At 61.0% G+C, this 41,817-nt stretch carries 34 protein-coding genes; 23 read left to right on the top strand and 11 right to left on the bottom strand.

What is annotated here, in order from left to right; translation table 11 throughout:
* The first annotated feature begins 85 nt into the window (after window positions 1–85).
* Both HMPREF3044_RS05725 and HMPREF3044_RS12905 read left to right on the top strand, forming a co-directional pair.
* Window positions 86–1,138, top strand: coding sequence for an alkene reductase (locus HMPREF3044_RS05725; protein WP_070739908.1), 1,053 nt, complete (start codon window positions 86–88; stop codon window positions 1,136–1,138).
* Window positions 1,139–1,191: 53 nt separating this feature from the next.
* The gene (locus tag HMPREF3044_RS12905; protein ID WP_141759646.1) at window positions 1,192–1,602 is read left to right on the top strand and encodes a hypothetical protein; all 411 of its coding nucleotides are present in this window, start codon (window positions 1,192–1,194) and stop codon (window positions 1,600–1,602) included.
* Window positions 1,603–1,647: 45 nt separating this feature from the next.
* Here HMPREF3044_RS12905 and HMPREF3044_RS05715 read toward each other — a convergent pair whose 3' ends face one another.
* From HMPREF3044_RS05715 to HMPREF3044_RS05705, 3 genes are all read right to left on the bottom strand, one after another.
* On the bottom strand, window positions 1,648–4,245 hold the full coding sequence (locus HMPREF3044_RS05715; protein WP_070739902.1) for an ABC transporter permease: 2,598 nt from the start codon (window positions 4,243–4,245) through the stop codon (window positions 1,648–1,650).
* Window positions 4,245–4,967, bottom strand: coding sequence for an ABC transporter ATP-binding protein (locus tag HMPREF3044_RS05710; protein ID WP_070739899.1), 723 nt, complete (start codon window positions 4,965–4,967; stop codon window positions 4,245–4,247). The genes HMPREF3044_RS05715 and HMPREF3044_RS05710 overlap by 1 nt, the downstream gene beginning before the upstream one ends.
* A gap of 699 nt (window positions 4,968–5,666) precedes the next feature.
* Window positions 5,667–6,551 (bottom strand): pseudouridine synthase, encoded by an 885-nt coding sequence (locus HMPREF3044_RS05705; protein WP_070739896.1) that lies wholly within the window; start codon window positions 6,549–6,551, stop codon window positions 5,667–5,669.
* On the opposite strand from HMPREF3044_RS05705, the gene HMPREF3044_RS13095 reads away from it, so the two are divergent.
* The 4 genes from HMPREF3044_RS13095 to HMPREF3044_RS05690 all read left to right on the top strand — a co-directional run bounded on the left by HMPREF3044_RS13095 (window position 6,550) and on the right by HMPREF3044_RS05690 (window position 8,753).
* On the top strand, window positions 6,550–6,696 hold the full coding sequence (locus tag HMPREF3044_RS13095) for a hypothetical protein (protein ID WP_005388055.1): 147 nt from the start codon (window positions 6,550–6,552) through the stop codon (window positions 6,694–6,696). The genes HMPREF3044_RS05705 and HMPREF3044_RS13095 overlap by 2 nt on opposite strands.
* 71 nt (window positions 6,697–6,767) lie before the next feature.
* On the top strand, window positions 6,768–7,667 hold the full coding sequence (locus HMPREF3044_RS05700) for a universal stress protein (RefSeq protein ID WP_070739893.1): 900 nt from the start codon (window positions 6,768–6,770) through the stop codon (window positions 7,665–7,667).
* 92 nt (window positions 7,668–7,759) lie between these two features.
* Window positions 7,760–8,026 carry a GlsB/YeaQ/YmgE family stress response membrane protein gene (locus tag HMPREF3044_RS05695; protein WP_070739890.1) on the top strand — a complete coding sequence of 89 codons (267 nt, stop codon included), beginning with the start codon at window positions 7,760–7,762 and terminating at the stop codon, window positions 8,024–8,026.
* A gap of 106 nt (window positions 8,027–8,132) precedes the next feature.
* Window positions 8,133–8,753, top strand: coding sequence for a TetR/AcrR family transcriptional regulator (locus tag HMPREF3044_RS05690; RefSeq protein ID WP_070739887.1), 621 nt, complete (start codon window positions 8,133–8,135; stop codon window positions 8,751–8,753).
* A gap of 559 nt (window positions 8,754–9,312) precedes the next feature.
* Here the strand turns inward: HMPREF3044_RS05690 and yidC are convergent.
* Window positions 9,313–10,446 carry a membrane protein insertase YidC gene (yidC, locus tag HMPREF3044_RS05685; RefSeq protein WP_070739884.1) on the bottom strand — a complete coding sequence of 378 codons (1,134 nt, stop codon included), beginning with the start codon at window positions 10,444–10,446 and terminating at the stop codon, window positions 9,313–9,315.
* Between the two features lie 51 nt (window positions 10,447–10,497).
* Between yidC and HMPREF3044_RS05680 the strand changes: the two genes are divergently transcribed.
* From HMPREF3044_RS05680 to HMPREF3044_RS13370, 4 genes are all read left to right on the top strand, one after another.
* Window positions 10,498–11,259, top strand: a complete 762-nt coding sequence (locus tag HMPREF3044_RS05680; RefSeq protein ID WP_070739881.1) for a class E sortase — start codon at window positions 10,498–10,500, stop codon at window positions 11,257–11,259.
* A complete protein-coding gene (locus HMPREF3044_RS13090; protein ID WP_168167237.1) occupies window positions 11,260–11,424 on the top strand; it encodes a hypothetical protein in 165 nt (54 codons plus the stop codon).
* A gap of 70 nt (window positions 11,425–11,494) precedes the next feature.
* Window positions 11,495–11,704, top strand: coding sequence for a type II toxin-antitoxin system RelB family antitoxin (locus HMPREF3044_RS05675; protein ID WP_371326114.1), 210 nt, complete (start codon window positions 11,495–11,497; stop codon window positions 11,702–11,704).
* Between the two features lie 113 nt (window positions 11,705–11,817).
* Window positions 11,818–11,937: a type II toxin-antitoxin system RelE family toxin gene (locus tag HMPREF3044_RS13370; RefSeq protein WP_246820913.1), complete on the top strand. Its 120-nt coding sequence runs from the start codon at window positions 11,818–11,820 to the stop codon at window positions 11,935–11,937.
* Here HMPREF3044_RS13370 and HMPREF3044_RS05670 read toward each other — a convergent pair.
* Window positions 11,932–12,426, bottom strand: coding sequence for a DUF2020 domain-containing protein (locus tag HMPREF3044_RS05670; protein WP_083318121.1), 495 nt, complete (start codon window positions 12,424–12,426; stop codon window positions 11,932–11,934). The genes HMPREF3044_RS13370 and HMPREF3044_RS05670 overlap by 6 nt on opposite strands.
* An 18-nt stretch (window positions 12,427–12,444) precedes the next feature.
* On the opposite strand from HMPREF3044_RS05670, the gene HMPREF3044_RS05665 reads away from it, so the two are divergent.
* A complete protein-coding gene (locus HMPREF3044_RS05665; RefSeq protein ID WP_070739875.1) occupies window positions 12,445–13,653 on the top strand; it encodes a sensor histidine kinase in 1,209 nt (402 codons plus the stop codon).
* Window positions 13,650–14,288, top strand: coding sequence for a LuxR C-terminal-related transcriptional regulator (locus HMPREF3044_RS05660; protein ID WP_005394511.1), 639 nt, complete (start codon window positions 13,650–13,652; stop codon window positions 14,286–14,288). The genes HMPREF3044_RS05665 and HMPREF3044_RS05660 overlap by 4 nt, the downstream gene beginning before the upstream one ends.
* Window positions 14,289–14,316: 28 nt before the next feature.
* Here the strand turns inward: HMPREF3044_RS05660 and HMPREF3044_RS13085 are convergent, their stop codons facing one another.
* Entirely contained in the window at window positions 14,317–14,469 is a 153-nt protein-coding gene (locus HMPREF3044_RS13085; RefSeq protein ID WP_005394512.1) for a hypothetical protein, read from the bottom strand.
* Window positions 14,470–14,955: 486 nt separating this feature from the next.
* Complete coding sequence (locus tag HMPREF3044_RS05650) at window positions 14,956–15,567, bottom strand: DUF6474 family protein (RefSeq protein WP_070739869.1); 612 nt, start codon at window positions 15,565–15,567, stop codon at window positions 14,956–14,958.
* A gap of 66 nt (window positions 15,568–15,633) precedes the next feature.
* On the opposite strand from HMPREF3044_RS05650, the gene HMPREF3044_RS05645 reads away from it, so the two are divergent.
* Entirely contained in the window at window positions 15,634–17,016 is a 1,383-nt protein-coding gene (locus HMPREF3044_RS05645; RefSeq protein WP_070739866.1) for a TM0106 family RecB-like putative nuclease, read from the top strand.
* A gap of 74 nt (window positions 17,017–17,090) precedes the next feature.
* Entirely contained in the window at window positions 17,091–18,245 is a 1,155-nt protein-coding gene (locus tag HMPREF3044_RS05640) for an AAA family ATPase (protein ID WP_198481458.1), read from the top strand.
* A 111-nt stretch (window positions 18,246–18,356) separates the two neighbouring features.
* On the opposite strand, the gene HMPREF3044_RS05635 is transcribed toward HMPREF3044_RS05640, so the two are convergent.
* Entirely contained in the window at window positions 18,357–19,520 is a 1,164-nt protein-coding gene (locus HMPREF3044_RS05635) for a hypothetical protein (protein WP_246820911.1), read from the bottom strand.
* Between the two features lie 157 nt (window positions 19,521–19,677).
* Between HMPREF3044_RS05635 and HMPREF3044_RS05630 the strand changes: the two genes are divergently transcribed.
* Window positions 19,678–19,881 carry a hypothetical protein gene (locus HMPREF3044_RS05630; RefSeq protein ID WP_070739863.1) on the top strand — a complete coding sequence of 68 codons (204 nt, stop codon included), beginning with the start codon at window positions 19,678–19,680 and terminating at the stop codon, window positions 19,879–19,881.
* Between the two features lie 24 nt (window positions 19,882–19,905).
* Here HMPREF3044_RS05630 and HMPREF3044_RS05625 read toward each other — a convergent pair whose 3' ends face one another.
* The gene (locus tag HMPREF3044_RS05625; protein ID WP_070739860.1) at window positions 19,906–20,514 is read right to left on the bottom strand and encodes a superoxide dismutase; all 609 of its coding nucleotides are present in this window, start codon (window positions 20,512–20,514) and stop codon (window positions 19,906–19,908) included.
* A 118-nt stretch (window positions 20,515–20,632) separates the two neighbouring features.
* Between HMPREF3044_RS05625 and msrA the strand changes: the two genes are divergently transcribed.
* Window positions 20,633–21,250: a peptide-methionine (S)-S-oxide reductase MsrA gene (gene msrA, locus HMPREF3044_RS05620; RefSeq protein ID WP_005388077.1), complete on the top strand. Its 618-nt coding sequence runs from the start codon at window positions 20,633–20,635 to the stop codon at window positions 21,248–21,250.
* Between the two features lie 282 nt (window positions 21,251–21,532).
* The gene (locus HMPREF3044_RS05615) at window positions 21,533–22,237 is read left to right on the top strand and encodes a hypothetical protein (RefSeq protein WP_141759645.1); all 705 of its coding nucleotides are present in this window, start codon (window positions 21,533–21,535) and stop codon (window positions 22,235–22,237) included.
* 66 nt (window positions 22,238–22,303) lie between these two features.
* On the opposite strand, the gene HMPREF3044_RS05610 is transcribed toward HMPREF3044_RS05615, so the two are convergent.
* The gene (locus HMPREF3044_RS05610; protein ID WP_070739854.1) at window positions 22,304–22,945 is read right to left on the bottom strand and encodes an aminotransferase class IV; all 642 of its coding nucleotides are present in this window, start codon (window positions 22,943–22,945) and stop codon (window positions 22,304–22,306) included.
* Complete coding sequence (locus HMPREF3044_RS05605) at window positions 22,946–23,551, bottom strand: DedA family protein (RefSeq protein WP_005388083.1); 606 nt, start codon at window positions 23,549–23,551, stop codon at window positions 22,946–22,948.
* A 596-nt stretch (window positions 23,552–24,147) separates the two neighbouring features.
* Here HMPREF3044_RS05605 and HMPREF3044_RS05600 point away from each other — a divergent pair.
* The 6 genes from HMPREF3044_RS05600 to HMPREF3044_RS05575 form a co-directional block, all read left to right on the top strand.
* The gene (locus HMPREF3044_RS05600) at window positions 24,148–26,403 is read left to right on the top strand and encodes an exo-alpha-sialidase (protein WP_070739850.1); all 2,256 of its coding nucleotides are present in this window, start codon (window positions 24,148–24,150) and stop codon (window positions 26,401–26,403) included.
* Window positions 26,404–27,122: 719 nt separating this feature from the next.
* Window positions 27,123–28,748 carry an aminodeoxychorismate synthase component I gene (pabB, locus tag HMPREF3044_RS05595; RefSeq protein WP_070739847.1) on the top strand — a complete coding sequence of 542 codons (1,626 nt, stop codon included), beginning with the start codon at window positions 27,123–27,125 and terminating at the stop codon, window positions 28,746–28,748.
* A 151-nt stretch (window positions 28,749–28,899) separates the two neighbouring features.
* The gene (locus HMPREF3044_RS05590; protein WP_070739843.1) at window positions 28,900–32,709 is read left to right on the top strand and encodes a Rib/alpha-like domain-containing protein; all 3,810 of its coding nucleotides are present in this window, start codon (window positions 28,900–28,902) and stop codon (window positions 32,707–32,709) included.
* 10 nt (window positions 32,710–32,719) lie between these two features.
* The gene (locus tag HMPREF3044_RS05585; protein ID WP_070739840.1) at window positions 32,720–35,110 is read left to right on the top strand and encodes a zinc-binding protein; all 2,391 of its coding nucleotides are present in this window, start codon (window positions 32,720–32,722) and stop codon (window positions 35,108–35,110) included.
* 1,205 nt (window positions 35,111–36,315) lie between these two features.
* Window positions 36,316–37,866: an alkaline phosphatase D family protein gene (locus HMPREF3044_RS05580; RefSeq protein WP_070739837.1), complete on the top strand. Its 1,551-nt coding sequence runs from the start codon at window positions 36,316–36,318 to the stop codon at window positions 37,864–37,866.
* Window positions 37,867–38,304: 438 nt separating this feature from the next.
* The coding region (locus HMPREF3044_RS05575) for a Rib/alpha-like domain-containing protein (RefSeq protein WP_141759644.1) at window positions 38,305–41,817 on the top strand (3,513 nt) is incomplete at its 3' end.

Here is a 41,817-nt window from a genome sequence, read left to right as displayed (position 1 = left end):
AACTAAACGCGCACCCAAACGTGCGCGCCCGCTATCCATCAACCAATTCCCCACCCACCGTCATATAAGAGTATTGTTGCGGGACATGACAACATTGTATGAACCGGTAACCCTTGGAAGCACCGAACTGAAAAGCCGCATCGTCATGGCCCCTCTCACCCGCACCCGCGCGGACCTCGACGGCACCCCCAATGACCTCCTCGTCGAGCATTATCGCCAGCGCGCGGGCCTCGGGCTCATTATCGCCGAGGGCACGTGGCCTACGATCGAGGGCCGCACCTGGTACAACCAGCCGGGCATCGCCACCGCCGCACACCGCGACGCCTGGCAGAAGGTGACCGACGCCGTCCACACAGCGGGTGGGAAGATTTTCCTGCAGATCATGCACGGCGGCCGCATTTCCCACGAGGAGATCACGGGCACCGGCCGCATCGTGGCCCCGAGCGCCATCGCCGCCCCGAATCCGATCCGCATTAAGGAGGGCAAGGCCTCGGCCCCGGTCCCGCATTCGCTTACCGCGGCTGAGATCGGCCAGATCGAGGACGAGTTCGTGCAGGCCGCCGAGCGCGCCATCGCCGCTGGTTTCGACGGCATTGAGCTCCACGGCGCGAACGGGTACCTCATTAACCAGTTCTTCTCCCCGGCGGCTAACACCCGCGACGACGCCTACGGCGTGGACCGTTCCCTCTTCGCCACGGAGGTGACCAATAAGGTTGCGGACGCTATCGGCGCGGACAAGGTCGCCATTCGCCTGTCGCCCGGCCAGAACATTCAGGGCGCTGACGAAACCGACCCGGAGGAGACCGCGAGGACGTATCTCACCTTCGCCCGCAACATCCCGCGTCTCGCATTCCTTCACGTCATGAACCCGGATCCTTCCGATTCGCTCGTCCAGGAGCTCCGCATCGGGCAAAACCTCGTCCTCAATACGGGCTTTGGCACGGTGACCACGAAGCAGGATGCCGAGCAGATCGTGGCCGCAGGCCATGCGGAGGCGGTCTCCGTCGGCCGCCGCGCCATGGCGAACCCGGACCTCGCCTACCGCTGGGAGAACAACCTTCCGGAAAACGAGCTCAACCAGGCCACCGTCTACGGCAGCGGCTCCGAGGGCTACACCGATTACCCCGCGTACCAGTAGCAGCGCGCTTACCTGTTTGTTCCTGCGTACGATGGAATTAAAAGGAGGCCACGATGACGAGTGGTGCTACGTACCGGTTTGCGCTTGCCCATATGGGCGGTCTCCTCGTGCAATTGGCGCCGGTTCTGGAGAATGCGACGCAGGATACTCTCACCTTTGTCCTCGTTAACTTCGACGCAGCCCAAGCCCGCCCCATCGGCATCCTCGAGACCATCCGCACCGTCGATATGGGAGATTTCTCGGGCCCCTCGTTCGAGCAGGTTGCCGAGTCTTTCGAGAAGGACTTCGGCGGCCCGCGCGGCCGCCATGGAGCGGGCCTTCCAACGCTTCCCGTTCTGGGCCCTGACGTACTCGGCCGACGGTTCGTGGGGCATCGTCGGCACGAGCTTTCCGGTCGAGTACGAGGATTTCGACAAACGCGCCATCCCCGCGCACCCACGGCCACTCTTCACTCCTTCCGCTGACCTCGGGGAACTGTAGTCTCCGCTTTTCGACGCCCCGCCGAACCCCTACTCCTCCGCAATCGCCTCCAGCGGGCTCGTCGCTGCCGCGGAGCGCGCAGGGATGGCGGCAGCGAGCACCCCAATGACGCCGGATGCCGCGAACATGAGCGCGATCTGCCCCCAGGGCATGACGATCTCTTCGATGCCAGACCCAGACAGAGCACGAAGGAAGCCCCAGCCAATAAACAGCCCGATGCCGGTGCCCAGCAGCGCGCCGTAAATGGCGATGATCACGGATTCGATGTAGATCATGCCCCTGACCTGCCGCGCATGCGTGCCCACGGCGCGGAGCATGCCGATCTCCTGCCGCCGCTCAGTAATGGATAGCGCTAGCGTGTTCACGATCCCCAAGATGGCGACGAGCACGGCGAGCCCGAGCAGCAGGTACAAAATGGTCAGCATCTGGTCGATGAGGTTCGCGTAGCTGTTGGAGTATTGCTCCTTGTCTTTGACGGAGACGACGAGGTACGGGTCTGTGACCTTCTCAATCGCGGCGCGCCCCTCCTCCAGCGTGATGCCGTCGGCAAGCCGCACGTACACCCTATCGGTTTTGATGTCATTGCCGGAGACGATCCGCGCGGCCAGCGGCTCCGCGATAATCGCGCGCCCGATGCCCACTGCCTGCCCGTATGTGCCGACCACGGGCGCGGTCGTCGTGTGCCCATCCAACGACGCCAGCTGCACCTGCGCGCCCACGCCGATCCCGAACCTCTCAGCCATGGTCTCGGCGAGCAGCACGCCGTTGCCGATCTCCAGCGTGCCGTCTACCAGTGGCATGTCGGTAAACCCGCGCGGCGCCCGCGTGGCCACCGGCGACCCCGGCGTGCCAAACGAGTCGGACATCGGCACCTCGTTAACAAAAATCGGCGCCTTCGACATGGTCATCACATCGTCCACTTCCGGCAGGTCAGCTACCTTGTCGGAGACCTCCCGCGGAATCGTAAGCGTGCTACTACCGCTCGCCCCGCCGGGCCCGGTGAGCACAAAATCCGCGGTCACGGACGTATCCAGCTGTCCGGTGAGGCTGTTTTTCATCGTCGCCCCGAGCGTGCCCACGGACGTGACCAGCGCGAGCCCGAGCGTCAGGGCGAAGGCTGTGGTTGCGGTCCGTCTCGGCGTTCGCCGTGCGTTCGTTGACGCTAGCTTGCCGACGGTTCCGAAGGGCGTCGCCACGAAAAACCCCAGGATGGCTGTGCATACGCGCGCCAGCGCGGGCCCCGCAAACCAGGCCCCGAGGATGAGCGCCAGCGACCCGCCGGCCATGCACCACGCGCGGGAGCCCGTCGAATAGCTCGGTGTGAGCGCACCGACGAGTCCCGCGAGAATACCACCGACGATGAGCACCGCCCCGGCGATGGTCCGCCCGCGTAGCGAGTCTGAGGAGCTCTGGTCGCCTGCGCGCATCGCCTGCACCGGGTGGACGGCCCCCGCCCGGCGGGCCGGTGACCAGGCGGCGAGCACGGTCACGAGGACCCCGAGTACTACGGGCACAATAATCGATTGGGGCGTGAGCATGAAGGTGCCGGGGCTGAGCACCGCCCCGCGCCCGGCGGCGATCGCCATGAGCGCCTGCACGAGCCCCCACCCTGCGATGACACCGAGTGCGGAGCCGATGAGCCCAACGATGATCGCCTCCACAATGACGCTCCGCGTGATCTGCCGCCGGGAGGTCCCCAGCGCCCGCAGCAGCGCAAACTCCCGCGTGCGCTGCGCCACGATCATGGAGAACGTGTTGGTGATGATGAAGGTGCCCACCACGAGCGCGATGCCGGCAAACGCCCACAGGAAGTAGTTCACAAAGCTAAGCGAGTCGGTGATCATGCTGGTCAGCTTGTCGGCGATGGCCTGCCCGGTCTGGAATTCCACCCCCGGGTACTGCGCCTTCAGCTTTTCCGTGAGCGCGTCTACGTCCGTGCCGTCCCTCAGCGAGATCGCGATCTCGTAGAGGTGCTTCCCGTCGGTGAACTCCGACAGGTACGTCGGCTCGTCAAAGGCCACGCTGACCAGTCCGGTCCCCATCATCGTCGGTGTGAACGTGCCGGTCACGGTCTTCGTGGACCGCCCCTTCGGCGTCACCACATCGAGAACATCCCCGGGCGCGACCTCGGCCTTCTTCGCCGATTCGCTGTCCAGCAGCATCTCGTCCGCCCCCGTCGGCGCGCTGCCGCTATCGAGCGTCCCGGCCACCTCATCTACCCAGATCACGCCTTGCGAGGCGCCCCCAGGCGTGAGCTTCAGCGGCTCGCCCGCCGGCGTCGCCACCACAATCGAGGTCGCATGGCTTGACGAGGGCTCGACCCTCTCCACATCCTCGCATCCCCGCAGGTCAGCGACCGCTTCAATCGGCGCATTATCCGTCAGCCCCATTGTCGACCCCATGACGAGGTCCACATCCGCGTACCGCGACGTCGCCATCTGGTCAAACGTGTTCGACAGCCCCGCCGTGAGGATGGACGACCCCGCAATGAACGCAGTCCCAAGCACAACAGCAAGCACCGTGAGCAGCAGTCGCACCTTGTGCGCGAGCACGTTCCGCCAGCTCACCTTCGCCAACGGCGCCCGCGTCCGCTTACGCGGACGCGTAGATAGTGAATGCTTCCCCATCAGTTCAGCCCCGCCATCGTCTCGAGGATCTCCTCCGTCGAGGGCTTCATCAGCTCCTTCGTGATCCGCCCGTCGGCAAGAAACACGACGCGGTCGGCATAGCTCGCCGCAGTCGCATCATGGGTCACAATAACCACGGTCTGCCCCCACTCGTCCACGGAATTGCGCAGAATCGCCAGCACCTCCGTCGAGGCATTGGAGTCCAGGTTGCCGGTCGGCTCGTCCCCGAAAATGATCCGTGGCCTGCTCACCAGCGCCCGCGCCACGGCCACGCGCTGCTGTTGCCCACCGGACAGCTCGCTCGGTCGATGTCCCAGCCGCTCACCTAGTCCCAACTTGTTCACAACAAGTTGGTACCACTCGTAGTCCACCTCCCGCCCCGCAATATCCGTCGGCAGCGTAATATTCTCCGCCGCCGTCAGCGTCGGCACCAGGTTAAAGGATTGGAACACAAACCCCAGCTCGTCCCGGCGCAGATCAGTCAGCTCCTTATCATTCAGCGTGCTCACATCCACATCGCCGATAAACGCTTGACCGGAGGTGATCGAGTCGAGCCCCGCCATAGTGTGCATGAGCGTCGACTTCCCAGAGCCACTCGGCCCCATGATGGCCGTGAACTCCCCCTCCCGGAACTCTATGGAAACGTGGTCGAGTGCGGTGACCAGCGTGTCACCGCTTCCATACGTTTTCACAATATCCACTGCACGGGCTGTTCCAGACATACCTCTACATTACATAGGCACGGGAACGCCGGGGCTGTGCAAAGTACATTGCAAAGTAGATTGCAAAGTAGATTGCAGTGCAATGAACATTGCAATCTACATTCGTTGCAGAGCAGTGAAAGGGTTGACAAAAAGCCGTTGTAGTGCAGTAAAAGGTGCAATGCACATTCTTTTCAAAGCCTGGCCCGCCCCACACAGTTGCTCGCGGTACCTTTTGTCCACGCCCCCACGACGACCAGTAACCACCCGTGACAAAACTTACGGTTTTGTTGCTGCAAACCTGCGGAATTCCCAGGTGGTCAGATCGGCTACCCTAGATCCGGTTACCTTTTGTCTACGCCCTCCATTAGAGCGCCACCATCAGGTCCAGGCTGGCAGCAACGGGACTCACACCAAACCAGGTATACCGCAGTCTGCAGAAGAACAGCCACATTCAAAAAGTCCGCGATCTAGAAGATAAGCGAGTTATCCGCTCCTACCTCGAAAGCTAAGTAGACGGCTTCTCATTTGGCATGTGATCGCTCGCGGTTCCCACAGGTATTCGGGTACGGTTTGTCCGCGTGTTCACGAGCGTAACCACCTCTCCTGACAAAAAGTAGACGGCTATTTCCAGGTCGCCCCCATCGTTCCAGTTGGTCAAACCTGCTACACAGAATCCGTCTACCTTTTTCTCGCACCCCGCCCAAAGCCCAGCAGAACCTACAGCGAAAACTCCCGCTCCCGCCCATCCACCGGATCCTCGAACCGCAGGGAGTACGCCGTGAGCCCCAAAGGCCGCGTGAAGTCGTCCATGAGGTCGTCGCGGATCGCGGGGTACAGCGGATCGTTCACGATGGGCACGCCCGCCTCGCACATATGCAGCCTGAGCTGGTGTGTCTTCCCTGTATGCGGCGCCAACACGTGCACCCGCCCGGAAACAGAAATCACATGCGTCTCAGCGTTGGCCTCCCCATCAACCGTGTGTGCCTGCAAATCCCCCGGCACCTTCGAGATCCGCGAACGCCACACGGTTCCCGGCGCAACAGACGAAGGACCAGCGGATACGGCATGATACGTCTTCTGCACCGCGCGCCGGGCAAACATCTCCTGGTACGCGCCCCGAAATTCCCGCGACTTCGTGAACAGCAGCAACCCGCTCGTGTGCCGATCCAAGCGGTGTGCAGGGGAGAGCTCCTCATTCCCCGTCGCCCGCCGCAGCCGCACGACGGCTGTCTCCGTAACATGCGCCCCCTTCGGCACGGTCGCCAAAAATGGCGGCTTGTTCACCACCAGCACCCGCGAGTCTTCGTACACGGTCTCAATGGAAAATGGCACGTGCGGTTCCGGCGCGGGCATCCGGTAGAAGTAGACGTCCTCCCCAGCGGCCAACACCTGCCCCGGCGCAATCACCTGCCCACGCCTGTCCCGCACCTCACCGGCAGCAAACCGTTTGTCAAGCGCCCGCGCATCATCCTCCGGGTGCCGATGTCGCTGCCCTGCGATCACCGCAGCCAAAAAATCCCTCGCCACAATCGAATACGGGGCGCGCACGCGGGAGGCGGTGAGCCCGTTGCGCGGGGGCAGTGGCTGTACGATAGGGCGCATGAATCTTGATTTTCTCACAGATGCGTTTGTTACTTACTCTTCCGAGGGCATTGGCAAGGCTATTGCTGATGTGATCAGGGCACTGTACCACGTTTTGTTCCCGGCAAATGCCGATGCCCCGCATACCCTTCCCCCCATTGAGTAAAAAAGGCTACCGGCCAACCACCCCCTGCCGGTAAACTGTAGTCAGATATCCGCGAGAGAAGGGTTAACACCATGTCTAAGGAAGAACTCATTGTTTGTGCTGTCGATGGCTCCGAGGCCGCGGAGGTTGCGGTTGCGTGGGCTGCCAACACGGCGAACAAGCGCGACTGCCCGCTCCAGCTGGTTTCCAGCTACTCCATGCCGCAGTTCCTCTACGCTGAGGGGATGATCCCGCCCCAGGAGCTTTACGACGACCTCCAGGCCGAGACCATGGAAAAGATCGAGGCTGCCAAGAAGGTCGCTTTGGGGATCGCTCCGAACATCAAGATCGGTCACACGGTTGCGGAGGGGAGCCCCATCGATATGCTCCTCGAGATGGCTGAGGACGCAACGATGATCGTCATGGGTTCCCGTGGTCTCGGTGGGCTTTCGGGTATGGTCATGGGTTCGGTCTCCGCCGCCGTTGTGTCCCACGCGTGCTGCCCGGTGGTCGTCGTCCGTGAGGATAACCAGCTGACGCCGGATAACAAGTACGGTCCGGTCGTCGTCGGTGTCGATGGTTCCGAGGTGTCCGAGCGCGCCACGCGTCTCGCCTTCGAGGAGGCCCACGCCCGTGGTGCCAAGCTGAAGGCTGTCCACACCTGGATGGATATGCAGGTGCAGGCCTCTCTTGCTGGTCTCGCCGCCGCTCAGCAGCAGTGGGAGGCGGTCGAGGAGGAGCAGCACCGGCTGTTGTCCGAGCGTCTGGCCGGCTACGCCGAGGAGTTCCCGGATGTGGAGGTCGAGAAGATCATCACCCGCGATCGTCCGGTCCGTGCGCTTGCCGATGCCGCCGAGGGCGCTCAGCTCCTCGTCGTCGGATCCCATGGGCGTGGTGGCTTCAAGGGCATGCTGCTCGGCTCCACCTCTCGTGCTCTGCTGCAGTCGGCTCCCTGCCCGATGATGGTTGTCCGCCCTGATTGCAAAGATTAGGTAACAAATTCTCCGCTGGCTGGCAAACGCGCTTTTAATGCGTATACTGGCCAGTACAACCGTTCGGTATTAGTTTTTAAGGAGAATATTCTATGTCACCTGCACTTGGTTTCTTTGGTTGGATTATCGTTGGCGGCCTCGCCGGTTGGATTGGCTCCAAGATTATGAAGACTGATGAGCAGATGGGCTTGTTCCTGAACATCATCGTTGGTGTTGTCGGCGGCTTCCTCGGTGGCTGGGTCCTCAGCCTCTTCGGCCTGGGTGGCTCCACCGGTAACTGGATCCTCAGCTTCATTACCTGCCTCATTGGCGCGTGCTTGCTGCTCTGGATCGTAGGCTTCATCACCAAGAAGAAGTAGCCTCGTCTCTTAGCCCGCCTTCCGCGTTTCACGGAGGGCGGTTTTTTATGTCCCGCGCGGTGGGTCTTGGAGAGACTGGGCTGTCTAGTTTTGCTATTGTTAGGGTATGGCTACAACGAAGAAAGCGAAGAGCAGGAGACGGGACCGGCCGAGCCCGCGTGTGCGGCTGCTGGCCAGCGCAACCAACCTGTTCACCACGGAAGGCATCCGCGTCATTGGTATTGACCGCATCCTCCGCGAGGCCGATGTAGCCAAGGCATCCCTGTATTCGTTGTTTGGTTCCAAGGACAATCTCGTCATTGCTTACATTAATGAGATGGCGCAGAAGTGGACCGAGGAGTTCGAGCGCCGCACGGAGCACCTCACCGACCCCGAGGCAAAGATCAACGCCATGTTCGATCAGGTCATCGACCAGCAGGAGAAGGAGGGCTACCCCGGTTCCCACTTCACCCATGCGGCCAGCGAGTACCCGAATCCGGAGACGGAGAGTGAGCAGAGCATCGTCGCTGCTGTTGCCGAGCACCGCGATTGGATTTTCAACACTTTGACGGAGCTCCTCACCGAGCGCAACGGGTACCCGTCCCAGTCGATCGCCCGTCAGCTCATGATTCTTATCGACGGTGGCATCACCAACGCCCAGCACATGAAGTCCCGCGAGCCCCTCGACCTCGCCCGCACCCTCGCCAAGCAACTGCTCGGCGAACCCGCCGCCGACTACTCCATCTAGCGCAACGGCGCAATAAGTAAAGCTACATGGAAATTTCCTAACCCAGCGCTGCTTCTTGCGATTGCCGAGCGTGCCGGGGTGGCAGCCGCTGCTGTGCGCAACGGCGCAATAAGCGCGCACTGATGTGCAGGATTCGGCGGGGTAAGTGCTGGCGAGTCGGGCTTTGCGCGCCGGGGTGGGCGTGCTCATGTTGCCTTACATCCAGTCGCTGCCGGAGTCGGCCGGTTGTGCGCAACGGCGCAATAAGTAGAGCTGCATGGAAATTCCTTAACCCAGCGCTGTCGCTTGCGATTGCCGAGCACACCGGAGTCGCAGCCGCTGCTGTGCGCAACGGCGCAATAAGTGCGCACTAAAATGACCCACAAATATTGATGCCTCCTCGCGCCTGCGCACCATGTCATCCACGTGTGCGCAACGGCGCAATAAGTAGAGCTGTATGGGAATTCCCTAACCCGGCGCTGTCGCTTGCGATTGTCGAGCGTGCCGAAGTGGCAGCCGCTGCTGTGCGCAACGGCGCAATAAGCGCGCACTGATATGGGCGCGAAATCGGGCCCCGCCCCTACTCGGTAGCCGAGGAAGCCTCCGCCGAGGAAGCTCCCTCCGCCTCCGCCGAAGAATCCGCCGACACCTTCTTCTTCTTCGCAGCAGCCTCCTCCTTCTTCAGCCGCTTCTTCTCCTTCTTGAAGGCCTTGTCCTCCTTCTTCCGCAGCTTCGCCGCATCCTTGAGCGCGCGCCGCTCCGCCACGTAGTCGGAGGCATCGCGCCCGCGCAGCCGCGCCCACAGCGCCTTCACCAGCAGCGTCACCGGCGCGTAGCGTTTGCGGCGTGCGCCGTCGCGGAATTCCTTGAATTCCGGGGTGAGCGGGTGGCGGACAGTCAGCATGGTCCACAGGACGATGAGTTGTGACATGGTCCAGAAGTTGTTCACAAACCAGTAGAAGATGATCGCCACGGGGATGGGGCCGTTGAAGGCGAGGGTGAGGATCATGAAGGGGGTGTAGATGGCGAAGAACACCATGGAGAAGCTCATGTTGACGGCGAAGCCGCTGCGCCAGTCCATTGTCTCAAAGGAGCGGATGGTGGACAGGATCATGTTGAGCGTCATGAAGCAGGTGGCGGCGATGACGATGGGGGTGATGGTGTGGACGAGGTGGTCGCCGGTGGTGCCCAGTTCGTTGAGTTGCGCCTCAGGCATGGAGGCGTAGGCGGCGATGGGCAGCCCGAAGGCGCGTGTTTCCAGGAAGGAGCCGACGTCGGCGGAGGAGAGGAAGCCGACGGACGGGTACGGTGATGTGCCTAGTCCGCCTTCGGGGCGGGCGATGCGCAATACCATGCGGTAGAGGCCGAGGATGACGGGGAATTGGATGAGCATGGGGGCGCACCCGGCCATCGGGTTGACCTCGTGTTCGTTCATGAGCTGCTGGGATTTGCGGGAGAGCTCCGCTTGGCTTTCTTTGTCCAGTTTGCCACGGTAGTCCTCTTTGAGTGAGGCCATGTGTGGCCGCATGATGGCGGTGCGGCGGGCGGAGACGTACATCTTCCAGGCCAGGGGTGCGATGAGGCTGCGGACGGTGATGATGAGGCCGACGAAGGAGAGGATCCAGGCGATGTTTTCGTTGACTCCGAGTCCGCCGTGGAGGAAGGTGTGCCACAGTTTGAGCACGGCGGATACGAGGTAGACGAGTGCGTCCATCACAGCAGCGGCTCCTTTATCAATAGGCTACGAAAGGATATTATCGAGCACGTGAACAACTCGGCAAAACGATTTTCCTGGCTGCAGTTCCTTGGTGAGCTGCTCATCACGCTGGGTGTCGTCTGTTTATTGTTCGCCTTTTATGAAGCCTACTGGACAAACCTGGAGGCGCAGCGCAATCAGGCGCAGGCGGAGCAAAACCTATCGCAGCGGTGGGAGAACCCTCGTCATCGGGTCTCCCCGGAGCTTGGCCAGGCCATGGCGCGCCTCTACATTCCCGCCTTCGGCCCGGATTACCAGTTCGCCATCATCGAGGGCACGGATGAGGAAGAACTAAAAGCCGGCCCCGGCCACTACGAGGATTCCGAACTCCCCGGTCAGCCCGGCAATTTCGCGGTCGCCGGCCACCGCGTGGGTAAGGGCGCGCCGTTTAACGATCTCGGCCATCTCCACGCCTGCGACGCAATCATCATCGAGACGAGCACCACGTGGGAGATCTACAAAGTCCTCCCCATCGAAGACGACCAGAACACGTCCTGCCTGCCACCAGATGTCCAACAGCGCGTCACAACTGGCGATTACAGCCACGTCCAGGGCCGCCACATCACTACCCCCGACGATTACACGGTGGTTCACGCCCTTCCCGGCACCGACGAGGAGGATCCGACCCCGGACATGCTCCCCGTCGTCACGCTCACCACCTGCCATCCGCAGTTTTCCAACGCCGAGCGCATGATCATCCACGCGGTGCACGTCCGCTCCCAGGATAAATCCGCGGACAACACCAGCGTCCCCGCAGAAATGGAGGAATAAATGTACGGTTACCTCTGGCGCGCGCTCCCCGGCCCCGCATGGCTCAAGGCGCTCATCCTCATCATCCTCGCCGTCGCCGTGTTCTTCCTGCTTATGGAGGTTGTTTTCCCCTGGGTGTCCTCGATCATGCCCTACAACGACGTGTCGATTTCCCAGCCAGGGTAGTTGGGGGTAGTTAATTGTCTCAACGTCGTGTATACATGTTTACATGACTGGGTCGGTAATTAGCTTGCGAGTGGATAAGCAGCAAAAGGAACGTCTCGATGCACTGGCATCGAAAACAGGTAGGACGAGTGCGTACTATGTGCGAGAAGCACTGAATGCCTATTTGGACAAGTTGGAATACATATACACTCTGGAAGAAGAGGCAGAAGCTGCTCGTCGTGGTGAGATAGAGACAATCAGCTTGGAAGAGCTTGAGGCTGAGTGTGGTTTGGTCGATTGATTTCACCCCGCGTGCAGCTAAGTCTTTCCGTAAGCTCGACAAACCGATTCAAAAGGAGATTCGCAATTTCCTAAGAGAGGTCTCGGGCTCGGGGGAAAGCTCTAACAGGGTCAATGAGGGGCTTGTGGCGATGGCGTGTCCGTGATTACAGAATCCTCGCGTCCATTCGTGACAGAAAAGTGCTCATCGCAATCGTTGGCATAGGCCACCGCAGCACTGTCTACGATCTATAACCCCAGGTTCCCAATAACCTCCTCGGCCACAAGCTGCGCCTTCACCGATTGTTCCTGGTCAGTGAGCACAACCACGGCCGTCGCCCCCTTGCTCACGGCATACACCGCGCCCCCCTCCACGGGCCCGCGCCCGCCGCTCCACCCCTCCGGCTCCTCCGCCGGCGACGTCTCCGCCACCGGCGCATAGTGGTCGACCACGGCCCGCGCCCCGCCCTCACTCGCCATCTCCCGCACAATCACCGTCAGTTGCGGTTCCTCCCAATACGACCAAAACTGGCACGCCGGCACCTCAAATTGCTTGTCGACGCCCACTCGTAGCACCTTCTGGCCATTCATCTGGGCTACCGCTTGGCTATCCAGGTAGGGGCACTCCCCATCCTCAGCCTGCACTTCCTTAACAACAGGCGGTTCCTCCTGCACCACCACCTCAGGTTCCTCCGCACACCCAACCAAGAACAACACGGGTATAAAGGCAAGCCGTTTGAACATAGGGCATAGGATACCTGTATGGCCACGAACAGACACGCGCCCGGGTTTTCCTATATAACAGTGGGAATCCACATCATCACCGCCCTCCTCCTCGCCGTGACGGTGGCGACGTCGCTCGCCGTCGGGATCCTGGAGTTCATGCAGGTGAGCTTCCTGGCCGTGACCTTCGGCGCGATCTATTACGCGGGTAACCACTTCTTCCACCAGCTAAATTCCACCCAGCACGGCCTGTGGGCGTTCGGGCTGACGGCGCTGTGGATCCTGCTTCTGCCGCATCACCTCTCGGCGGTGTACCTCGTGGCCGCGCTGTACTTCGTCTACCTGCGCAGTTTCGATGAGCGCACGTCCACGGCGGCGATCCTGGGCGCCACGGGCATCGTGATCGTCGCAAATATCCCCACGGGTATCACCGTCGGCGCGGTCGTCGGGCCCCTCCTCGGTGGCGTGGTGACCATCGGCATCGCCTTCATTTTCCGCCGCATGTGGCGGATGTCCGCGGAGAAGGAAGAGCTCATTGACCAGCTGATGAAGACCCGCTCGCAACTGGCGCAGACGGAGCACGAGGCCGGCATGGCCGCCGAGCGTCAGCGCATCGCGCACGAGATCCATGACACTGTCGCCCAGGGATTAAGTTCCATCCAGATGCTCCTCTCCGTCGCAGAAGAAGACATCAAGTCCGGCAAGCCGCAGGAGGAGCCCCTGAAGAAGATCGCCATCGCCAAGAAGTCCGCAGCGGACAACCTTGCCGAGGCCCGCGCCATGATCGCCGCCCTCCAGCCCGCAGCCCTGGCCAAAACAAACCTCGAGGGCGCGCTCGAGCGCATCGCCGAGAACATCGAGTCTGTCGACGTCAACATCTCCGTCGAGGGCGAGGACCGCCAGCTCCCCATGCGTACGGAAACCACCCTCCTCCGCATCGCCCAGGGCGCGCTCGGCAACGTCGTCAAGCATTCGCAGGCCACCGCCGCCCTTGTCACCCTCACCTACGACCCCGACGAGGTGCGTCTCGACGTCGTCGATAACGGCGTCGGCTTCGACCCCGCCCAGGTCGCAGCCCGCCCCCGCGGCCTCGGCCACATCGGCCTCGACGCCATGCGCGAGCGCGCCCGCGAGGTCGGCGGAACCTTGGCGATAGAATCTACCCCAGGCCAGGGGACGGCAATTAGCGTCGCGGTGCCTATTATCAATACAATGAGGGACGAACGAAAGGATGAAACACTGTCATGATCCGCGTCTTGCTTGCCGATGACCACGAAATCGTCCGCATGGGGCTCAAAGCTGTCCTCGACAGTGCCTCTGACATTGAGGTTGTAGGCGAGGTCGCCACTGCCGAGGATGCCATCGCCGCAGCGCAGCAGGGCAACGTCGACGTCATCCTCATGGACATGCGCTTCGGTGCCGGTGCCGAGGGCTCCAAGATGCGCACGGGTGCCGATGCCACCGCCGAGATCAAGCGCACGATGAAGAACCCGCCCGCCGTCCTCGTGGTGACCAACTACGACACGGACGCCGATATTCTCTCCGCCATCGAGGCCGGCGCCCTCGGCTACCTGCTGAAAGACGCCCCGCCGCAGGAGCTCATCTCCGGCGTCCGCTCCGCCGCCGAGGGCGACACCACCCTGTCCCCCGTCGTCGCCAACCGCTTGATGACGCGCGTCCGCGGCCCCAAGACCACCCTCACCCCGCGTGAGCTCGAGGTCCTCCGCCTCGTCGCCGCCGGCTCCTCTAACAAGGAAATCGGCCGCGTCCTCTTCCTTTCCGAGGCAACGGTGAAGTCCCACCTCGTCCACATTTACGACAAGCTCGACGCCCGCTCCCGCACCGCCGCCGTCGCCGCCGCCCGCGAGCAGGGAGTTCTCTAGCGCTTCGTCATCGCCCCGGCCATGAAGGCTAGCGCGCGTCGTCTTTCGGCGTGCGCTTAGTAAACGCCGCCACAAAGATGATGACCGCGCAGATCCCCAAAACGATCTGCAGCCACAGGGCGTTGCTAATTATGGCCAAGAATGCGAAAAAACCGCCAACGATGATCAGGGTGACTTTCATGGTGTCTCCTTTCTCCTTTTAAAACGGATAGCTAAAGCCTACCTTGTCGGCGCCTGCTCTGCCCGCCAACCGGACAGGAAACCCCACCCCGCAAAGCGAGAGGTTTGTGTGCGGCTCTACACCGCCGGTGACAAAAGTTACCGTTTTGTTGCTGCAGATGTGCGGAAACCCCAGATCGCCGAAACCGCTACCCGGCATCGCGTTACCTTTTGTCGCCAGCCCCTCGCCAACCGGGAAGGAAACCTCGAGCCGTCACACCTGCCACCCCGCAAAGCGCGAAGTTTGTGTGCGGCCCTACACCGCCCGTGACAAAAGTTAACGGTTTGTCGCTGCAGATGTGCGGAAACCCCAGGTCGCCGAAACCGCTACCCGGCATCGCGTTACCTTTTGTCGCCAGCTCCCCGCCAGCCGGCCATAATCGACAACCGGACAAGAAGCCCGCACACAGAAAAAAGCGACCTCCCAAAGGGAGGCCGCAAAACAAACTTAAGCCCTCAGCTTCTCGTCGATCTGCCCGGAGATCATGTCCAGGTCGGCGCTGATGGAGCGGTGGGTGGCGCGGCGCTGCTCGGGCGTCATGTGCTCGGCGTTGTCCACGGCCTGCTCGAGCTCGTCCAGGCGCGCGTCCACGTCCTTCTTAAAGCCCACGGGCAGCCCCTCCGTGGCGCGCAGCTTATCCATCCGCACCTTCAGCGGGGCCCCGTGCCCGCCGTGGCTGGCCAGGTCAGCGCCGCTAAACCCGAGCTGGGAGGCCTGGCGGTTGGTGTTCTGCTCCCGCCACTGCGTGACGGCGCGGTAGATGAGCGGGATCGCCAGGGGTGCGAGTGCCCGCAGCGCGCCTGCGTAGCGGTTGACGGTGTCCTTGTTAAAGCGGCCGGCGCGGATCTTCGCCAGTTCCTGCTTGGCCAGCTTGGTGTCTTCCTTGAAGCGCTTCTTCTCCAGCTTGGCGTTGTGCTTCGCCAGGTTCTTCTCGTGCTTCATGAGCAGCTTGTTGAGCTTCAGTTCGTTCTTGGAATCGGCCTTGGCGCGGGCCTCTGCGGCTTTGATCTCAGCCTTGGTCTTTGCACGTGCCTTGCGGATGGCTCCGAAAAGTCCCACGGGTGCTCCTTTAAAGATTCGTCGGTGTTACCCCTCCACCTTACCTGTTGTATATAGTATGTAGCCATGGTGCAGGCCTCGGATTTGGTGGGGTGCCGGTTTAAAGGTGTGCAGCGCCGCCGGTTCCCCGATGCGCCGTACCCGCCGGAGGCCCAGGCCCGCCACGAGCGTCGGCAGCAGGCTGCTGACCAGCTCGTCAGGCTTCTCCCGTACACGAAGGCGATCGGTGACCGTGGCGTTTTCACCCGCGCAGACGCCAATGGGGATTTCTTCGATACCCTCGAGCTCATGGCCGCGCAGACGACGGTCATCACCCATCCGTACATGGATTGCGAGGCCCTCGTCCGCTGGAACGGCGCCTACGCCCCGCTGGTCATGAGCACGCATAAGCTTCTCTACCCCGCGAAGGCGCAGACCAAGGTCGTCGCCACGCAGCGGGTTGGTCTGAGTAAGCCGGTCACGGCGAAGCTTGCCCCGCGTCACCATACGCTCGATGGGTATCGGGTGAGTCTCGCGGACCGGGAGCTCGCCCGCTTGGGTCACGATTCGGGCGTCGCCCTTGTCACAGGTCAGGACCTCGCCCTCTGCGCCATCATCGAGACCGCGCCCCTTGCGGCGCCCACGGACCGCGCCCTTGCCACCCCGGAACCCACGGGTCCCCGTCGCGTCAAGGAGTGTGAGGGTTGCCGTTTCTGGTTCGATTGCAAGAAAATCCTCGAAGCCCGCGATGACATCTCCCTCTTCCTCTCCGGCGATAAGGCCCGCCCCTACATGCAGCGCGGCATCCACACGGTCGACGCGCTCATTGCGTCCGGCAATCGGCTCGCCGCCGCGTGGCGCGCCGGGGTTCCCGCCTTACGGAAGGTTCCTACCTCCGCCCCGCTTTTCGACGTTGAGGTGGACGTGGACATGGAAGCCTACCTCAACCACGGCGTGTACCTCTGGGGCACGTACGACCAACACACCTACCGCCCCTTCGTCACCTGGGGCGAGCTCGGCGGCGAGTCCGAGGCCCGCAACTTTGCCGAGTTCTGGTCCTACCTCATGGACATGCGCGCGTCTTCGCCATCCTTTTGCGCCTTCTGCTACGCCTCCGGCGGAGAAAACCACTGGCTGCGCACCTCCGCCAAGAAGTTCGCGGGCTACCCCGGCGTGCCCCCTGTCGAGGAGGTCAATGCCTTCATCTCCTCCGGCCAGTGGATCGACGTCTTCAAGCTGGTGAAGAGCCAGCTCGTCGGATCTAACGGCCTCGGCCTCAAGGTCATCGCCCCGCTGGCGGGCTTCACCTGGGAGGAAGAAGGTGTCGACGGCGAGGAGTCCATCGAGCTCTACCGCGCCAGAGAGCGCGACCGCCTCCTCCGCTACAACCGTGACGATTGCCGCGCCACCGCCGCCGTCCGCCACTGGCTCGCCCAGGGCGCGCCGGGAATCCCCGATCTTAACCCCTAAAACAGCAGGTCACAGCGGAGTTATAAAAGTTCTAAAAGTTATAAAAGGTTATAAAAGTCGGCTACACTAGGGGCATGAATTTCGTTCGTAATCCGTACAGAGCGACCCTTGGTGCGAACCCGCCCATGCTGGTTGGTAGGGAAGAAGAGATCGAAGAGTGTGACCGAGCGCTTCGCAATGGACCAGGGACACACGAGCGGATCTCCCTCGTCTCGGGACCGCGTGGTGTTGGCAAGACTGTGCTTCTCAATAAGTTCGAGGAGGTCGGGCGTTCGCACTCGTGGTGGGTGATCTCGGAAACCGCTTCGCACGGTTTTATCGAGCGGATTCGCGACGCCGCGTACCAGATCGCGGTTGAACAGCTGCGTTCCAGTAGGACGCGCATCCGTGGCATCTCCCTCCCACATGGATTTGGTGTGACCCTGGAAGATGCGGAGAAGCATTCGCCAAAACTGACGCTTAGAGCAGCGTTGACCGATCTCCTCACCCTGCAGTCGGAAATCGATCGCCACCTCGGACAAGAGCCCGTGGGTGTCTTCATCACGCTGGATGAGCTGCACCACTCTCAACGTGACGAGGTCATCGAGTTTGGCACCACGATCCAACACCTAGTTCGAGAAGATCGCGAAATCGCCGTCGCCATGGCAGGCATTCCCAGTGCGGTGAAACCACTGTTGGCAAGCGACGCTGGCTCTAATCCCGTCACCTTCCTTCGCCGCGCCAATATGATCGAGCTCGGTCTGGTTAGCGACGACGAATCACGCCGGGCCCTGGAAGAACCACTGCTTGATCTCGCTTTTTCCTGGGAACCAGCCGCACTTGACCAGGCCGTAAAGGCATGTGCCGGCTATCCGTTTATGATTCAGCTCGTCGGCCAAGAGGCATTCCTTTGCAGGGAAGGTAACGCCATTACCGCTTCCTCAGTCGCTCGGAGCCTCCCCGTCGCACGCAGAAAGCTCGGCCAACTCGTCCACGAACCCGCGCTTGCCGATCTTTCCGGGAAAGATCGCCAGTTCCTCGCCGTCATGGCGCGCAACGACGGCCCAACCCGTACGTCAGACATCGCGGACCGTCTTGGCGTTGGCGCGTCGTATGTGAGCGTTTATCGCGCACGCCTCATAGAAGCGGGAATCATTGCGGCTCCCAGCTACGGTTACGTGGATTTTGAATTACCGTATCTACGTGAGTACATCCGCAACCAGGAGTGGTCAAAGGAGGATTTCGCCTGATAGGAGCTGAGTTCTAAAAGTTCTAAAAGGTTATAAAAGCAGACTTGCGGACAATTTTGCTGAAACTATACTTTCAACAATTCGTAAAACTGCCGAAACCTGAAAGTATATTTACAGCGTCAGCGCCCACACGGCCACCACGGTCAAAACGCCGCCTGCTACCTGCCACCAGGGGTTGTAGCGCGCCAGACCCGGCTTCTCCGCTTCACCCGAGAGCACCGCCTGTTGCTCCCTCCGCGAGACGAACTGCGCCGGCAGGAACATCGCCAGCGACGCCACCGCCAGCACCGGAAAGCCCGCGAGCAGTCCCAGATTCGTGAGCACCACCCGGTAGTACGCCCCGCGGTTGTGCGCGTACATGCCGGCCCGCACCGCGCCGGGCCCGCCACCCATCCGTGAGGGCAGGAGGAAGCTCATGGCCCCGATGAGTAGCTGTCCGATGAACCCGATGACCAGCGCCTCCGTCGGAACCACGCCCGAAAACGCATATGCAACCAGCCCGCCGATGAGCCACACGATCGACGCCGCCATCGTCAACGCCGCGTACCCCACCCGGTCCCGCGGATCGCGCAGAACGGTGGTGATCTCACGCACCCACCCGGCGGCAGCCCACAGCCAGCCCGCAACATACACAACGAGCCCCACCGCAGACAGGGGAACAATCACCACACCCACCGTGAGGAGCGCAATCGCCACCTCTATCCGCGAGGACTTCATCTGCGTCCGCCACACCATCGGCAGCATCAATGCGAGCGTCGATAGCGCCGTAATCCCCACGAACCCGAGCACCGTAAACGCCACATGCGCCCCGCGCACCATGTCCGAGGGCCGCCATTCCAGCAGCACACCCGCCCCCGCGCCAACCACGAAGCACGCCGCCGCGATCACGTATCCCACGACGGAGCTGGAAAAACGGCGCCCGCGCCGGTATTGCCGCGCCAGCCGCCACCCGTGGTACACCAGTACCCCGACAGCCCCCGCAGCGCCCACGCCGAGCAGCGCCACCATCTCCACAGCCTGGCCCACGAACATGAGCAGGATGAACGCATTGAGGGCAACGCAGCGTCGAAAAGCATCAGAGCGTTGCCGCATGAACTTGTCCGTCCAATACTGCGACCAGTACACAATCGACGTCGTCACCGCGCCCAGCGTGAACGCGTGGATGACAAACCAGCGGGGCTGCGCCGTAACCGCCAGCACAATGACCGCGACAAACCACGCCATGACGGGTACCAGGGCCTTCGTTCTCATGGCCTCAAGAGTAGAACACAGCACACACAGGGTGCCCCCGATACGTCAGACAAGAACTTTCGTTCCGACACCAAGCAACACCCACCCCTGGGGAAAGAAACGAACGTTGCCCATAACCCCCGAAACCGCACAATAAACCACCTATACTGGCACAATCCGCAGAAAAAGAAGGAGCCGCCCCGTGAAAAACCTCTCGTCCCCGTTGCTGGCCATCGGCTTGTGGATCCTGCTTGCCGTGGACGTCATCCTGTTCACCGCCCTCGACTGGAACGCCCTGAGCATGGGGATCATCCTGGTTCCCCTCTTTGCCCTCGCGGTGATCACCACAGTTAGAGCAATAAAAAAGTGCGCAGCACCACAAAAAGTGGCACCGCGCACAAACTAACGGGTTCGCCAGAACCTCTAGAACCTACTTAGCTTTCGCTGCAGCGTAGCGCTCTGCCACGTCGTCCCAGTTGAAGACGTTCCAGACGGCCTTGACGTAGTCGGCCTTGACGTTCTTGTACTGGAGGTAGAAGGCGTGCTCCCACATGTCGAGCATGAGCAGCGGGGTGAAGTTAACGGAGATGTTGCCCTGCTGGTCGGTGAGCTGCTCGATGATGAGGTGGCCGGAGAGGTGGTCGTAGCCGAGCACTGCCCAGCCGGAGCCCTGCAGGCCGGTAGCCACTGCGGAGAAGTGAGCCTTGAACTGCTCGAAGGAGCCGAAGTCAGCCTTGATAGCCTCAGCCAGCTCGCCGGTCGGCTCGCCGCCACCGTTGGGGGAGAGGTTCTTCCAGAAGATGGAGTGGTTGGTGTGGCCACCAAGGTTGAACGCGAGGTTCTTGGTGTAGGCGCGAATCCTGTCGGCGTTGGCCTCGCCGGCACGCTCCTCCTCGAGTGCCTTGAGCGCGGCGTTGGCGCCCTTGACGTAACCTGCGTGGTGCTTGGAGTGGTGCAGCTCCATAATCTCAGCGGAGATATGCGGCTCCAGAGCGTCGTATGCGTAGTCGAGTTCGGGGAGGGTGTAGATATCAGCCATGAATTCGTCCTTTCTTGGTTGTTGACGTGGCCCCCATGATAGGGGAAAATCCGGACTTGTAAAGGGATTCAGAAAAATTTTTTCTACCCCCGCCCCTGACCAGGGGTAAGGTAACCCTATGTTTATTAATGAACCGGTTATGCCCACCCGCGAGTCCGCCCTCAAGGGCGGAAAAACGCCCGTCCTCCCCAACCCGGGCACCCACGCGGTCCTTGGCACTCCACTTGATTCCCCTGGTGCTTACGTCCTATTCGGCCTGGGCTGCTTTTGGGGCGCCGAGAAATTATTCTGGTCCACCCCTGGTGTAATCACCACAAGCGTGGGATTCGCCGGCGGCTACACCCAAAACCCCACCTACCGGGAAGTCTGCACCGGCCGCACCGGCCACGCCGAGGTGGTGAAGGTTGTGTACGATCCGGAAAAAATCTCGTTCGAGCAGTTGGTGAAGATCTTCTTCGAGGCCCACGATCCCACCCAGGGCTTTAGGCAGGGCAACGACGTGGGAACCCAGTACCGCTCATGCATCTTCACTGAGACCGATGAGCAGGCCGAGATCGCCCGCCGCATCGCCTCCGCCTACGCCCCCAAGCTCAAAGAGGCAGGTTACGGCGATCTCACCACCGAGATCCGCGCCCACGTGGACTACTACCTTGCCGAGGAAGAGCACCAGCAGTACCTCCGCAAAAACCCGGGCGGCTACTGCCCCGTCCACGCCACCGGCATCGCCTGCGGGTAGCTACCGGTTGCGGGGGAGTAGTACCCGTGCGAAACTAAGTCCATGCAATCGGGGGATGAATTACTTCTAATCCGCTCACTGGGACCCGGCGAGCGCCTTCACGTCATCGAGGGGTTCCGTGCCGGAAGGATGAAAAGGCTGGCACGCGGTGTCTATTACCCAACCTGGAATTTTTATGGGTTGAGGTCAAATCAGCGTTCGGTTCTTGCTTCTGGTGCACAAGGAGTTAGCGGGCGCCACCTCGTGGGCAGATCCGCAGCCGCTATGTGGGCGTACCCCCACATGCTCTTATCGACGACCTTCCGCCCCGAGGTCCGCGGGCGCACAAGCAAATACGCCGATGGCCGAAATATCCCCGATACCCACATGACGACCACCCCTTTTAAAGGCATCGAGGTCACCCTAACTACCCCGGCGGTGACGGTCATTGATGTTGCCAGGTGGCATGGCCTTTATGAGGCTGTCCGCCTTGGCGACATCCTTGCCCGCAAAGGGAAGCTTACCCGTGCCGACCTCGCGGAAGCCGTCGCTGCCCGCTCGAATTTCGCCAACATCGAGCGTGCCCGCACAGCTGCAATGCTTGTCAACGATCGCTCCGAGAGCCCCCGCGAAAGTGACGTGAAAGTCTCTTTGTACCTAAACAACATCAAGGGCTTCGAGCAGCAAGTGACGATCACCAACTACCGGGGAGTCAGCATCGCTCGACTGGATTTCCTCAACCGCGAACACTCGGTCGGAATTGAGTACGACGGCCGCGGAAAGACGTGGGGCCAGTATGGTCTCTCTGCGGAGGAAGCTGCCAACAATGAGCTCAGCCGCCAGCGCGACCTCGAGTGCGAGGGCATCTTCGTCGTCCGCGTAACCAATTACACCTACACCAACGACGATTGGCTAGCTCAGCTGCGCCGCGCGCTGAAAGTGAATCACGGTCGCGAGTTTCCTGCCGACCGCTGCCTGCCCTACATCAAGGGACCCCCCACCTTTTAGTTTTTGCAGCAGATTCGTCCCAAATCTCCGAAATTAATGGGGGTCCGCTCCAATCTGCTGCAAAAACTAAATCGCTTCGTACGCCCGCGCAATGTCCGCAGCGATCTCGGCACCCCGCGGCGTCGTCACGAGCGCCGAATCGATCTGCGTAATGAGCCGAACCCCGCGCGCAGCGTTCGTCGCGATAGCTCCGATGTACCCTTCGACCTCTCCCGCCCGAATTTCCTTGCGTACCGACGGCCACACCCCCTCAATGAGCTGCTGCGTCGTCCCGAGAAGAAGCTCACCTACGGGCCATTCCAAAGTCCCCGAAGGTGTAATGAACCCCACGTTGAACATGGTCCCCTCGGTCACCACGTCTCCGGTAACCAAAATCGCGTCGTCGGCTGCGACCGCCCGCTGCGCCTCCCACTGTGGGGCCAGGTCGTCGTGCTTCACGCGGGGCAGCTCCCGCACCAATGGATAAAAAGCGCAGCTTATCGGCTCCGAGGGGGGGATCGCCCGCGCGGTTATGTTGAAAGAATCCGCGAAGCAGGAAACGCGGTAGGTGTTTGGTTCCCGCAGCTCCCGCATGGCGTCGACAAGCCCGTCGGGGAGCCCCCGACCGAACAGCGATCGCTGACCGTAGACCAATCTCTCCACGTGCAGGTCGAAGCCCCGCACATGTCCATCGGGGAGGACATTAAACGTGGTGAAGTGGCCTTCCACTTACTTCTTCCTCTTCTGGTTAAGCCAGGAAATGATAATCGGTAGGACAGAAATCCCCACAATAATAATGACGATCGCGTCAATGTTGTCGGCGATGCCGGGGATATTCCCCAGGAAGTACCCCACCGCAACCATCGAGCACACCCAGCCGACGGCCCCCAGAACATTCCAACGCACAAACGAGGTGTAGTGCATCTCCGCCGTTCCGGCTGCTAGCGGAACATAGGTACGCACAATCGGCACGAACCTCCCAAGTACCAGCGCCAACGGGCCATGCTTGGCAAAGAAATCCTCCGCACGCTGCAGATACTCCGTCTTGAGCACGCGGGCATCATCCTTGAACAGCCGCCTGCCAAACGTCTTCCCCAGCCAGAAACCAACCTGATCCCCGAGGAACGCCGCGACGATAGCTACCCCCAGGATCCACGGCACCGTCAGGTGGAACGTCTCGCGCAGAATCGTGGCCGTGACCAGCAAGGAATCGCCGGGCAGGAAGGGGAACAGGAATCCCGACTCGATGAACACGACGATTGCAAGGCCGGGCAACACGAACGGGCCGAAGGCCTCCAGTAGTGCGCCGGCATCGAGAATATTAGAAAGGGACATGCGGTTCTAAAGCTCCTTCGCGCGAAAAGATGACAAACCTACAACCTACACCGAAATGCATTGCGGGTGGGGCGCGGCCTGGGGTTTGGGCATCTTTCCCGTCCGCAACCGAGATTGCATGCAGATGTCTCCGCGGATTTTGCTGCCCTCCGCCCGCCGACGGGCTCCAGTTTGGGCGTTCGTAAACTGTATTTCCCCAGTTCACCTAAAGGCGACAACTACATTCGGCCGATGTGTGGAGATCGCCGTCCCGGGAACCCCACCACCCCCGCACCCAAAACAATTCCCTAGCACCTATGCCGCATCCCATCTCCAAAACTCGGCCGGATTTCACCTAGGCCTCTGCATTTCCCCAGTTCGCCTGAGGGTGAAAACTAAATCCGGCCGACTTGTGGAGATAGCCTCCCCAGGGCCGATGAAAACACTCCCACAACAGTCCTCTGACGATTGTGTGTGATAGTTCACCATCGTCCGTGGGCTGAATTCCAAACCAGCCGCTAGAGGTAAATATCACACACGAAAAGTAGGACATCGGACATCTGAACTTGTTACGGTCAAGGTAGTCGAACTCGCAGTCATTGATGGAAAGGAACAAAATGGATGTGACGTTCAAACGTCGGCTGGTAGCAGGTGTCTCTACGCTGGTCCTTGTAATTGGGTTGGTCCCTGCGGCCACCGCCCAAGACGTAGGCGCGCAGGACACAGAACAGTCCGTAGCTGCATCCCCCGATGCTGTTGTCGTCGCTCAACCCGACGATTTTATGCCCAACTATCGCATCCCCGGCATCGCGCGCCTGGCTGACGGCACTCTCTTAGCCGTCTTCGATGGCCGTCCGGAGCATGGCGATTCGCCAGCTCCGAATTCCATTCTCATGAAAACCTCGACGGACGATGGTGCAACCTGGTCACAGGTGACAGTTGTTGCTGCGGGGCATCCCGGTGCAGCAAGTGAAAAATTCGGTTTTTCCGATCCGTCGCTTATCGTCGACAAAGAGACTGGCGACATTTTCGTGCATTCCGTGTACTCGAAGGAGGCCGGGTTCTGGAACGGGCGAAAAGGCGCAGATGATAAAGACCGCAAGGTTCAATCTTCCGCTCTTCATGTGTCCAAAGACAACGGCAAGACGTGGGAGACTCGCTACATCACAAAGGATGTGAAGCCTGAAAATGCCCTTGGGCATTTTGCTACCTCCGGCCACGGCATCCAGATCTCCCAGGGTGCCCACAAGGGTCGTCTCGTCCAGCAGATGATTGGTCGCATCGAAGGCCCCTCCTCAGGCCAGGTACGAGTTTCCGCTTGGTCAGCGTACTCTGACGATCACGGAAAGACGTGGACTCACGGTACTCCCGTCGGCTCACTCATGGATGAGAATAAGGTTGTCGAGCTTACCGACGGTACTTTGATGATGAACTCCCGTGCCCACAACACCTACAACGCCAGGTGGGTGGCGTACTCCCATGATGGCGGCGAAACGTGGTCGGAACCTGAGTTGGATGAAACACTCCTTGATCCGCGTAACAACGCCTCCATCATCACCATCGGCGAAAAGGAGCTGCTTTTCTCCAACGCGAACTCCACAAAGCGTGAGAACGGCTCGATCCGTTACTCGTGTGATGACGGCAAGACGTGGCCGGTTGTTCGTTCCTATTGGACGGGCTACCACGCCTACTCTGACCTGGTTGACCTTGGTGATGGTGACTTCGGCGTCCTCTTCGAAGGTGTCGACGGTGCTATCCACTACAAGAAGCTCAACAAGGAATGGCTGAAGTCTTTCTGCGCGGGCTTTGAAATTCCTGACGTAGCCGTCACTCCTGGGCATAAGACAATAGTGAAGGCCACCGTCAAGAATGACGATTCGACCACGCTGCCTGCTGGGAAGGTGAACGTCGAAAAGCTACCAAACGGGTGGGAGTCTGAGACCGTAACCATCGATGCCCTCGCGCCGGGGGAGAGTCGCACCATGAGCGTCCCCGTGACGGCGCCAGCGCACGTTTACCAGGAGGAGATCCAGCCTGAACTGGTCATTCGCGCGGGTGACTACCGTCTGCGCGCGGACATCACTTTCACAAATGATGCCCCCAGCACCTACGTTCCGGAGGTGAGCATCACGCCCACCGTCCCTGACGTCGGGCCTCTCAGTGAGGGGGAGTCCATCCCCGTGTCCTTCACCGTGGAGAACACAGGCGACGCGATGATTGATGTCGTTCCCATCGCAGGGGAGGGAATGAAACCTTTCTTGCCACCTGAACCTGGTAACTGCCGTTACCGCAATCTCGCACCGGGGAAGTCCTACACGTGTGACATTCCTCGCTACACGATCACTGCCGATGATGTGGAGAAGGGAGAGGTGAATATCTCCACGGCCTGGGAAATTACGCCTATTGGTCTGCCGAATGCGGAGGCCAAGGTAGTAAAGATTGACGGGCCGACATTTGTCATTCCTGCCACTACGCCGGGTCTCGATGTCCGGTACGGGAAGCCCACTGTTTCTGACGGTTATGTGGATATTCCCGTCACAATCCGCAATAAGGGCAATGTGCCCTTAACAGTGGATTCGGTTACGTTGGCCCCCGGGGACTCGAGTGAAGTGCACGTGAGGCACGCGGTCGATGGCGACGGCATTGTAAGAATTCCGGAAGCCGGTTTCGTGGGATTCTCTGGGAAGACCCGCGTCCACGCAGGTGCGGATACCCTCGTGGTCAAGGTGAGCGGTGACAAGGCCGAACTTGTCACTGAGGAAACCAAGAGCGACGATGCACTCAACATCGCAGCGATTGTTCTCGGAACCATCGGAGCATTGACTGGTTTGCTCGCCCTCTGCCAGCAAGTGCTGAACTTCCTCCACAGGTAGTTAATCATTAAAAAGTGCCCCGCGAGGGCACTTTTCTTTTTAAAACCGGAAAACAATTCCTTAGTAGCCATGCTGAGCCCTACCCGCCTCCAAAACCCGGCCGAATTTCACATACGCCGAGCAAATCTAATACCCCAGGTGCTTACGTGCTACAACCTAAACACCCACAAACCGCCACGGCCCGCGATAGCGATACCCGCCCCTGGCAAAACCTAGACGGATCTTGCCTCCTTTCTACGGGGCCGAAGGTCCCCCCAGGTGGTCGCATCTGCTGTCTCAAATCCTGGTCCATTTTGTTTGCGCGCACTCCAGCAGCCCCCGCCAAAAAACCACCACGCACCAAGTCACACCCGTGCCTCCCAGGCAAAAAGCAGAAGGATATCCCTGGGGTGCTCACCCATCATTACAGTCCGGCGCATCTGCCGAGGAACAAACGTCTACCTTTTCCAGCGCTCCGCAGTAGTCCCACACGTAACCACCGAAATAGCTTCCAAAACTGTCACTTGGGCAGCCGCATACGGGGTGCACATACCTCCAGACAAAAATGAACAGTCTGCAGCTGCAAGTGTGTTAAAACCCCAGGTGGTCAAACGTGCTGCCATGCAAAACGGTAACTTTTGTCGCCCCCAGGACGCAACCACCCCAAACCCGCAGGACGCAACCACCCCAAAAAACCCCAAAAAACCCCAACCCCCCAAACCCCGCTAAACTCGAACACCGTGCGCGTGCTCCTCATAGATAACCACGATTCGTTCACCTACAACCTCGCCCACCTGGTCTTCCAGGCCGCCGGCGTGATGCCGGAGGTGGTCCTGGCGGAGGACGTAACCGAAGCGCACCTTAATAATGCGGACCGCATCATCGTGTCCCCTGGTCCCGGCCGCCCGGAGGAGTACCCGTGGTTTCCGGGCATTTTCCGTGATCCACCCGCCCCCATCCTCGGCGTTTGCCTGGGTTTTCAGGGCATGTGCATGGCCTTCGGCGCCACCCTCACCCGCGCTGAGCATCCCCGCCACGGCGAGGTCACGGAGGGCCACACCCGCTATCATTCCCTCGCCATCACGGACCTCCCCGAAACCCTCGAGGCGACGGAGTGGGCGGCGGATGGCACGCTCATGGCCGCGCGCCACCGCAGCCTCCCCATTTCCGGCGTGCAGTACCATCCGGAGTCCGTTGCCTCGTCCGGCGGGCTTGCGCTCATGCGCGAGTTCCTGGCGCCGCATCTGTGGGTGCAGCCGGTTTCCGGTTCGCCCGAGGAGTTCATCACGTGTTTCGCGGATGAGGAGAATGTGGCGTGGCTGGATTCCTCAGATGGTTCGGGGTGGAGTTTTCTGTGCACCGGCGATACCGTGGGGCCGATCCGGTCCTCGAGCCCCTTAGGCCAGGTGGGTGTGATCACCTACGAGGGGGAGGAGCGTTTCATCGAGGTCACCCGCGCGATCGTCGTCAGCCCGACGGGCGCCGCCTGGGCGCTTGGCACCGCACCGTGGCAGCCAAAGCTCACCGCCCCGGTTCCCCGCGAGCCGGTCCCGCGCACGCCCCGCACGTTCCGTTTCGGGCGCGCCGCGTACCTGGACAAAATCAAAGCCTGCCAGGAGTTCATTGCCCGCGGTGATTCTTACGAGCTGTGTCTTACTAATTCCATTTCCTTCGCCTTCCCCGCCGATCCGCTCGCGGTGTACCTCTCTCTCCGCCGCGAGCACCCCGCCCCCTTCGCCGCCTACCTGCGCCTTTCTGGCACTGAGGTCCTTTCCACCTCACCGGAGCGCTTCCTTCGGCTTGTCGACGCTCACCTGGAGGCCAAACCGATCAAGGGCACCCGCCCCCGTGGTCGCTCGCCTAAGGAGGATAAAGAGTTAGCCCGGGACCTCGCCACCTCCGTCAAGGACCGCGCCGAAAACCTCATGATCTGCGACCTCCTCCGCAACGACCTCGGCCGCGTCGCCGTCCCCGGCAGCGTCACGGTCCCCGTCCTGTGCGGCATCGAGTCCTTCGCCACCGTCCACCAGATGGTCTCCACCATCACCGCCGAGCTCCTCCCCGGCAAAACGCCCGTCGACGCCCTCCGCGCCGCCTTCCCCGGTGGCTCCATGACGGGAGCCCCCAAGGAGCGCTCCATGGAGATCCTTGACGAGCTCGAGGAGCACCACCCCCGCGGCGTCTACTCCGGCGCGATCGGCTACATCACTGCCGAGGGCACGATGGATTTCTCTATCGTCATCCGCACCATCGTCGTCGAGGGAGGGGTCGCCACCTACGGCACGGGCGGCGCCATCACCCGGCTGTCGGATCCGGAGGAGGAGTGGGAGGAGATTCTCGTCAAGGCTCGCCCCATTCTCAAGTAATTATGTGTAGCACCTGGAAAGAAACTGGGCTAACATTAAGACCAGCTGTGAACACCCATTGAGGAAAACCGGTCGCGAAGCATTGTGCTGTTGGGCGTTTGCGCAGGCAATTGACGGTTTGCCTCAGCCCCAAGGAAAGGACCAATCCTCGATGACTAAGCGACGCATCGCCGCCGGCCTCGTAGCCTTATCCCTCATTGCGCCGATGACAACATCGGTGAGCGTCTCGGTGGCGCAAGAAAACCCAGCCCCCTCTAACGAGTATCCTTCCATTCCGGCGAGCGACCCAACTGCCGAGGCCATCGACGCCGACGGCATCGCCTCGGGTGCCATTACCAATATGGATCAGGTGGGTGATACCGCGCTGATTAGAAGCAAGCGTGGCGAAAACCACGGTGGCGTGGTTGGCGGCCGTCTATACGCCCCGACAACGGGTGATTTCTCCACTGTCGGTCAGGGCAATGAGCGTCTGACCGGCTACACCGTGTACTCCCAGTGGATGGATGAAGACGGTGCGGTTTCCCCGGTCTACAAGGCTGAAACGCATGATATTCCTGGTAACGCTGGTGGAGCCGGCTCCTACGTGTTCCACTACCCCAACTGGACCGATGCTAACGGCAAGGAGCACGTCTTCAACGCAAAGCCGTACGACGTGCGTATCCGCATGTGGATTGCCCCCGGCCAGACAGGTCCTGGCAGTGGAGAGCTCTTCACTATCCGCCAGGCACCGGGTGTGCAGCCTGGCTTTATGAATAATGCTGACGGCGGAGCCGGCATGTGGTCGAACATTCCGCAGTCCTTCACCTTCACCGGTATCTTCACCTATGAGGGTCCGTCTGATGTGATGTATGCCAAGGAGGGCGACCCACGTTTCCACGTCGACACGAAGGGTGTTTCCAGTGGTTGGGACGCAAGCGATAAGGGTGCTGTCACCGGTAAAGTCTGGTGGGAGACCGGCAGGGGAGATATAGGCAACTTTGGCTTCCCCAATTCCACGGGTGAGAACTTCGCCAAGAAGGGCGACGCTCGCGTTATCACGTCTATTCTCACCGACGATGGTGTTGCAGCCTTCACGGAGGTTAATAACCTTCCCCGTAGTGAGCGTCTGAAGAAGCAGCAGGAGCTGCTGAAGGCACACCATGAGTACATTGCGGAGACCGTTGCGGCCGAGACCGATGAGAACGGTGAATACTTCGCTCGTTTCAATAAGAAGGACTTTGACAACAAGTATCTGTACCAGTTTGTGCAGGTCAAGCGCGGTGGTAAGTGGGTGACACAGCCTGCGTACTCTTCATACATTGTTCCGATGTACGGAAAGCCGAATGCCTTGATGAATATTCCGCAGTTGTGGCAGGTTGTCCGCCACAACTGGGTGAACATGCACTTTGGTCTTGTTCACCAGCCCACGGAAAACGTGCTGCAGATTGATCCGGAGATCGGTAAGGAGGGCGACAGGCTTATACCGAAGATCGCTACGTACGCGAACCCCGGCGAGGATGCCTACGTTCAGTGGTACAACTCCAAGGGCGAGCCGATCAAGCTCGACGGCTCCAAGGGTGAGGAGAAGATCCCGGTATCCGGTGGTCACAACCTTGCTAACCCGCTTGAAGAGGCAACCCTGACCGTTCCAGAAGTGACAGAAGACGATACATACAACGCGCGTCTCATCTACAACGGTGCAATCGTTGGCGCCGACTCTGTCGCTGTCGCCCCCAAGACCAAGGTCGAGGGCGCGCCTAAGGAGGTCGAGCCGACCGATACTGCTCAGGGCACTGGCCTGAAGGTTGTCCACCTGGATAAGGACACCAAGGTTACGGCCGAGGACGAGGATGGCAATGCTATCCCGGTCGCTGTCGACTCCGACGGCAGGGTTAGCGTCACCCCAGGTACTAACGTTGATGGCCCGATCACACTAATGGTGGAAGACCCGGATCTGAGGTACGGCAAGGCCACCTATAAAATCCCGGTAATCGGCCACGCCCAGGGCAAAGATGACAACAACTCGGACAGGACTAATGCCGACATTTACGATCCGCAGGCCAAAGATCAGACGGTAAACACCGGTGAGACTCCGAGGGCTGAGGATTCCATCGCTAACCTGAAGGATCTGCCGCGGGGTACGAAGGTGTCCTTCAAGGATCCGGTCGACACCAGCAGGCCGGGTGACATGATGGCAACGGTCATCGTCACCTACCCAGATGGTTCCTCCGAAGAGGTTCCGGTCCGCGTCACAGTAAGGGAGGATCTGTCGAGAGAATTTGATCCGAAGTATGACGATCGTGCGGTTGTGGAGCAGGGCGAGCAGACTACTATTCCCGCTCCGAGCACTCGGGATGGTCGTAGGCTGCCAGCGGGTACCAAGTTTGAGAAGGGCGAGTATAGCCCTAATTGGGCGGCGGTAAATCCGGAGGATGGTTCTATTACTGTGATCCCGGCCCCAGACGTTGCGCCTGGCGAATATACGATTCAGGTTATCGTCACCTACCCAGATGGTTCCTCTGACGTGGTCCTGACGTCCATCCAAGTCGTCGAAGCCGACCCCGACTCCGACGGCGACGGCTACCCCAACAGCGTGGACGCCGACCCCTCCGACCCAGCCGTATGGCTGGCCACGAAGGTCCGAACCGTCTACCCGGAGGTGTGGGTCCGCCCCGGCGAGACCGCCACGAGCGCCCAGCCCTTCGAGGACCTCACCGCCACGCAGGCCGTCGAGCGCCGCCCCGCCACGGGCACGAAGTACGAGCTCAGCGCGGATGCCGAGGCGGCAGCGCAGGGCATCACCATCAACCCAACAACAGGCCAGGTCACCGTCGCTGCCACCCAGGACGCGCAGCCCACGACGCTCACCGTCCCCATCACCGTCACCCGTGCAGGTCACGCCCCCGAGCGCACGACCCTCACCGTCCGCATCATCGGCAAACGGATGAGCGACACGTACGCGCCGGCGCTGCCCGCCACGGCCACGATCACCGCAGGCAACGGCGTAAAAATCCCGGTCACCGCGAAGGAACTCCCCGCGCACACGACGTTCACCGTCACCTCGCAGATGCCAGCGGACTGGATCGCTGCGGTTGATCAGGCCTCGGGCACGGTCACGGTCTACGCGCCGTTCGCCGCCCCGGTCGGCGCGGAGGCCACCGTAAACCTGCTGGTCACCTACCCCGACGGCACGACGGACACGCTCACCTCCGAGGTCACCGTCGACACCGCCACCCCGCAGCCGTTCTACGAGCAGACGCAGCTCCGCGCCGGGACGCAGGTCACGGCCCCACTCAGCGGCGTCGATAAGCTCCCCCGAGGCACCACCTTCACCCTCCCCGGCCAGCTCCCCGCGGGGCTGACGGAGGCGACGCTCGCCGCGGACGGCACCCTCACCCTGACCGCCGACGCAACAGCCCTCCCGGCCATCGCCACTTTCCCCGTCACGGTCACCTACCCCGACGGCACGGGCACGACCCTCACCGCAAACGTGCAGGTCTTAAGCCCGGGCGGCCACCGCACCCTCGCCGAGGACGACACGATCCCCGCCGTCTCCGGCACCACCCGCGCGGCCGGCATCACCCGCAGCAACCCGACGGAGCAGGTCTCCTACACCGTCACCGACGCGCCTCGTGGCTGGTCTATCCAGGTGCTTGCCGACGGCTCCATCCAAGCACAGGCTCCTCACGGCACCGCCCCAGGAACCAAGGCAAAGGCCACCATCCAAGCCGTCTACCCCGACAAGTCGACGACATCCATCCCGGTCACCATCACCGTCGCCGGCGACGATTCCGGCGGCTCACTGGGCGACACCGGCTCGTCCTCCACAAGCGGCATCGTCGGCATCGTCACCGGCGTTGTCGGCGGCCTGCTCCTGCTGCTCGCCGCCGGGGTCGCCGCCGTAGGCATCAACCCCTCAATCCTGCCCCCGCAGGTGAGAGACATGATCGCACCGTACGCACCATGGATCAACGGAAAGTAGGAGAGACACAATGAAGATTGCAAAGAAACTCACCGCCGTTGCCACCGCGCTCAGCCTGGCCGTCGCCTGCGCCGTCGAGTCGGGCGCCGGTGCCGTGGACTTCCGGCAGAACTCCGATCCCGAGCGCTCCTCCTTCTCGTATACCAAGGACGGCACGGTTGCTGGTGACGTGAGCATCCAATCCCTGCCGATGATCCGTGTCGACGGGCAGGAAGTGAAACTAGAAAACTTCTCCGTCCCCGCCGGCGAAAACCCGCTGGTCAACGTCTACGAGGATAAGAACGTCAAGGTAGAGGACACCCGCGCCTTCGACGATGATGTCTACACGCACACGGTGACGGTGACGAATACCGCCGACACCGCGAAGCAGATGCAGACGGACATCTACACCGGCATCGGATATGGCAACAATTCCGGCGATGCCTATTACACACCCGACGGCGTGGACTTCAGCGGCGGCGAGTACGCCCCGCGCGTGTCGTTTAGCGCGACGGGGGAGCGCGTTCTCTCGGACGTCTTTAACTGGAAAAACCAACCCAACATCGTGCTGAGGAAAGATCCCTACGTCATTTCTCCTGGCCTTGACTACTACGACCTGGCCCGATCCTTGCAATTCCTCCGCCTCGACCCCGACCAAAGCATGACGATGACCGTGAAGCTCACCTTCACCATCCCGCCATCGGCCCTGGACAGTGACGGCGACGGGCTCCCCGATGACTGGGAGACGATGGGCGTGCCGCTCGAAAACGGCCAAACCCTCCCACTGCAGGCCTGGGGCGCCGACCCGCACAAGAAGGACATCTTCCTCCAGCTCAACTGGATGAAATCGGAGATGGAAACGCAGGGCTGCCTCGACGCCTTCGGTCGCCCGCGCGCGGACGTCGACAAGGTCACCGACTATTCCTACTGCACCGGCCTCGACTCCCGTTCCCACGCCCCGACGATGAAGGCGCTCGAGGACCTCGTTAAGCTTTTCGACGATCATGGCATCAACCTGCACATCGATGCCGGCGACATGGTCCTCGGCATGCCCCGCGAGGCCGGCGGCTTCGGCGGCCCCCGGATGGACTACGAGAAGTACTACTTCGGCACCTACGACGGCGGCGGCGACCACGGCAAGCTGAAAGACCAGCTGAAACTTGTCGAAGGCGCCCGCCAGTCCGTCTTCCGCCTCGGCACCCTTGTCGATTACCTCTGGGGCGAACCAACCGGCACCCCCGTCCGCATCAGTGGCCTCGGCCAGATGCCCGGCACGAGCTTCGCTGTCGGCAACTTTGAGGGCATGAACTCCGACCACGTCCGCAACACGATCCTTCACGAGATGGGCCACACCCTCGGCTTCGGCCACGCCGGCAGGTACTACCCGGACAACCCGCTCAACGGCAAGAACTACGTGCCGAACCACGTCAGCGTGATGAACTACCTGTACCAGTGGAGCTTCTTCGACTACATGGATCACCTCGCCACCAACTCCGATCCAGTGAGCACCGTCCCGTACACGTGCCCGCTGAATGGCTGCTTCACCGGTGCGTACACCGTCGAACCCGAGTGGGGGCACCTGACCATCGGTAACTACCCCATCGGCACGGTCACCGATTCGATGTTCCTTCCCACCCCGCCCGTGAAGCCGACCCCGCCACCGGCGGAGGAGGAGCACCACCACACCGAGGCGACGATGCACGATCTCGAGGTCGTCTCCGCCGAGGCCAACAAGGGTGTCGGTGCCATCGACATCGTCACCAGCGAGTTGGTCAAGGCGCGTAACGATAACTTCATCGAGGTCCAGGTCCGCAACAAGGGCGCTGACCTGCACGCCTTCTCCGTCCTCCTCGAGTACGGTGACCACGTCCAAAAGGAGCCGGTGTACCCCGTCGGCGCCGTGGAAACCGATGCCGAGGACGCCAACTCGTCGGTGAAGAAGTTCCGTATCGACCCGAGCGAGCTCAGCGGCGACGGCCTCGCCGTCACCGCGCACCTTGTCAACCAGTCCGGCGAGGTCGTCCAGACCGCCAACGCCACCCTCCCCGTCCTCGACCTCACCCGCAAGGACCTGGAGAAGGCCGTAAAGGAAGCGCCTGCCGAGAAGAAGAAGGATGCCGAGCGCCTGCTCCGCAACGAGGAGACCGTCGACACGGCCGTCCGCCCGGTGGAGAAGTCGAAGAGCGAGGAGCCGACCACCAGCACCGCGCCGACCTCGACGGAGCCGACCCGCATCACTGCCTCCCCGCAGCGCACCCGGCCGTCCACCGTCCCGACCTACGAGAAGCCGACTCCGGAGCCCACTCCCGAGCCGACGGACGAGGGGCTCTCTACAGAGGCGATCATCGGCATCGTCTTCGGTGTCATCGGTATCGGCACGCTGGCAGCCGCTATCGCCGCCTTCCTGCAGGGTGCGCTCTAGCGCCCACGCCAACCCAACAGTGGCCATAAGCAGTCGACGGAGCGCTAAGTAGCGAACGTGCGAATTATGCCCAAATTTGTGGGCACAATTCGCCCAGGCACCCCGAATGTGGCCGTATTCCGGATGATCTCGTGGACGAGCGGAGCCAGCGGGCGCTCGTCTCTGTATTTTCGCGCCTGTCACTGTATTTCGGGCGCTCGTCTCTGTATTTTCGCACCCATCTCTGTATTTTCGCGCCTGTCACTGTAAAAAGAGATACACTGACAGACCTGATCGAAGATGGGGGCGCGACAAGGACGACGCGGTAGTTGCCACTCTTGAGCATGCAGCGCCTTTATCCGCGAAGGAAATCTCGGTGCAGACAGGGATCAAATTAAACACGCTCCGACCGATCCTGCGACGTCTCATTGAATCTGAGCTCATTGTCGCAACTGCTCCCGCGACGAGTAGGTACAGAAAGTATGTGCTTGCGTAGGTGGAGGTCCATGGCCGAATCTGACTACCTAATCTGGCTACGCAAGCTAAACCATAGCGTTGCCCTGTAGTCCCTCGATAGCTCCTCCGCGCGCCGGGCCCGCCGGGCGATTGGTCAGCCCCATCGAACCACGCTATCCACCGTTCCTCGGTCGCACCGGATGCCCAACCCACGAGGCTCGGCTTCGGACACGCGCGGCCGGGGGCTGGTTTTTCGAGCTTCATGTTTCCTGTGAGGTGCCGAAGCCAAACCCCTCCGGTGGTCATACATTCAGGGCTGATGTTTTACACCTCCACGAAGGCATCGCAGTGACCATCTGCTGGCGCCGGAGAGCTCGGCAGCAAATGTGACAAGGGCACCCAAATTTTTTAGGCAAAATCCGTGTTTTACTTCGCGTATTCGCCCCAGTTCGCCAAAAAGCGAGAATCACATCCGGCCGACTCTTGGAGGGTGCCGCCCCGGGGAACCCCACCACCTCGCGCCCGAAACAATTCCCAACCAACCCCACACGTCCACAACTACGTGGCGTACGCCGTCCCCGCGTGTTTCCCCAGGTCGTCGGTCGCACATGTGCGACTAGTGCCCAAATTTCTTTAGGGCATAATCCGCCCAGGCGGCATGAGCCCAGGAAGTGCTACCCACCGCTTACCGGCTCCGCGAGTAAACCCCGCGTGAACTCTTCATGAAAACACCGCTTTCACCCTAGCCACCGCGCGGTTGAGCAACCACAATGAGGGGCATGGGGATCACGCGCAGGACGTTCTTAGCCGCGGCGACAACAGCGATAGCTGCAACGATGGGTGTCGCCCGTGCACAGTATTCGGAGTACGACGAAACGTCCAGCGCCTTCCAGCACGGTGTCGCCTCCGGCGATCCGCTGCCCACGGCGGTCATCATCTGGACGCGGCTTACCACAGACGAGGCGGTGGCAACAGTCGCCTGGGAGGTGTCCACCACGCCGGATTTCCGCACCATCGTCCGCCACGGCGAGGCGCTCGCCCGCGAGGAGCACGACTTCACCGTCCACGTCGATGTCACGGGGCTTACGCCCGGCACGGTGTACTACTACCGGTTCCGCGCAGGCGAGGACACCTCCCGCACGGGTCGCACCAAGACCGCTCCCACTGACGCGGAGCGCGCCGTCTTCTCTGTGACATCCTGCGCGAACATGGAGAGCGGTTATTTCGGTGCCTACTCGGAAATCGCCCGCCGCGCCGACGAGATCGATGTGGCTCTCCACCTTGGCGATTATTTCTACGAGTACGCCAGCGGCAGGTACGTGGGCAAGAGCGGCATCACGCGACCGCACGAGCCGCCGTGGGAGTGTACGACGCTGCAGGATTACCGCACCCGCTACGCTCGCTACCGCCGCGACGCCGAGCTTCAGGCGGCGCACGCGGCGGTGCCGTGGGTGGTGACCTGGGACGATCACGAGTGCGCGAACGATTCCTGGGCGGCCGGCGTGGATCTTCAGCGTCGCGACGCGGCGATGCAGGCGTACCTGGAGTGGATGCCGATCCGGGCGACGAGCCCGTCCGCCGGTGGCCATATCTATCGCAGCCTCCGCTTCGGCGATCTTGCCGAGGTCTCCATGCTGGACCTGCGCACATATCGCAGCGCCCCCGCCCGCTTCAAGTCCTCCGACCCGACCCGCCAGATGCTGGGGTCCGAGCAGTTCGAGTGGCTCACCCACCAGTTGACCACGTCGGATGCGCAGTGGAAGCTGATCGGCAACTCGGTGATGATGGCCCCGCTGCAGATCCTCGGCACGCCGCTGACGGAGTACCTCGGCCACGGCATGGGGAGCCTCCCGCTGAACCCCGACCAGTGGGATGGCTATCAGGCGGAGCGCGCGCGTCTGCTGGAGCTTGTCTCCCGCACGCCCGGGTGTGTGTTCCTCACAGGGGATATCCACTCGGAATGGGCCAACGAACTCCGCTTAAGCGGCTCCGGCGACGGCGATCCCAGCGGCTCCGGCGACGAAGGAGCCGGAGCCATCGCCCCCGAGTTCGTCTGCACCTCCGTGTCGGCGCCGAATGTGGACGATAAGCTGCGCCTGCCCGCCGGCAGCGCCACGTCCCGGGGCCTCGCCTCCTACGTCCGCAGTGTCAACCCCCATGTCCGCCACGTGGAGTTGGATGCGCACGGATACATGCTGGTCACGGTCACCCGCGAGGATGTCCGCGCGGAGTGGTTCCGGGTCGCCGATGTGGAGACCAAGGGCTCCCCGTTCACGCGCGGGGCGGTCGCCACGTGGGACGGGTCGGTCCTCACCGTTTAGCTTGTCGACGTCCCCCCGCCAGCCCCTTACCGCACTCGCGCGAGAATTTTTCCCTCCGCTTTGGGGTAGTTCCCCCCGCCGACAAATAAATTTAGACCTATTTGAGAAAGCTGCCCCCGGGTACCTGTATGACATAGCTCACCTGGGAAGGATGCACACTTTTCCTTTAGCCTGCAATAAAAGGCCAGAGTAACAGTGCAAACACCTTAATGGAGGCTATTCATCCCCAGAAAGAAATATTCAAATTAACTGTAAAAATATGAAATTGGTACATTGCGGCTGAAAATAAACTGGGTTACACTTGTACCCAGTCGTGTTAGTTGGACCAGACAACTGCAACGGATTGACCGCCCTTAGCTGGCGCGGAAGATCTAGCGACGCGAACGTGGTTTTGACGGGCCGCGTTCACATAAATCTCCAAGGAGGGAAGAATTTAACATGGCTAAACGAGCCTACGGAAAGCGGCGCAAGGGTATCTCCATCGCCGCCGGCCTGGTGGCCCTGTCTCTCGTAGCACAGGTTGCGCCGGCCACAGTTCTAACAATTAATCCTGCAGTCGCAAGCGCTGCAGAAGCAGACGCGCCACAACCCGCAGAAACCGCAGGTGCCCCGATCCCCGCTGATGGTATTGCCTCAAAGGCAATCACCAATATGGACCAGCTTGGCAACTACGCGCTAGTTAAAGGCAAGCGTGGCCTTACCCACGGTGGCATGGTCGGCGGTCGTCTTTACTCCTCCACCACCGGTGACTTCTCCACGGTCGGCCAGGGCAATGAGCGCCTGAACGGCTACACGGTATACAGCCAGTGGATGGATGAAGACGGCTGGGTTTCTCCTGTCTATAGCGCTAAGACCGCCGATATCCCCGGCACTGCAGGTGGCCCGGGTTCGTACGTGTTCCACTACCCCAAGGTCGTGGATAAGAACGGCGTGACGCACGAGTTTGACGCCAAGCCGTACGTTGTTCGCATCCGCCTGTGGATTGCCCCAGGCCAGAAGGGACCTGCCGGCGGCGATCTGTACACGCTTCGCCAGGCACCGGGTGTGCAGCCCGGATTCATGAATGAATCCAACGGTGGCGCGGGCTGGTGGCCGAACATTCCGCAGTCCTTTACCTTCACTGGCATCTTCGCCTACGAAATGCCCTCTGACCTCATGGTGAAGAAGGACGCGGACGGTAAGCCAGACATCCGCGTGGATGAGGCCGGCTACCCCGGCGATACCTGGTCTTCTGCAGACCGTAGCTCCGTTTCAGGCCGTGTGTGGTGGGAGACTGGCAAGACTGAGCAGGGCACTATCACCTTCCCTGTGTCCACTGCTGAGAACATGGCAGATAAGGGCGAAGCCCGCGTCGTCACTTCCATTCTCACTAATAAGGGTGTAGCAGAATTCCGTAAGCTTGAGAAGCTCCCGCGCGGCGAGCGCATTAAGGCTCAGCAGGAGCTGCTGAAGAACAACCCCGGTTTCATCGCAGAAACCGTTGCTGCGGAGACCGATGACAAGGGCCGTTACTTCGCACGCTTTGAAAAGAAGGACTTTGACAACGAGTTCCTCTACCAGTTCGTCCAGGTAAAGCGCGATGGTAAGTGGGTTACTCAGCCTGCATACTCCTCCTACCCGGCACCAATGTTCGGTGATCCGACTGCCACGATGAACATTCCGCAGCTCTGGCGCGATGCTCGGCACAGCTTGGCAAACATGCACTTCGGCCTCGTTTCGGACCCCGAGAACACCGATCTGCAGATCGATGAAGACGTTGTCTACGCAGGCAATAAGGTCACCCCGAAGATTCAGGCACTCCTGAATGGTGGCGAAGAAGCCTACATCCAGTGGACCGACAAGAACGGCAAGGTCGTCCAGGTTGACGGCAAGGACCGCATTGATGTTGCCCCCGCTGGCTACAACATCAACAACCCCTTTGAGGCTGCTACGCTGACCGTTCCGGATCAGGCAACGCTTACCAAGTCCGGCAATGACACTTACACCGCAACGCTCTACGTGAACGGTGCCCCGGTTGCCGCTGACTCCGTCGCTGTCAGCATGAACGGCCCGGATTCTGATGCTGCTAAGTTCAGCCCAAAGTACGAGACCACGTACATCCAGCTAATTCCGGACGGAAATGGTGGCTTCAAAGATACTCACATCGGTACTGACTGCGGTCCCTCCACCGATAATCAGGAAGAGATCGATAATTCTGGTCTGAGCTGCGCGAATATCCGAAACATTGCACGTATCGCGAACATCGCAGATATCCCGAAAGAAAAAATTAAGAGCGTCAAGGTCACCGGTATTGAAGGGGAGAGCTACTTCGGAACCGGAGCAAAGCTAGTGAAGGATCAGGCTGGTTGGGCCGGTGGACCTCGAGGCGGTTCCCACATTTCCGACCCTCGAACCTCACAAGACACGACCCAAGAAATGAAGAGCCTGCGTGCAGTTGCCGGTCTTGATGAGGATCGCATGGAGAGCGACATCCCAGTCGGCATCCGCATGAGGAATGCTGAAAAGGGTCAAGTCCAGAATGTCAAGGTTCGTGTCACCTACGCTGACAATTCTTACGACGACATCATTGCCCGTTTTGTTTACGGTGATGAAACCACTCGCCCGTCGGATGAGCCGACTGCCGAAGACCGTGACAAGTTCGATGTCTCTTACAAGAACACCGAGGCAAAGCCCACTGAGAAGGCATCGGTCCAGCCGAAGATCACCACGCGTGATGAGGCCGGTAACGAGAAGGCCGCTGGGGCTGAGAACGTAACTAAGTACGAGAAGGCCGGCAGCGTTGAGGGCATTGACGATGCTGACTGGACCGTGGATGAGACCACGGGTGAGGTTTCCTGGACTCCGCAGGAGGGCACTGCCCCCGGCAGCTACACCTTCCCGGTGAAGGTCACCTACAAAGATGGGACGACCGAAACCACCACGGCAACCTTCACGGTCAAGGACGATGCCAAGCCTGTGACTAAGCGTCTTGCTTACAAGAAGACCACGGCTCCGCAGGGTGAGGAAACCAAGGTAGACGTGCCCACTGCCGACGGTAAGACCCTCGAGGGTGCTTCCTACACTATGACCGAGGCCGACAAGGCTCAGTTCCCGTGGGTAACCGTGAACTCGGATGGCTCTCTCACGCTGAATCCGACGGCGGATACTAAGGAAAAGAAGGGGACGCCGAAGGGCACGTACTACGTGCCCGTCATGGTGAAGGAGGCCAACGGTGGCGAGCAGATCGTCTACGCCGAGGTCGAGGTCACCGATGAAATTGCCAAGACGGAGAAGCCTACCGTCAACGCGCCTGTTGCAGGTGCGAAGAAGATCACCGGTACGGCTGAAAAGGGTGCCGAAGTTACGGTCACGTTGCCTGGCAACAAGAAGGTTAAGGCAACCGCTGACAAGGATGGCAACTACAGCGTTGACGTGCCCAAGGGTGTCACGCTGAAGAAGGACGACACGGTCACCGCTGTTGCTACCTCCCCGAACAAGAAGCAGTCCGATCCGGCTGAGGCAAAGGTGACAGCGAATGACGCCGAAACCTACAGCCCGAGCTACGAGGATGCTACCGGCCAGGCCGGTACGAAGAAGAAGGTACCTGTCAAGACCGACAAGGATCTGCCGAAGGAGACCACCTTCGAAATCCCCGAAACGGCGAAAATCCCGGAGGGCTGGACTGTTGAGGTCGACCCGACTACCGGTGAGGTATCGGTCACCCCGAAGGCTGACATCAAGACGAACACGGATGCAACAATCCCGGTCACGGTTAAGTACCCGGATGGTTCCTCCGAGACGATCAACCTGAAGTTCACGGCAAAGCCGAAGCCGGTTACGCCGGTGGAGAAGACCACCGAAAAGCCGAAGGTCAACGCGGTTACTGAAGGCGACACTGAGATCACGGGCAAAACCGAGCCGAATGCTAAGGTCGTAGTTGAGCTGCCTGATGGCACCACGGCGACCGACAAG

Source organism: Corynebacterium sp. HMSC073D01 (genome assembly GCF_001815555.1).
In the GTDB taxonomy this organism is placed as follows: Bacteria; Actinomycetota; Actinomycetes; order Mycobacteriales; family Mycobacteriaceae; genus Corynebacterium; species Corynebacterium glucuronolyticum.
Note: the sequence above shows the minus strand (reverse complement) of the source record. Positions and strands in the feature narration are given on the sequence as shown.

Excerpts from the sequence above, each read along its gene's own strand:
- HMPREF3044_RS05705 (WP_070739896.1), bottom strand. The coding sequence starts at position 6,551 with ATGCGCCCTATCGTACAGCCACTGCCCCCGCGCAACGGGCTCACCGCC.
- HMPREF3044_RS05605 (WP_005388083.1), bottom strand. The coding sequence starts at position 23,551 with ATGTCCCTTTCTAATATTCTCGATGCCGGCGCACTACTGGAGGCCTTC.
- HMPREF3044_RS12905 (WP_141759646.1), top strand. The coding sequence starts at position 1,192 with ATGACGAGTGGTGCTACGTACCGGTTTGCGCTTGCCCATATGGGCGGT.
- HMPREF3044_RS05645 (WP_070739866.1), top strand. The coding sequence starts at position 15,634 with ATGGTGCAGGCCTCGGATTTGGTGGGGTGCCGGTTTAAAGGTGTGCAG.
- HMPREF3044_RS05695 (WP_070739890.1), top strand. The coding sequence starts at position 7,760 with ATGTCACCTGCACTTGGTTTCTTTGGTTGGATTATCGTTGGCGGCCTC.
- HMPREF3044_RS05585 (WP_070739840.1), top strand. The coding sequence starts at position 32,720 with ATGAAGATTGCAAAGAAACTCACCGCCGTTGCCACCGCGCTCAGCCTG.
- HMPREF3044_RS05625 (WP_070739860.1), bottom strand. The coding sequence starts at position 20,514 with ATGGCTGATATCTACACCCTCCCCGAACTCGACTACGCATACGACGCT.
- HMPREF3044_RS13085 (WP_005394512.1), bottom strand. The coding sequence starts at position 14,469 with ATGAAAGTCACCCTGATCATCGTTGGCGGTTTTTTCGCATTCTTGGCC.
- HMPREF3044_RS05615 (WP_141759645.1), top strand. The coding sequence starts at position 21,533 with ATGCTCTTATCGACGACCTTCCGCCCCGAGGTCCGCGGGCGCACAAGC.
- HMPREF3044_RS05640 (WP_198481458.1), top strand. The coding sequence starts at position 17,091 with ATGAATTTCGTTCGTAATCCGTACAGAGCGACCCTTGGTGCGAACCCG.
- HMPREF3044_RS13095 (WP_005388055.1), top strand. The coding sequence starts at position 6,550 with ATGAATCTTGATTTTCTCACAGATGCGTTTGTTACTTACTCTTCCGAG.
- yidC (WP_070739884.1), bottom strand. The coding sequence starts at position 10,446 with ATGGACGCACTCGTCTACCTCGTATCCGCCGTGCTCAAACTGTGGCAC.
- msrA (WP_005388077.1), top strand. The coding sequence starts at position 20,633 with ATGTTTATTAATGAACCGGTTATGCCCACCCGCGAGTCCGCCCTCAAG.
- HMPREF3044_RS05580 (WP_070739837.1), top strand. The coding sequence starts at position 36,316 with ATGAGGGGCATGGGGATCACGCGCAGGACGTTCTTAGCCGCGGCGACA.
- HMPREF3044_RS05700 (WP_070739893.1), top strand. The coding sequence starts at position 6,768 with ATGTCTAAGGAAGAACTCATTGTTTGTGCTGTCGATGGCTCCGAGGCC.
- HMPREF3044_RS05660 (WP_005394511.1), top strand. The coding sequence starts at position 13,650 with ATGATCCGCGTCTTGCTTGCCGATGACCACGAAATCGTCCGCATGGGG.
- HMPREF3044_RS05665 (WP_070739875.1), top strand. The coding sequence starts at position 12,445 with ATGGCCACGAACAGACACGCGCCCGGGTTTTCCTATATAACAGTGGGA.
- HMPREF3044_RS05710 (WP_070739899.1), bottom strand. The coding sequence starts at position 4,967 with ATGTCTGGAACAGCCCGTGCAGTGGATATTGTGAAAACGTATGGAAGC.
- HMPREF3044_RS05670 (WP_083318121.1), bottom strand. The coding sequence starts at position 12,426 with ATGTTCAAACGGCTTGCCTTTATACCCGTGTTGTTCTTGGTTGGGTGT.
- HMPREF3044_RS05725 (WP_070739908.1), top strand. The coding sequence starts at position 86 with ATGACAACATTGTATGAACCGGTAACCCTTGGAAGCACCGAACTGAAA.
- HMPREF3044_RS05690 (WP_070739887.1), top strand. The coding sequence starts at position 8,133 with ATGGCTACAACGAAGAAAGCGAAGAGCAGGAGACGGGACCGGCCGAGC.
- HMPREF3044_RS05715 (WP_070739902.1), bottom strand. The coding sequence starts at position 4,245 with ATGGGGAAGCATTCACTATCTACGCGTCCGCGTAAGCGGACGCGGGCG.
- HMPREF3044_RS05600 (WP_070739850.1), top strand. The coding sequence starts at position 24,148 with ATGGATGTGACGTTCAAACGTCGGCTGGTAGCAGGTGTCTCTACGCTG.
- HMPREF3044_RS13370 (WP_246820913.1), top strand. The coding sequence starts at position 11,818 with ATGAGGGGCTTGTGGCGATGGCGTGTCCGTGATTACAGAATCCTCGCG.
- HMPREF3044_RS13090 (WP_168167237.1), top strand. The coding sequence starts at position 11,260 with ATGTACGGTTACCTCTGGCGCGCGCTCCCCGGCCCCGCATGGCTCAAG.
- HMPREF3044_RS05590 (WP_070739843.1), top strand. The coding sequence starts at position 28,900 with ATGACTAAGCGACGCATCGCCGCCGGCCTCGTAGCCTTATCCCTCATT.